General features: G+C 60.7%; 60 protein-coding genes and 1 tRNA gene (2 of these 61 only partly in view). 34 read left to right on the top strand and 27 right to left on the bottom strand.

All coding sequences use genetic code 11. The annotated features are described in order from the left end of the window. The 3 genes from ASE36_RS19460 to ASE36_RS19450 all read right to left on the bottom strand — a co-directional run. Window positions 1-810: the 5' portion of a DMT family transporter gene (locus ASE36_RS19460; protein ID WP_062284432.1), read on the bottom strand. 123 nt of this gene lie to the left of the window's left edge; the window shows 810 of its 933 coding nt (coding positions 1-810); its start codon is at window positions 808-810; its stop codon lies beyond the left edge, outside the window. Window positions 811-980: 170 nt separating this feature from the next. Further along, window positions 981-2,390 (bottom strand): type I glutamate--ammonia ligase, encoded by a 1,410-nt coding sequence (gene glnA, locus ASE36_RS19455; protein WP_062284435.1) that lies wholly within the window; start codon window positions 2,388-2,390, stop codon window positions 981-983. Between the two features lie 62 nt (window positions 2,391-2,452). Beyond that, complete coding sequence (locus ASE36_RS19450; protein ID WP_006727717.1) at window positions 2,453-2,791, bottom strand: P-II family nitrogen regulator; 339 nt, start codon at window positions 2,789-2,791, stop codon at window positions 2,453-2,455. Between the two features lie 349 nt (window positions 2,792-3,140). Between ASE36_RS19450 and ASE36_RS19445 the strand changes: the two genes are divergently transcribed. Then, window positions 3,141-4,619, top strand: coding sequence for a bifunctional ADP-dependent NAD(P)H-hydrate dehydratase/NAD(P)H-hydrate epimerase (locus tag ASE36_RS19445; RefSeq protein ID WP_062284438.1), 1,479 nt, complete (start codon window positions 3,141-3,143; stop codon window positions 4,617-4,619). Window positions 4,620-4,639: 20 nt separating this feature from the next. Here ASE36_RS19445 and ASE36_RS19440 read toward each other — a convergent pair whose 3' ends face one another. Together ASE36_RS19440 and ASE36_RS19435 are read right to left on the bottom strand one after the other, a co-directional pair. Then, window positions 4,640-6,301 (bottom strand): Na/Pi cotransporter family protein, encoded by a 1,662-nt coding sequence (locus ASE36_RS19440; protein ID WP_062284440.1) that lies wholly within the window; start codon window positions 6,299-6,301, stop codon window positions 4,640-4,642. 151 nt (window positions 6,302-6,452) lie between these two features. Then, window positions 6,453-7,256: a DUF72 domain-containing protein gene (locus tag ASE36_RS19435; RefSeq protein WP_062284442.1), complete on the bottom strand. Its 804-nt coding sequence runs from the start codon at window positions 7,254-7,256 to the stop codon at window positions 6,453-6,455. Between the two features lie 65 nt (window positions 7,257-7,321). On the opposite strand from ASE36_RS19435, the gene ASE36_RS23220 reads away from it, so the two are divergent. Continuing rightward, window positions 7,322-7,492, top strand: a complete 171-nt coding sequence (locus ASE36_RS23220; RefSeq protein ID WP_320410158.1) for a type II toxin-antitoxin system prevent-host-death family antitoxin — start codon at window positions 7,322-7,324, stop codon at window positions 7,490-7,492. A 498-nt stretch (window positions 7,493-7,990) separates the two neighbouring features. On the opposite strand, the gene uvrA is transcribed toward ASE36_RS23220, so the two are convergent. After that, a complete protein-coding gene (gene uvrA / locus ASE36_RS19420; protein ID WP_062284444.1) occupies window positions 7,991-10,912 on the bottom strand; it encodes an excinuclease ABC subunit UvrA in 2,922 nt (973 codons plus the stop codon). Window positions 10,913-11,192: 280 nt separating this feature from the next. Here uvrA and ASE36_RS19415 point away from each other — a divergent pair, with 280 nt between their 5' ends. Then, window positions 11,193-11,723, top strand: a complete 531-nt coding sequence (locus ASE36_RS19415) for a single-stranded DNA-binding protein (protein ID WP_062284447.1) — start codon at window positions 11,193-11,195, stop codon at window positions 11,721-11,723. A gap of 149 nt (window positions 11,724-11,872) precedes the next feature. Here the strand turns inward: ASE36_RS19415 and ASE36_RS19410 are convergent, their stop codons facing one another. Next, window positions 11,873-12,502 (bottom strand): MarC family protein, encoded by a 630-nt coding sequence (locus ASE36_RS19410; RefSeq protein ID WP_062284449.1) that lies wholly within the window; start codon window positions 12,500-12,502, stop codon window positions 11,873-11,875. 194 nt (window positions 12,503-12,696) lie between these two features. Between ASE36_RS19410 and gyrA the strand changes: the two genes are divergently transcribed. After that, window positions 12,697-15,516: a DNA gyrase subunit A gene (gene gyrA, locus ASE36_RS19405; RefSeq protein WP_062284452.1), complete on the top strand. Its 2,820-nt coding sequence runs from the start codon at window positions 12,697-12,699 to the stop codon at window positions 15,514-15,516. 191 nt (window positions 15,517-15,707) lie between these two features. Here gyrA and ASE36_RS23175 read toward each other — a convergent pair whose 3' ends face one another. The 3 genes from ASE36_RS23175 to ASE36_RS22655 all read right to left on the bottom strand — a co-directional run bounded on the left by ASE36_RS23175 (window position 15,708) and on the right by ASE36_RS22655 (window position 16,298). Then, a complete protein-coding gene (locus ASE36_RS23175) occupies window positions 15,708-15,842 on the bottom strand; it encodes a hypothetical protein (RefSeq protein ID WP_274533385.1) in 135 nt (44 codons plus the stop codon). 61 nt (window positions 15,843-15,903) lie between these two features. After that, the gene (locus ASE36_RS22660) at window positions 15,904-16,056 is read right to left on the bottom strand and encodes a hypothetical protein (protein ID WP_156378729.1); all 153 of its coding nucleotides are present in this window, start codon (window positions 16,054-16,056) and stop codon (window positions 15,904-15,906) included. A gap of 83 nt (window positions 16,057-16,139) precedes the next feature. Continuing rightward, window positions 16,140-16,298: a hypothetical protein gene (locus ASE36_RS22655; protein WP_156378730.1), complete on the bottom strand. Its 159-nt coding sequence runs from the start codon at window positions 16,296-16,298 to the stop codon at window positions 16,140-16,142. A 209-nt stretch (window positions 16,299-16,507) separates the two neighbouring features. On the opposite strand from ASE36_RS22655, the gene coaD reads away from it, so the two are divergent. The 5 genes from coaD to tgt all read left to right on the top strand — a co-directional run bounded on the left by coaD (window position 16,508) and on the right by tgt (window position 20,469). Beyond that, on the top strand, window positions 16,508-17,002 hold the full coding sequence (coaD, locus tag ASE36_RS19400) for a pantetheine-phosphate adenylyltransferase (protein ID WP_062284539.1): 495 nt from the start codon (window positions 16,508-16,510) through the stop codon (window positions 17,000-17,002). A gap of 27 nt (window positions 17,003-17,029) precedes the next feature. Beyond that, window positions 17,030-17,599 carry a peptidylprolyl isomerase gene (locus tag ASE36_RS19395; RefSeq protein ID WP_062284454.1) on the top strand — a complete coding sequence of 190 codons (570 nt, stop codon included), beginning with the start codon at window positions 17,030-17,032 and terminating at the stop codon, window positions 17,597-17,599. 39 nt (window positions 17,600-17,638) lie between these two features. Then, on the top strand, window positions 17,639-18,148 hold the full coding sequence (locus ASE36_RS19390; protein ID WP_062284457.1) for a peptidylprolyl isomerase: 510 nt from the start codon (window positions 17,639-17,641) through the stop codon (window positions 18,146-18,148). Window positions 18,149-18,240: 92 nt separating this feature from the next. Then, window positions 18,241-19,335: a tRNA preQ1(34) S-adenosylmethionine ribosyltransferase-isomerase QueA gene (gene queA / locus ASE36_RS19385; RefSeq protein ID WP_062284460.1), complete on the top strand. Its 1,095-nt coding sequence runs from the start codon at window positions 18,241-18,243 to the stop codon at window positions 19,333-19,335. A gap of 3 nt (window positions 19,336-19,338) precedes the next feature. After that, on the top strand, window positions 19,339-20,469 hold the full coding sequence (tgt, locus tag ASE36_RS19380; protein WP_062284463.1) for a tRNA guanosine(34) transglycosylase Tgt: 1,131 nt from the start codon (window positions 19,339-19,341) through the stop codon (window positions 20,467-20,469). 57 nt (window positions 20,470-20,526) lie between these two features. On the opposite strand, the gene ASE36_RS19375 is transcribed toward tgt, so the two are convergent. Then, window positions 20,527-20,949, bottom strand: a complete 423-nt coding sequence (locus ASE36_RS19375; protein ID WP_244474816.1) for a DUF4864 domain-containing protein — start codon at window positions 20,947-20,949, stop codon at window positions 20,527-20,529. A gap of 280 nt (window positions 20,950-21,229) precedes the next feature. Here ASE36_RS19375 and ASE36_RS19370 point away from each other — a divergent pair, with 280 nt between their 5' ends. After that, window positions 21,230-21,985: a metallophosphoesterase gene (locus ASE36_RS19370; protein ID WP_062284544.1), complete on the top strand. Its 756-nt coding sequence runs from the start codon at window positions 21,230-21,232 to the stop codon at window positions 21,983-21,985. Window positions 21,986-22,124: 139 nt separating this feature from the next. Here the strand turns inward: ASE36_RS19370 and ASE36_RS19365 are convergent, their stop codons facing one another. From ASE36_RS19365 to ASE36_RS19330, 8 genes are all read right to left on the bottom strand, one after another. Further along, complete coding sequence (locus ASE36_RS19365; RefSeq protein ID WP_062284466.1) at window positions 22,125-22,505, bottom strand: YkvA family protein; 381 nt, start codon at window positions 22,503-22,505, stop codon at window positions 22,125-22,127. Between the two features lie 67 nt (window positions 22,506-22,572). Next, window positions 22,573-23,400 (bottom strand): MBL fold metallo-hydrolase, encoded by an 828-nt coding sequence (locus ASE36_RS19360; RefSeq protein ID WP_062284468.1) that lies wholly within the window; start codon window positions 23,398-23,400, stop codon window positions 22,573-22,575. A gap of 10 nt (window positions 23,401-23,410) precedes the next feature. Beyond that, window positions 23,411-24,196, bottom strand: a complete 786-nt coding sequence (locus ASE36_RS19355; protein ID WP_062284471.1) for a TatD family hydrolase — start codon at window positions 24,194-24,196, stop codon at window positions 23,411-23,413. Window positions 24,197-24,200: 4 nt separating this feature from the next. Further along, complete coding sequence (gene metG, locus ASE36_RS19350; RefSeq protein WP_062284474.1) at window positions 24,201-25,754, bottom strand: methionine--tRNA ligase; 1,554 nt, start codon at window positions 25,752-25,754, stop codon at window positions 24,201-24,203. 172 nt (window positions 25,755-25,926) lie between these two features. Further along, complete coding sequence (locus ASE36_RS19345) at window positions 25,927-26,952, bottom strand: DNA polymerase III subunit delta' (protein ID WP_062284475.1); 1,026 nt, start codon at window positions 26,950-26,952, stop codon at window positions 25,927-25,929. Beyond that, a complete protein-coding gene (tmk, locus tag ASE36_RS19340; protein WP_062284546.1) occupies window positions 26,949-27,638 on the bottom strand; it encodes a dTMP kinase in 690 nt (229 codons plus the stop codon). Before tmk ends, ASE36_RS19345 begins: the two co-directional genes overlap by 4 nt. 130 nt (window positions 27,639-27,768) lie before the next feature. Next, window positions 27,769-28,941 carry a D-alanyl-D-alanine carboxypeptidase family protein gene (locus ASE36_RS19335; RefSeq protein WP_062284477.1) on the bottom strand — a complete coding sequence of 391 codons (1,173 nt, stop codon included), beginning with the start codon at window positions 28,939-28,941 and terminating at the stop codon, window positions 27,769-27,771. 60 nt (window positions 28,942-29,001) lie between these two features. After that, window positions 29,002-30,069 (bottom strand): septal ring lytic transglycosylase RlpA family protein, encoded by a 1,068-nt coding sequence (locus ASE36_RS19330; RefSeq protein ID WP_062284480.1) that lies wholly within the window; start codon window positions 30,067-30,069, stop codon window positions 29,002-29,004. A gap of 263 nt (window positions 30,070-30,332) precedes the next feature. Here ASE36_RS19330 and ASE36_RS19325 point away from each other — a divergent pair. The 18 genes from ASE36_RS19325 to ASE36_RS19240 all read left to right on the top strand — a co-directional run bounded on the left by ASE36_RS19325 (window position 30,333) and on the right by ASE36_RS19240 (window position 42,619). Continuing rightward, window positions 30,333-30,422, top strand: a tRNA-Ser gene (locus ASE36_RS19325). A 290-nt stretch (window positions 30,423-30,712) separates the two neighbouring features. Continuing rightward, complete coding sequence (locus ASE36_RS19320; RefSeq protein WP_062284482.1) at window positions 30,713-30,904, top strand: helix-turn-helix domain-containing protein; 192 nt, start codon at window positions 30,713-30,715, stop codon at window positions 30,902-30,904. A gap of 268 nt (window positions 30,905-31,172) precedes the next feature. Further along, window positions 31,173-32,252: a hypothetical protein gene (locus ASE36_RS19310; protein WP_062284486.1), complete on the top strand. Its 1,080-nt coding sequence runs from the start codon at window positions 31,173-31,175 to the stop codon at window positions 32,250-32,252. Continuing rightward, window positions 32,245-32,553, top strand: a complete 309-nt coding sequence (locus ASE36_RS19305; protein WP_062611363.1) for a hypothetical protein — start codon at window positions 32,245-32,247, stop codon at window positions 32,551-32,553. The genes ASE36_RS19310 and ASE36_RS19305 overlap by 8 nt, the downstream gene beginning before the upstream one ends. Continuing rightward, window positions 32,550-32,879 carry a hypothetical protein gene (locus tag ASE36_RS19300; protein WP_062284490.1) on the top strand — a complete coding sequence of 110 codons (330 nt, stop codon included), beginning with the start codon at window positions 32,550-32,552 and terminating at the stop codon, window positions 32,877-32,879. The genes ASE36_RS19305 and ASE36_RS19300 overlap by 4 nt, the downstream gene beginning before the upstream one ends. 94 nt (window positions 32,880-32,973) lie before the next feature. Then, window positions 32,974-33,870: a hypothetical protein gene (locus ASE36_RS19295; RefSeq protein WP_062284492.1), complete on the top strand. Its 897-nt coding sequence runs from the start codon at window positions 32,974-32,976 to the stop codon at window positions 33,868-33,870. Window positions 33,871-33,873: 3 nt separating this feature from the next. Further along, window positions 33,874-36,081, top strand: a complete 2,208-nt coding sequence (locus tag ASE36_RS19290; protein ID WP_062284495.1) for a phage tail tape measure protein — start codon at window positions 33,874-33,876, stop codon at window positions 36,079-36,081. Window positions 36,082-36,083: 2 nt separating this feature from the next. After that, window positions 36,084-36,491 (top strand): hypothetical protein, encoded by a 408-nt coding sequence (locus tag ASE36_RS19285; protein ID WP_062284498.1) that lies wholly within the window; start codon window positions 36,084-36,086, stop codon window positions 36,489-36,491. A gap of 9 nt (window positions 36,492-36,500) precedes the next feature. Continuing rightward, window positions 36,501-37,088 carry a hypothetical protein gene (locus ASE36_RS19280; RefSeq protein WP_062284501.1) on the top strand — a complete coding sequence of 196 codons (588 nt, stop codon included), beginning with the start codon at window positions 36,501-36,503 and terminating at the stop codon, window positions 37,086-37,088. A 178-nt stretch (window positions 37,089-37,266) separates the two neighbouring features. Further along, window positions 37,267-37,824, top strand: a complete 558-nt coding sequence (locus tag ASE36_RS19275; protein ID WP_156378731.1) for a hypothetical protein — start codon at window positions 37,267-37,269, stop codon at window positions 37,822-37,824. Beyond that, window positions 37,817-37,948 (top strand): hypothetical protein, encoded by a 132-nt coding sequence (locus ASE36_RS23170; protein ID WP_274533384.1) that lies wholly within the window; start codon window positions 37,817-37,819, stop codon window positions 37,946-37,948. Before ASE36_RS19275 ends, ASE36_RS23170 begins: the two co-directional genes overlap by 8 nt. After that, window positions 37,945-38,250, top strand: coding sequence for a winged helix-turn-helix domain-containing protein (locus tag ASE36_RS19270; protein ID WP_062611362.1), 306 nt, complete (start codon window positions 37,945-37,947; stop codon window positions 38,248-38,250). The genes ASE36_RS23170 and ASE36_RS19270 overlap by 4 nt, the downstream gene beginning before the upstream one ends. Window positions 38,251-38,697: 447 nt before the next feature. After that, window positions 38,698-39,201: a thermonuclease family protein gene (locus ASE36_RS19265; RefSeq protein WP_062284506.1), complete on the top strand. Its 504-nt coding sequence runs from the start codon at window positions 38,698-38,700 to the stop codon at window positions 39,199-39,201. A 102-nt stretch (window positions 39,202-39,303) separates the two neighbouring features. Beyond that, window positions 39,304-40,176 (top strand): hypothetical protein, encoded by an 873-nt coding sequence (locus ASE36_RS19260; protein ID WP_062611359.1) that lies wholly within the window; start codon window positions 39,304-39,306, stop codon window positions 40,174-40,176. A 45-nt stretch (window positions 40,177-40,221) separates the two neighbouring features. After that, window positions 40,222-40,683, top strand: a complete 462-nt coding sequence (locus ASE36_RS19255; protein ID WP_062284511.1) for a hypothetical protein — start codon at window positions 40,222-40,224, stop codon at window positions 40,681-40,683. Window positions 40,684-40,834: 151 nt separating this feature from the next. Further along, entirely contained in the window at window positions 40,835-41,647 is an 813-nt protein-coding gene (locus tag ASE36_RS19250) for a TIGR04255 family protein (protein ID WP_062284513.1), read from the top strand. A gap of 176 nt (window positions 41,648-41,823) precedes the next feature. Next, a complete protein-coding gene (locus ASE36_RS19245) occupies window positions 41,824-42,177 on the top strand; it encodes a hypothetical protein (RefSeq protein ID WP_062284516.1) in 354 nt (117 codons plus the stop codon). Then, window positions 42,155-42,619: a hypothetical protein gene (locus ASE36_RS19240; RefSeq protein ID WP_062284518.1), complete on the top strand. Its 465-nt coding sequence runs from the start codon at window positions 42,155-42,157 to the stop codon at window positions 42,617-42,619. Before ASE36_RS19245 ends, ASE36_RS19240 begins: the two co-directional genes overlap by 23 nt. Window positions 42,620-42,662: 43 nt before the next feature. Here ASE36_RS19240 and ASE36_RS19235 read toward each other — a convergent pair whose 3' ends face one another. Continuing rightward, a complete protein-coding gene (locus tag ASE36_RS19235; RefSeq protein WP_062284521.1) occupies window positions 42,663-43,061 on the bottom strand; it encodes a hypothetical protein in 399 nt (132 codons plus the stop codon). Between the two features lie 54 nt (window positions 43,062-43,115). Between ASE36_RS19235 and ASE36_RS19230 the strand changes: the two genes are divergently transcribed. Beyond that, window positions 43,116-44,312, top strand: coding sequence for an IS256 family transposase (locus ASE36_RS19230; RefSeq protein WP_062283813.1), 1,197 nt, complete (start codon window positions 43,116-43,118; stop codon window positions 44,310-44,312). Window positions 44,313-44,388: 76 nt separating this feature from the next. On the opposite strand, the gene ASE36_RS22650 is transcribed toward ASE36_RS19230, so the two are convergent. The 3 genes from ASE36_RS22650 to ASE36_RS19220 all read right to left on the bottom strand — a co-directional run bounded on the left by ASE36_RS22650 (window position 44,389) and on the right by ASE36_RS19220 (window position 46,807). Next, entirely contained in the window at window positions 44,389-44,736 is a 348-nt protein-coding gene (locus ASE36_RS22650) for a hypothetical protein (RefSeq protein WP_156378715.1), read from the bottom strand. Between the two features lie 181 nt (window positions 44,737-44,917). After that, window positions 44,918-45,403 (bottom strand): hypothetical protein, encoded by a 486-nt coding sequence (locus ASE36_RS19225; RefSeq protein WP_062283808.1) that lies wholly within the window; start codon window positions 45,401-45,403, stop codon window positions 44,918-44,920. 105 nt (window positions 45,404-45,508) lie between these two features. After that, window positions 45,509-46,807: a tyrosine-type recombinase/integrase gene (locus ASE36_RS19220; RefSeq protein ID WP_062283803.1), complete on the bottom strand. Its 1,299-nt coding sequence runs from the start codon at window positions 46,805-46,807 to the stop codon at window positions 45,509-45,511. Window positions 46,808-47,266: 459 nt separating this feature from the next. Between ASE36_RS19220 and ASE36_RS23065 the strand changes: the two genes are divergently transcribed. The 5 genes from ASE36_RS23065 (at window position 47,267) to ASE36_RS19195 (ending at window position 51,400) form a co-directional block, all read left to right on the top strand. Beyond that, on the top strand, window positions 47,267-47,470 hold the full coding sequence (locus tag ASE36_RS23065; RefSeq protein ID WP_062283800.1) for a hypothetical protein: 204 nt from the start codon (window positions 47,267-47,269) through the stop codon (window positions 47,468-47,470). A 134-nt stretch (window positions 47,471-47,604) separates the two neighbouring features. Next, window positions 47,605-47,955 carry a VanZ family protein gene (locus tag ASE36_RS19210; RefSeq protein ID WP_062283796.1) on the top strand — a complete coding sequence of 117 codons (351 nt, stop codon included), beginning with the start codon at window positions 47,605-47,607 and terminating at the stop codon, window positions 47,953-47,955. A 256-nt stretch (window positions 47,956-48,211) separates the two neighbouring features. Then, the gene (locus tag ASE36_RS19205) at window positions 48,212-49,450 is read left to right on the top strand and encodes an efflux RND transporter periplasmic adaptor subunit (RefSeq protein WP_082511236.1); all 1,239 of its coding nucleotides are present in this window, start codon (window positions 48,212-48,214) and stop codon (window positions 49,448-49,450) included. An 8-nt stretch (window positions 49,451-49,458) separates the two neighbouring features. Continuing rightward, window positions 49,459-50,205 carry an ABC transporter ATP-binding protein gene (locus ASE36_RS19200; protein WP_062283790.1) on the top strand — a complete coding sequence of 249 codons (747 nt, stop codon included), beginning with the start codon at window positions 49,459-49,461 and terminating at the stop codon, window positions 50,203-50,205. After that, entirely contained in the window at window positions 50,195-51,400 is a 1,206-nt protein-coding gene (locus ASE36_RS19195) for an ABC transporter permease (protein WP_062283786.1), read from the top strand. Before ASE36_RS19200 ends, ASE36_RS19195 begins: the two co-directional genes overlap by 11 nt. Window positions 51,401-51,482: 82 nt before the next feature. Here ASE36_RS19195 and ASE36_RS19190 read toward each other — a convergent pair whose 3' ends face one another. The 4 genes from ASE36_RS19190 to ASE36_RS19175 all read right to left on the bottom strand — a co-directional run. Next, window positions 51,483-52,295 carry a ferredoxin--NADP reductase gene (locus ASE36_RS19190; RefSeq protein WP_062283783.1) on the bottom strand — a complete coding sequence of 271 codons (813 nt, stop codon included), beginning with the start codon at window positions 52,293-52,295 and terminating at the stop codon, window positions 51,483-51,485. A gap of 165 nt (window positions 52,296-52,460) precedes the next feature. Beyond that, window positions 52,461-52,973: a DUF934 domain-containing protein gene (locus ASE36_RS19185; RefSeq protein ID WP_062283780.1), complete on the bottom strand. Its 513-nt coding sequence runs from the start codon at window positions 52,971-52,973 to the stop codon at window positions 52,461-52,463. Window positions 52,974-52,988: 15 nt separating this feature from the next. Beyond that, window positions 52,989-54,659: a nitrite/sulfite reductase gene (locus ASE36_RS19180; protein WP_062283777.1), complete on the bottom strand. Its 1,671-nt coding sequence runs from the start codon at window positions 54,657-54,659 to the stop codon at window positions 52,989-52,991. 15 nt (window positions 54,660-54,674) lie between these two features. Beyond that, window positions 54,675-54,780: the 3' end of a DUF2849 domain-containing protein gene (locus ASE36_RS19175; protein ID WP_062283772.1), read on the bottom strand. It continues 209 nt past the right edge of the window; 106 of the gene's 315 nt are visible here — the last part of the coding sequence; the start codon falls outside the window, past its right edge; the stop codon is at window positions 54,675-54,677.

The following is a 54,780-nucleotide window of genomic DNA, read 5'->3' as shown; positions in this document are numbered from 1 at the left end:
CGGCATCAGATAAAGCGTCATGCCTGCGATGCCAGGACCGAAAACATGCACGGCATGCTGAAAGCTGTAGAAGGCTGCAAGCGAAGCAAAGAGGATGATTCCTGCCAGCATGGCGAAGTCATGGGGCGTATCCGGTAGCAGACCTCCGGCGAGGATCTCGGTCACCGCTGGCGGCATCAGGACGATCGCGCCTGATAGCGCCAGAAGCCCGAAGAGGGGAAGCGGCGGCATCGCCCGAATGCCGGGCCTTCGGAGCAAGATGGAATAGAAGGCGAAGGATATCGCCGCCACCAGGATCGCCAGGTCCCCGAGATTGAAGCGCATGTGCAGGATTGCGGAAAGGTCGCCCTTCAGCACGATTGCAGCCACGCCGGCAAAGGCGATGACCATCCCGGAGATCTCGCGAACGCTGATCCGCCGCCCGCCAAACAGCCATTCGAACAGGATGATGAACAGCGACGACGTCGTGTAGATCAGCGTCGCGTTCGATGCGGTGGTCAGCGTCAACGCCCAGTAGACGACCCCGCCGCAGATCCCCATGCCGAGGATGCCCAGCACCAGCCACAGCAGCGTGTGACGGCGCACGAAGGCGAGACACTGCAGGCGGTGATGCCAGACGATCGGCGACATGATGAGCGCCGATCCGGCCCAGCGGATAAAGGCCGTCGTGAACGGTCCCATTTCGCCCGTGATCCCGCGACCGAAGATGAGGTTCGACGAGAAGAAGACGGGCGCGAGCAGGAACAACGTCCAGTCGAGCAGGCGAGGCGAGGGGTTTTGGGTGGTGGCAGATTTCGTATCGATGGTCATAGTATGATGTGGGCTTTCGCGACTGACGCGACGCGGGCCAGTCGCACAATCGTCAGAGCCTATCCGCCCGCAGCGACAGGCGAAAGGACGGTTATCGACCAATCCGTCACCTGGAACGAAAAACGCCGGCGGTGGCCGCCGGCGTCAGAAAGCTCATCGTCAACCGTCGATCAGACGGAGTAGTACATGTCGTATTCGACCGGATGCGGGGTCATCTCGAAGCGCATGACTTCCTGCATCTTCAGCTCGATGAACGAATCGATCTGATCGTCGTCGAACACGCCGCCAGCGGTCAGGAACTTGCGATCCTTGTCGAGGCTTTCGAGCGCCTCACGCAGCGAACCGCAGACGGTCGGGATCTTCTTCAGCTCCTTCGGCGGCAGATCGTAGAGATCCTTGTCCATGGCCTTGCCCGGATGGATCTTGTTCTTGATGCCGTCGAGACCGGCCATCAGCATCGCGGCAAAGCCGAGATAGGGGTTCGCCGTCGGGTCCGGGAAGCGGATTTCGACGCGCTTGGCCTTCGGGTTGGAGCCGAACGGAATGCGGCAGGAAGCCGAGCGGTTGCGGGCCGAATAGGCGAGCAGAACCGGCGCTTCATAACCCGGGACCAGGCGCTTGTAGGAATTGGTCGACGGGTTCGTGAAAGCGTTGATCGCCTTGGCGTGCTTGATGATACCACCGATGAAGTACAAGCAGCTTTCCGACAGGCCGGCATATTCGTCGCCGGCGAAGGAAGGCTTGCCGTCCTTCCAGATCGACATGTGCACATGCATGCCCGAACCGTTGTCACCGAAGATCGGCTTCGGCATGAAGGTCGCGGTCTTGCCGTAGGCATTGGCAACCTGATGCACGACATACTTGTAGATCTGCATCTTGTCGGCGTTGCGCACCATCGTGTCGAACTTGATGCCGAGCTCGTGCTGGGCAGCCGCCACTTCATGGTGATGCTTTTCAACGACAACACCCATTTCGCCGAGCACGGTCAGCATCTCGGAGCGCATGTCCTGGAGGCTGTCAATCGGCGGAACCGGGAAATAGCCGCCCTTGACGCGCGGACGATGACCGAGGTTTCCGGTCTCATAGTCGGTGTCGTCGTTGGACGGCAGCTCGGACGAGTCGAGCTTGAAGCCCGTATTGTAGGGGTCGGCCTTGTACTTCACGTCGTCGAAGACGAAGAATTCGGCTTCCGGACCAACGAAGATCGTGTCGCCAATGCCTGATGCCTTCAGATAGGCTTCACCCTTCTTGGCAGTGCCGCGCGGGTCACGATTATAGGCTTCGCCCGAAACCGGGTCGAGAATGTCGCAGAGGATGACCATGGTCGACTGGGCGAAGAAGGGGTCCATATGGACCGTCGCCGGGTCGGGCATGAGCACCATGTCGGATTCGTTGATCGCCTTCCAGCCGGCGATGGAGGAGCCGTCAAACATGACGCCATCGGCGAACATGTCTTCGTCGACACACGCGATGTCCATGGTGACATGGTGCAGCTTGCCCTTCGGATCGGTGAAGCGCAGGTCGACGAATTTGACGTCGTTGTCCTTGATCTGTTTCAGAATATCGTTTGCGGTCGTCATGTTTTTTTCTTCCTCGCAAGAGCTGACGATATGAACCCGACCTCCCTAGGTGCCGGGTCTGATTAGATGGCGTCGATGCCTGTCTCGCCGGTCCGGATGCGGACGACTTCCTCGACGTTGGAGACGAAGATCTTGCCGTCCCCGATGCGGCCGGTCTGGGCGGCGTTGCGGATGGCGTCTATCACCGCTTCCACGTTTTCATCGGCCAATACAACTTCGACCTTCACCTTCGGCAGGAAGTCCACCACATATTCCGCGCCGCGATAGAGCTCCGTATGGCCCTTCTGGCGACCGAAACCTTTGGCTTCCGTCACGGTGATGCCCTGCAGGCCGACTTCCTGAAGGGCTTCCTTCACTTCGTCGAGCTTGAAAGGCTTTATGATCGCTTCGATCTTTTTCATGAGAAAATTTCTCTCCGCTTCCCTCAATGAACAGGATGAGCCCCGTTCGCCGGATTGAATGCATGGAACGTGCCAGTCTTCCGCGAAAATTTCGCAAAAACCTCCGCTTCCTCCATCCGGCGGCCCAAATCTCTGTCAAAACGGAGCGAAAAGCCAGCCCGCCAAGCTCGAAATATGGATTTTCGTCGATCTTTTTTCAGAAGATTCGCTTTTGCTAAGTCTTTGCCAGCGATCTCATATTTCCAATGAAGATGGCTAATCGATAGGCAAATGCGCATTATTAAGGCGTTCGAATATGCACAAAATTGTGCCGGTTTGAATTTTCCGCAATTTCTGCTCTAACGTCATCATGATCCCTGCGAACCAATCACTTCTGCTGACGCCCGAAGCAATGGCTCGGGTGGATGCGGCTGCTGCCGCGACCGGCCAGGACAGTTATGGCCTGATGAGACGGGCGGGAGAGGCGGTCGCCGCAGCAGCTCTTCGCCTCTATCCCGGCGCTCTGCGATTTGTGGTCGTGTGCGGTCCCGGCAACAATGGCGGCGATGGTTATGTCTGTGCCGAGGCCCTCCGGCGCGCAGGGGCCGCCACCGCCATCTTTCACCTCGGCGATCCAGAGCGCCTGAAAGGCGACGCCAGACGCGCACGAACGGATTATGGCGGTTCATCCCAAGGCATCGCCGCCTTTGAACCAGTGTCCGGCGACGTGGTCATCGACGCATTGTTCGGCGCGGGGCTTGCCCGTGACGTGCCGCCCGAGGTGTCCGATCTGATCCAAAAAGTGATGAGGACTCCGCTCCCCGTCATCGCTGTCGATCTGCCCTCAGGTCTGGACGGAGCATCCGGCCAGGTGCGCGGCGCCGCCTTCCGTGCCAGTCACACAATCACCTTCATGGCCCGCAAGCCCGGACATGTTCTTCTGCCGGGCCGCGACCTCTGCGGGAAAGTCGAGGTGTTCGACATCGGCATTCCCTGGCGTCTGCTCCAAGCTGAGGCGGCTCCGCTTCAGGTCAACAACCCGTCCATATGGCGGGCAAGCCACAGGGCGGTGGACGCATCCGACCACAAATATCGCCGTGGGCACCTGACGGTGTTTTCCGGTCCCGAAACCGCGACGGGAGCGGCACGCCTGAGCGCCATGGCGGGGTTGAAGGCCGGGGCAGGGCTCGTCACGATTGCTTCGCCAAAGGCGGCGCTTGCCGCCAATGCGGTCCATCTCACCGCCATCATGCTGACCTCGGTCGACAATGCTCGAGATCTTCAGAACTATCTGGAAGATGTCCGTCGACTGACTTTCGTGCTGGGTCCGGGCTTTGGTGATCCTGCAAAGGCCAAAGCCTTCGCCATCCGCCTCGGTCAGGCCGGCCGCCACCTCGTCCTCGATGCCGACGGTATCACGGCCTTTCGCCAGGATCGCGACCTGCTCACAGCCGCCTTTGAAGGGGAGGCAGCCCGCCTCGTGGTGACGCCGCATGAAGGCGAATTCGCGCGGCTCTTCCCCGAGATTGCCGGGGACGAGACCCGTGCAAAACCGGCAAAGGCGCTCGCCGCCGCCGCCGCACTGGGAGGCGTCGTGGTCTACAAGGGCGCCGATACGGTGATCGCATCCCCGGACGGTCGTGCCGCAATCGAGGAGCACGCGCCGCCGAACCTTGCGACTGCCGGTTCGGGTGATGTGCTCGCAGGTATCATCGGCGCTCTCCTGGCACAGGGCCTGCCGGCATTCGAAGCTGCCTGCGCGGGGGTCCATCTGCATGGTCAGGCAGCCCTCAGGGCCGGGCCGGGGCTGACCGCCGAAGATCTGGCAGGCGCCGTCCTCCCGGCATAGGAAGTGTCGACGGCGGCCCGTTACAACTCCGCCGGCTGCACCAGACGGCTGCGCCGCAGCAGGCCTTCGCCTTCAAGCAGCGGATAGCCGATGGAGACGAACAGGGAGTTGATCTCTTTCAGGTCGCGCATGGTGTCGATATGCAACGAACTGGAATCGAAGCTCGCCGCATTGCCCTGGCGCAGACGCTGGAGATGCTTTTCCTCACTTGCCTTGACGAGGTTACGGATCGCCTCCTTGCGGGCGACCAGCTGGCGGGCATGCTCGACGTCGCGCGTGACCAGAAGATTGAACGCAAGATGGGCGTTCTGCAGCACCTCATTGTGCATGGCACAGAGTTCCGCCCAGCCTTCCGCCGAAAAGGACGCCTTGCGCTCGCTCTTCTTGCGCGCCCGGGTCAGCATGTTCTGCGAGATGATGTCCGCCGCCTGCTCGATCTTGATGGTCGCCCCGAGAAGATTCTGGCAAAGCGCAGCAGAGGTCTGGTCGAGCGCCGTCTCCGAAATTCTGGCGAGATAGAACTTGATGTTGCGATGGATCGCATCGATCTGGTCGTCGAGCGTTTCGATCCGCTGCGTCTTCTTCGGGTCCCACTCTTCGAACAGCTCGAAGATGCCGTTCAACATGACTTCGGTCTTGTCGCAAACAGTCAGCACCTCGCGCGTTGCATTGCTGATTGCCTGCGTCGGGCTGCCGAGGTCGGCCGGGTTCAGAGCCGACAACCGGTCGTCATTGGCGGCCGGCACCTGGCTGACCGATACGAAACGCTCGAGCATCGTCGCGACGAGGCCGGCGAACGGCAGTCCCAGCACCAGCACCGCACCGTTCATCGCCAGATGCACGAGCACGACGGCCTCGCCGGGGTGGACGGAGAAAAGCGACGGGCTTGCGGTCACCGCAAATTGCAGCGCCAAAGCCAGCAGCGTCATCAGCCCCCGGATGACCACATTGCCGAGCGGCACGACACGCGTCAGAGGATCGGCATTCTTGGTCAGAAGCGCGGCGATGACGGCCGCGCCGAAGTTGATGCCGAGCACCAGCGGAATGATCAGTGCATCCGGGATCAGATGCTGGTCGGCAAGGGAAGCGGTGAGCAGGACGGCGGCAACGCTCGAATGGAAGGCCCAGGCCAAAAGCGCTGCCAGCAAAAAGGCACTGATCCAGTCGCCGGCCAGATAGTTGAACAAGACCGGCAGGATCTGGCTTTCTCTCAACGGCTCGGAGGCTTCACCGATGAGCCGCAGCGACAGCAGCAGGAGGCCGAGGCCGAACAGGATGCGGCCGAGCTGGCGCCAATGCCGTGCATTGGTCGCGCGAAAGGCAATGGTCCCTGCCAGCAGCAGGATCGGCATCAGAAGCGACAAGTCGTAGCGCAGGATGCGCACGACGAAAGCCGAGCCGAAATCCGCGCCGAGCAGCGTCGCAATGCCGATGGCCGAGGTCACATAACCGGCGGCGGCAAAAGAGGCGACGATCAGGGCAACGGCGGTGGCACTCTGCAGCGCAACCGCGAACAGAAAGCCCGCCAGCGCTGCCGAAAAGCGATTGCCGATCGCAAGTCGCAGCTTGTCCTTCAACACGCCGCCATAGGCACGCTCGATCCCGGTCCGCACCAAGCGCGTCGCCCAGAGGAGCAGCGCGACCGCGCCCGCGAGATGGATGAAGACGGCGATACCCGACATGGCTGTGCCCCGAACATTGAAAGCCTGGACGCGCACGTCCGCACGGGAAGCATGCCGGCCCAGATCACGGTCATGACCGCGACTCTGCGACCGAGCCTAGTCCAGTTTCGCCAATGTCACAAATTGATGGATGCCAACCGCAGCCGCAGCGTCAGCCGACGCGCTTCTGCAGTTCCATCGCACCACGCGGTGCGTTGACCTTGCCACCGGAAATGAAGAAGGCGAACACATCCCGAGAGGTCTTCTTTGCCGGCTGCGCCTTCGCGATGAGGTCGAGATCTTCAGGTACGCCACCCGCAGCAAAAATCTTGAAACGCTCGGCCCAGTGATCGACCTCCTTCGGCAAATAACAGGTCGGCGTCTCGTCCGTGCCCTTTTGCAGCCGGGCATAAATGAAGTCGGCCGTCGGATCGGCAAACATCGGATAGTCATGGTGATCGGCGCAAACGGCCGCCACTTCGTGCCGCCGCAACATGTCGATGAACCCCGGCACGAGGAAACTTTCATGGCGCGGCTCGACGACATGGCGCAGCGGCAAACCGTTCAGCGTCTTAGGAAGGAGCCCGAGAAAGGCTTCGAAGTCGTCTGCATCGAATTTCTTGGTACCCATAAACTGCCAGAGGATCGGCCCCAGATGGGGTCCAAGCTCTTCGATCCCCTGATGCAGAAATTTCTCCACCGATGGCCCGCCCTCCGCCAGGATCTTGCGGTTGGTGCAAAACCGGCTCGCCTTCAGCGAAAAGACGAAATTCTCAGGCACGTCCGCTGCCCATTTGGCAAAGGTTGCCGGCTTCTGGCTGGAATAATAGGTGCCGTTAACCTCGATGGCCGTCAGCTGTCGGCTCGCGTATTCCAGCTGCCGCTTCTTCGGCAGGTCGGAGGGGTAAAAACTGTCGTCCCAGGGATCGAAAGTCCATCCCCCGATACCGCAGCGGATCGTGCCGGATTTGGTCATGAAATGCCTCCCGTTGAAGTTAGCTAGGCGATTAGCTAATATAAAATGCAGCCCAGGAGCGAGCGATGACGGTCGTCACCATTCACAAGGCCAAGACGGAACTCTCGAAACTCCTCGCCCGCGTCGAAGCCGGCGAGGAAATCGTTATTGCGCGCGCGGGGATGAGCCGATTGCGAAGCTGGTGCCGTTACCCGCGGCCGAAAAGAAGAACCCGTCGCGAAAACCGGGCGCCTTGACCCATTTACGAGACAAACTGCCCCCCAATCTTTTCCTGGAACCAATGTCCGAGGACGAACTGGCTGCATGGGAGGGCAAATATTCCTTTCCTGGTGACAACGGTCAGTGAGATATCTTCTCGATACGCACACGTTGGTTTGGTGGCTGTTGGATAACGCCCATCTGAGCCAGCCCGCTCGGTTGGCCTTGGGCGACGGCGACAACGAGGTCATGGTCAGCGCCGTCTCCGCATTCGAACACGACAAAACATCGTCTCGGAAAATGGCCCGAAGTCGGCCCGATCTGCACAGATTTCGTCAGATATGTCACGGCGGAGCGTTTCACCTTGCTTCCAGTCGAAACATCACATGCACTCTATGCCGGACAACCGATCGCTGACCACAAGGATCCCTTTAACCGATTACTGGCCGCCCAATCCAAGCTGGAAGGCCTCCTTCTCGTGAGCGCTGACAAAGCCTTCGACGGCCTCGGCATCGAACGCCTCTGGTAACGGCCGATCACTCCGCCGCCTGAGCCCTCTTCACTGGCCGCCGCTGCAACAGCTCCTTCAGGAACTGCCCCGTATAGGACGCATCCACCTTCACCACTTCCTCTGGCGTGCCTTGCGCCACGATCTGGCCGCCGCCATCGCCACCTTCCGGGCCGAAGTCGAGGATATAGTCGGCCGTCTTGATGACCTCGAGATTGTGCTCGATGACCACGACGGAATTGCCCTGGTTCACCAGTTCCTGCAGCATTTCCAGGAGCTTCGCCACATCATGAAAATGTAGCCCCGTCGTCGGTTCGTCGAGAATGTAGAGGGTGCGTCCCGTCGAACGCTTCGACAGTTCCTTGGCGAGCTTGACGCGCTGCGCCTCGCCGCCCGACAGCGTGTTCGCCTGCTGGCCGACCTTGATATAACCCAGCCCCACATCAAACAGCGCCTGCAGCTTGTCGCGCACCGCCGGCACCGCCTGGAAGAATTCGACACCTTCCTCCACCGTCATATCCAGCACGTCGGCGATCGACTTACCCTTGAAGGTAACGTCCAGTGTTTCGCGATTGTAGCGCTTGCCGTGGCAGACGTCGCAGGTGACATAGACGTCGGGCAGGAAGTGCATCTCGATCTTGATCACGCCGTCGCCCTGGCAGGCCTCGCAGCGACCGCCCTTGACGTTGAACGAGAAGCGACCGGCCTGATAGCCGCGCGCCTTGGCTTCCGGAAGCCCGGTAAACCAGTCGCGGATCGGCGTGAAGGCCCCGGTATAGGTCGCCGGGTTCGAGCGCGGCGTCCGCCCAATCGGCGACTGGTCGATATCGATCACCTTATCGATGAATTCGAAACCGTCGATGCGGTCGTGTTCCGCCGGGTTCTCGCGGGCACCCATGACGCGACGCGCCGCCGCCTTGTAAAGCGTCTCGATCAAGAAGGTGGATTTGCCGCCGCCCGACACACCCGTTACCGCCGTGAACACACCAAGCGGAATGGCAGCCGTCACATTCTTCAGGTTGTTGCCCTTGGCGCCGATGACCTTGATCTGCTGGCCTTTCTTCGGCTTGCGCCGCTGCGCAGGCACGCTGACACCCAACTCGCCCGTCAGGTATTTACCGGTCAGAGATTTCGGATGCGCCATGATGTCCTGTGGCGTGCCCTCGGCAATGACCTGGCCACCATGGATGCCGGCGGCCGGGCCGATGTCGACGACATAGTCAGCCGTGAGGATCGCATCCTCGTCATGCTCGACCACAATCACGGTATTGCCGATATCGCGCAGGTGCTTCAGCGTATCGAGAAGCCGCGCATTGTCGCGCTGATGCAGGCCGATCGACGGCTCGTCGAGCACGTAGAGCACGCCGGTCAGACCTGAGCCGATCTGGGAGGCCAAACGAATGCGCTGGCTCTCACCCCCGGACAATGTGCCGGAATTGCGCGACATCGAGAGATAATCGAGCCCGACATCGTTGAGGAAGCGCAGGCGCTCGCGGATTTCCTTGAGGATGCGGACGGCAATTTCGTTCTGCTTGTCGGTGAGCTTGGCAGGCAGATCCTCGAACCAGGCACCGGCATTGCGGATCGCCATCTCCGTCACCTGACCGATATGTAGCCCGTTGATCTTGACGGCAAGCGCCTCGGGTTTCAGGCGGAATCCATTGCAGGCGGGGCAGGGCGCTGCCGACATGAAACGTTCGATCTCCTCACGCGCCCAGGCGCTGTCGGTCTCCTTCCAGCGCCGTTCGAGGTTGGGAACGATGCCTTCAAAGGTCTTGGTCGTGGTGTAAGAGCGCGCGCCATCGGCGTAATGAAAATCGATCTTCTCTTCCGTGCCATGTAGGATCGCCTTCTGCGCGGCCTCCGACAGATCCGACCACTTCGACGTCAGCTTGAAGCCGAAAGCCTTGCCGAGCGCTTCGAGCGTTTGATTGTAATAGGGCGAGCTGGACTTCGCCCAGGGCGCAATCGCCCCATCGTTCAGCTTGCGATGGACTTCCGGGACGATCAGCGCCTCGTCAATCTTCTGCTGGCTGCCAAGCCCGTCACAGGTCGGGCAGGCGCCGAACGGGTTATTAAAGGAAAAGAGCCGCGGCTCGATTTCCGGAATGGTAAAGCCGGACACCGGGCAAGCGAACTTCTCCGAAAACAAGACGCGCTCATGCGTCTCATTCAGCGACTTGTTCGCCGACCCGCCGGCAGAGGTCTCCTCAGGCGGCAGCGGCTTGTCGGCATATTCGGCGACCGCCAAACCGTCAGCGAGACGCAGGCAGGTTTCCAGACTGTCAGCCAGGCGGCTCGCAATGTCCGGGCGCACCACCACACGGTCGACAACGACGTCAATGTCATGCTTGTATTTCTTGTCGAGCGTCGGTGCCTCGGCAATCTCGTAGAACTGCCCGTCGATCTTGACGCGCTGAAAGCCCTTCTTCATCAGCTCGGCGAGTTCCTTTTTATACTCGCCCTTGCGGCCACGGATCATCGGCGCGAGGATGTAAAGTCGAGTGCCTTCCTCCAGTGCCAGCACCCGATCGACCATCTGGCTCACCGTCTGGCTTTCGATCGGCAGCCCCGTCGCCGGCGAATAGGGCACACCGACGCGGGCAAACAGCAGGCGCATATAGTCGTAGATCTCGGTCACCGTGCCGACCGTCGAGCGCGGATTGCGCGACGTCGTCTTCTGCTCGATCGAAATCGCGGGCGATAGACCCTCGATCTGGTCGACGTCAGGCTTTTGCATCATTTCCAGGAACTGCCGCGCATAGGCCGACAGGCTCTCGACGTAGCGGCGCTGCCCTTCGGCATAAATCGTGTCGAAGGCAAGTGACGACTTGCCGGAGCCGGAGAGCCCCGTCATCACGATCAGGCTGTTGCGCGGCAAATCGAGGTCGATGCCCTTCAGATTGTGCTCGCGCGCGCCACGGATGGAAATGGTCTTGAGTTCGCTCATGTCAGGCTCTGATCGGCAAAGGGAAGGGGACTGTTCCTGGGAGAACTGTCCTTATGTAGTCAACGTTGCCCCCGAGTCGAGGTGGAAGAGGCAGTCACTGCGCAATTTCGATTCTGTTGACAGGATCATACGGAAATACTAGAACAAATAAAGAACATTTTTAAGCCTGCCACATTCTGTGGATTACAGTCCCGAAGCGCCCATTCGCGTCGGCGATGGGATAAGGTGCAAATTGATTGAAGTTTGAACGCCGCGGCGGCGCGGCAGTAAGGTGAGTGTCATGGCTGGTAGCGTCAACAAGGTCATTCTGATCGGCAATCTCGGTGCCGATCCCGAAATCCGCCGGACCCAGGACGGCCGTCCGATCGCCAACCTGCGCATCGCGACGTCTGAAAGCTGGCGCGACAAGAACAGCGGCGAGCGCAAGGAAAAGACCGAATGGCATCAGGTCGTCATCTTCAATGAAGGCCTGTGCAAGGTTGCAGAGCAGTATCTGAAGAAGGGCTCCACGGTTTATGTCGAGGGCCAGCTCCAGACCCGCAAGTGGCAGGACCAGAACGGCAACGACCGTTACTCGACGGAAGTCGTCCTGCAGGGCTTTAATGGCAATCTGACCATGCTCGGCGGTCGTGGCGATGGCGCCGGGGCCTCGCGCGGTGGTGACATGGGTGGTGACTTCGGCGGCGGTTATGACGGCGGCTACGGTTCGCCGGCGCCGTCGCGCGGCGGTTCCTCCGGTGGCGCCAGCCGTGGCGGCAGCGCTCCCTCAGGCGGTTTTTCGCGCGATCTCGATGATGATATCCCGTTCTGAGCCCGGGTGGTCAGCACTTGGCAAAGGGAGCTTCGGCTCCCTTTTTTAATGTCTACTCGCAGTTGCTAAGGGCAAGGACCGGGAGGGCCTGATTAGAGAATGGGGCAATGGCCGAAGAGTCTTCTCAGGTGAAATGTCGGAAGCCCAAGTCAGGCCCCGAAGGCCGACTTGATCCCGTCCACCACGAATTGCACCGAAAGCGCCGCCAGCAACACACCCAGAAGCCGGGTCAGCAGTGCTCGACCTGTGATGCCGAGGAAACGGTTCAGCCTGTCGGCAAGGTAGAGCGAAGTGAACACCAGTCCCAGCACGACGGCGATGACTGTGATCAGTTGCAACTTGCCGACCCAGCCGTCCATCGTGCCGGATATCAGCACCGTCGCCGAAATGGCGCCTGGTCCTGCAATCAGCGGAATGGCGAGCGGAAAGACCGCGAGGTTGTGGATGTGATCCTTGGTGATCGCGTCGCCGGTCGTCTTCTCTTTCCGCTCGTTGCGCTTTTCGAAGATCATTTCGAAGGCGATGGCAAACAGCATCAGCCCACCGGCGATGCGGAACGCCCCCATCGAAATTCCGAGCGCACCAAGAATGCTGGCTCCGAACAGGGCAAAGACCGTGAGGATCGCAAAACCCATCACCGCGCCACGCACGGCGACCTGCTGGCGCTGCGCGCCTGTCATGCCCTGCGTCAGGCCGAGGAACAACGGCGCCAGACCCGGCGGATCGACCGTGACCAGCAGGGTGGTAAGCGCGCTGATCATCGTTTCGGTGCTGGCCATGGTGGGTCTCCTTGCAGGTTGGCGACCATAAAGTCAAAGCCGGCTCCGGCTGGCAAGAGACCCGCTTGCTCTAATATGCCGAATGCCTTTGCGTGGCCGCAAAAGCCTGTTTATAACCCGGGTCAAAATTGGCGCTTGCGCGCCTGTTCCGCTATAAATTCCCCAGTGATTCCGAACAGAGATCGTGACCTGATTTGACTGAGCAAAGCACTCCCGGCAGCGGCAAGTTCCCTCAAGGCATTGAGCCTATTTCCATCATGGAGGAAATGCAGCGGTCCTATCTCGATTACGCCATGAGCGTCATCGTGAGCCGTGCACTTCCCGACGTGCGTGATGGTTTGAAACCCGTACATCGGCGCATCCTTTACGGGATGAACGAGCTCGGTCTCGACTGGAACAAGAAATACGTCAAGAGCGCCCGCGTTACCGGCGACGTCATGGGTAAGTACCACCCGCACGGCGACGCCGCGATCTATGACGCGCTGGCCCGCATGGCGCAGCCATGGTCGCTGCGCATGCCGCTGATCGACGGCCAGGGCAATTTCGGCTCGGTTGATGGTGATCCGCCGGCGGCGCAGCGTTACACGGAATGCAAGCTCGAAAAAGTCGCGCATGCACTGCTCGACGACCTCGACAAGGAAACGGTCGATTTCCGCGACAACTACGACGGCACCATGTCGGAGCCGGTCGTCGTTCCCGCCAAATTCCCGAACCTGCTGGTCAACGGCGCCGGCGGCATCGCGGTCGGCATGGCGACGAACATCCCGCCGCATAACCTCGTCGAAGTGCTCGACGGCTGCGTGGCACTCATCGACAATCCGGCAATCGAACTGCCGGAACTGATGCAGATCATTCCCGGTCCCGACTTCCCGACCGGCGCCATGATCCTCGGCCGCTCTGGCATCCGCTCGGCTTACGAAACCGGCCGCGGCTCCGTCGTCATGCGCGGCGTGGCCCGCGTCGAGCCGATGCGCGGCGACCGCGAGCAGATCATCATCACCGAGATCCCCTATCAGGTGAACAAGGCGACGATGATCGAGAAGATGGCCGAACTCGTGCGCGAAAAGCGCATCGAGGGCATCTCCGACCTGCGCGACGAGTCCGACCGCGACGGCTACCGCGTCGTCATCGAGCTGAAGCGCGATGCCAATGCCGACGTCATCCTGAACCAGCTCTATCGCTACACGCCTTTGCAGACCTCCTTCGGCTGCAACATGGTGGCGCTGAACGGCGGCAAGCCGGAGCAGCTGACGCTGCTCGACATGCTGCGCGCCTTCGTCGCCTTCCGCGAGGAAGTCGTCAGCCGCCGCACCAAATATCTGCTGCGCAAGGCCCGCGAACGCGCCCATGTCTTGGTGGGTCTCGCGATTGCCGTTGCCAATATCGATGAAGTCATTGCGCTGATCCGCAAGGCGCCGGATCCGGCCACCGCCCGCGAGCAGCTGATGACGCGCCGCTGGCCCGCCCATGACGTGGAATCGTTGATCCGCCTGATCGACGACCCGCGCCACCGCATCAACGAGGACCTGACCTACAATCTCTCCGAAGAGCAGGCCCGCGCCATCCTCGAACTGCGTCTCGCTCGCCTGACCGCTCTCGGTCGCGACGAAATCGACGAGGAACTCAACAAGATCGGCGCCGAGATTTCCGATTATCTCGACATCCTGTCCTCGCGCGTCCGCATCCAGACTATCGTGAAGGACGAGTTCGCTGCGATCAGAGATGAGTTCGGCACCCCGCGCCGCACCCAGATCGTCGAAGGCGGTCCTGACATGGACGACGAGGATCTGATCGCCCGCGAAGACATGGTCGTGACCGTGTCCCATGCCGGCTATATCAAGCGCGTGCCGCTGACGACCTATCGCGCCCAGCGTCGCGGCGGCAAGGGTCGCTCCGGCATGACGATGAAGGACGCGGATTTCGCCACCCGTCTTTTCGTCGCGAATACCCACACACCCGTGCTGTTCTTCTCCTCGCGCGGCATCGTCTACAAGGAAAAGGTCTGGCGCCTGCCCATCGGCACTCCGACCTCGCGCGGCAAGGCGATGATCAACATGTTCCCGCTGGAGCCCGGCGAGCGCATCACCTCGATCATGCCGCTGCCTGAGGACGAGACGAGCTGGGGTAACCTCGACGTCATGTTCTCGACCACTCGCGGCACGGTTCGCCGCAACAAGCTTTCCGACTTCATCCAGGTCAACCGTAACGGCAAGATAGCGATGAAGCTTGAGGAAGAGGGAGACGAGATCCTCGGCGTCGAAACCTGCACCGAGCATGACGACGTCCTGCTGACGACGGCGCTTGGCCAGGCAATCCGCTTCCCCGTTGATGAAGTGCGTGTCTTTGCCGGCCGCAACTCGATCGGCGTGCGTGGTCTGACATTGGCGGACGGCGACCGTCTGATTTCGATGACCATTCTCGGCCATGTCGATGCAGAGCCCTGGGAACGCGCGGCCTATCTCAAGCGCTCTGCGGTTGAACGCCGTGCGAGTGGCGTTGACGAGGACGATATCGCACTGGTTGGCGAAGAAGTGGCGGAAGAGGGCGAACTCGCCGAAGACCGCTACCAGGAGCTCAAGGCCCGCGAACAGTTCGTGCTCACTGTCTCGGTCAAGGGTTTTGGCAAGCGTTCTTCGTCTTACGACTTCCGCACCTCTGGCCGCGGCGGCAAGGGCATCCGCGCCACCGACACCTCGAAGACGGCAGAAATCGGCGAACTCATCGCCGCTTTCCCGGTCGAGGAAAAAGACCAGCTGATGCTGGTCTCCGACGGTGGCCAGCTGATCCGCGTGCCGGTCAACGGCATCCGCATCGCCAGCCGTGCAACGAAGGGCGTCACCATCTTCTCCACTGCCAAGGACGAGAAGGTCGTCTCGGTTGAACGGATCAGCGAGCCGGAAGGCGAAGATGAAGTGGTTGACGGCGAAGCCGCGGCAGAGGCCGGCGTCGAAGCGGGTGTCGAAACCCCGGCCGCAGGCGAGGCTGCAGGCGAAGGCGAACCCGGCGCAGAATAAGACAGAAGGCCGGCCTTGATTGGGCCGGCCACCCCGCCTTTATGGCGGACAAGGCATAGCAAGACCAACGAAAAGCCCGCCGGACGATGTCCGAGCGGGCTTTTTGACGGAGGTATTTGCATCAAGTTCGATGCGGTTTTCTGTGAGGCCTGGCGTGTGGATCCACCGGCTTGACCGCTTGGTATTGGGGCTCAGAAGGCCTTGCGGCGCTCCACCATGGCCCGGAAATCCTGGTCTTCGCGCTTGAGCGCCGTAATGGTCGAGGCGACCGAGGCGACAAACATACCGCTGATCAGAGCGGCGAGTACCGTGAGCGTTACAAACATGGTCTTCCCTTTCTTCTTCAGCGTGACGTTAAGTTTCTAGCGGCGAAGATTTGATTTCCGATTAATGGCCGAAGCTGTGGTAGCGGGCGGTCATCGGAGGGCCGTAAAACTTGGCGTCGTTGCTATCCTTGACATAGAAGGCTGCCGAAGTAGCAACCATGGCAGTCATCATCATCATCCAGACGAGGTTGATCAGGGTAACTTTGTCATGCATTGCGATAGTCCTTCAAAAGCCGGCATTCGCTGCCGGTAAATGGTTGTGCGCGGAAATGGTTCCCGTGCAGTGTAGGAAGAGGTTTACCAAACCCTGCCTGAAGTGCTCTTGAACACCTTGTTCATCTGGCGTTCATCTTTAAAATCATCATCCACGCCCTCCATAAGATCCCGAACGACGGCAAGACCGAGCTCAACGAGGAGCGAAGCGGCGAGAGCGGAGGTGATCAGGAGAACGAGCATTGGAACGTCCTTGTCTTATCGTTGGTTCGAGGCACGGTTCATGAATACCGGTCCCGTCCTGAAGCCGCCTTGAACACGCCGTTCATCGGTCGTTCACGGCGAAAAGGCGGCGGAAAAGTGCACGGTAGATACCGGTTCGACCAGGGTAAGACGCTTGCGATGAGCCGGCTTCCATGACAAAAGGCGTCGAAACCAAAGATCGGGCATCCATGGCAACCGCGTTCTATCCTGGCTCCTTCGATCCGATGACCAAGGGTCATCTGGATGTGCTCGTGCAGGCACTGAACCTGGCCGATCACCTCGTCGTCGCGATCGGCACCCATCCTGGCAAGACGCCACTGTTCTCGTACGCAGAGCGGGCCGACCTGATCCGGTCATCGCTCGATACGGTCTTGCCGGACCGGGCAGGGGACCTCGAGGTCGTCTCCTTTGCTGATCTGGCCATTGACGCTGCCCGCCGCGCCGGCGCGAAATTCCTCATCCGCGGCCTGCGTGATGGCACCGATTTTGATTACGAGATGCAGATGGCCGGCATGAATGCTGAGATGGCGCCGGAGCTGCAGACGGTCTTTCTGCCTGCCGCCACCACCTCCCGGCCCATAACCGCCACATTGGTCCGGCAGATCGCCGCCATGGGGGGCGATGTGAGCGCTTTTGTACCCGGTCCCGTGCTGGCCGCCCTCAATTCCAAATACGGGCGCTAAGCCCGCAAGTCCCGAACTGGAGTGATCATGAAGCTCGTCCATATTGCCACTGCTTTGTTCTTTGCCGTTGTCGGTTTCGGCTCCGCCCAGGGCCAGTCGAACGATGATTACCTGACCATCCAGCTCAAGGACGGCCCTGTTGTCATTCAGCTGATGCCGGACGTGGCGCCGAAGCATGTTGCCCAGATCAAGAAGCTCGCGTCTTCGGGCGAATACGACAACGTCGCCTTCCACCGCGTCATCGACGGCTTCATGGCCCAGACCGGTGACGTCCAGTATGGCGATATGGAAAACGGCTTCGATGCCCAGCGCGCCGGCACTGGCGGCTCCAGCCTGCCGGACCTGCCGGCCGAGTTCTCGAACGTGCCCTTCGAACGCGGCACAGTCGGCATGGCACGCAGCCAGGATCCGAACTCCGCCAATTCGCAGTTCTTCATCATGTTCGCCGAAGGCGGCTTCCTGAACGGCCAGTACACGGTCGTCGGCAAGGTCGTGTCCGGCATGGAATATGTCGACAAGATCAAGCGCGGCGAAGGCGGCAATGGCGAAGTCAGCGATCCCGACCGCATGGTCAAGGTCACCGTCGGCCGCAACTGATATCTACCGGGCGACAAGCCCCAACCAAGGAGAAACACCATGGCCGAGATCAAGGATCCGGAAAACACCATCCTGATGGAAACCACCAAGGGTAAGGTCGTCATCGCGCTCTTCCCGGATCTGGCCCCCGGCCATGTCGCCCGCATCAAGGAACTGTCTCGCGAAGGCGCCTATGACGGCGTCGTTTTCCACCGCGTCATTCCCGATTTCATGGCGCAGACCGGCGACGTCAAGTTCGGCAAGAAGGGCGGCGCAGACTTCAACCCCGGCCGTGCCGGCATGGGCGGCTCCGACAAGCCGGACCTGAAGGCTGAATTCTCCGCGACCCCGCATGTCCGGGGCACCTGCTCCATGGCCCGCTCGCAGAGCCCCAACTCCGCCAATTCGCAGTTCTTCGTCTGCTTCACCGATGCACCCTGGCTCAACAAGCAGTATTCCGTCTGGGGCCAGGTCATCGAAGGCATGGACGTCATCGACCAGATCAAGAAGGGCGAGCCGGTCTCCGACCCCGACTCGATCCTGTCGATGAAGGTTGCCGCCGACGCCTGATCGGCTTAAAGCCACTCGAAGCCCGCCTTGGTGCTTGGCACCCGGGCGGGTTTTCGCGTTTAAACCCGCCATCTCAACCTCGACGAACAGCGATGCGTGTAGACCTCTTCGACTTCGACCTGCCGGACGACAACATTGCGCTGAGGCCAGCAAGCCCGCGCGACCATGCGCGTTTCCTCGTGGTTCGTCCCGATGCCGATTCCGTGCTCGAAGACCATCACGTCTATGATCTGCCGTCTTTCTTGAAGCCAGGGGACGCTCTGGTCTTCAACGATACCAAGGTCATCCCCGCGCAGCTCGAAGGCATCCGCCACCGCGAGGGTGCGGAAGAGATCGCCGTCTCCTGCACGCTGCATATGCGCGTTGGCGCCTCCAGATGGAAAGCCTTTGCCAAGCCCGGCAAACGCATCAAGCCCGGTGACCGCATTGACTTCGGCAGGGGGCAGGGCGACAGCGCCGCCTGCCTGATGGGCTCGCTGGTCGCGACCGTCTGCGAGAAGGGCGAGGCGGGCGAAATCACCCTTGCGTTCGATCTCTCGGGCCCCGATCTCGATCAGGCGATCGCCACCGTCGGTCATATCCCGCTTCCGCCCTATATCGCCGCCAAGCGCCCGGAAGACGGACAGGATCGCACCGACTACCAGACGATCTACGCCCGCGAAGAGGGCGCCGTTGCGGCCCCGACCGCTGGTCTGCATTTCACGCCGGAGCTCTTTGCGAAACTCGACGCTGCCGGCATCGAACGCCATTTTGTCACTCTGCATGTCGGTGCCGGCACCTTCCTGCCCGTCAAGGCGGACGATACCGCCGAGCACAAGATGCACGAGGAGATCGGCTATATCTCGTCCTCGACAGCCGCCGCCCTGAACGCCGTGCATGCACGCGGAAACCGGGTGATCGCGATCGGAACCACGTCCTTGCGCCTGCTCGAAAGTGCCGCCCAGGACGACGGCCACATCCCCGCGTGGTCCGGTGCAACCGGCATCTTCATCACGCCCGGCTACCGCTTCAAGGCAGTCGACATGCTGATGACCAATTTCCACCTGCCCAAATCCACGCTCTTCATGCTGGTTTCCGCCTTTGCCGGCCTCGACACGATGCGGGGCGCTTACGCCCACGCCATCGAGACCGGTTACCGCTTCTATTCCTACGGCGATTCCAGCCTGCTCTTCCGGAAAGACGACTGACCGATGTCCGAGAACTTCACATTCAATCTGAAGGCCACCAGCGGCAAGGCCCGCCTTGGTGAGATTACCATGCCGCGCGGCACGATCCGCACGCCCGCCTTCATGCCGGTCGGCACCGTCGGCACGGTCAAAGCCATGTATCTCGACCAGGTGAAGGAAGGCGGCGCCGACATTATCCTCGGCAACACCTACCACCTGATGCTGCGCCCGGGTCCGGAACGCGTCGCCCGCCTCGGCGGTCTGCATGAACTCATCTGCTGGCCGGGCCCAATTCTGACCGATAGCGGCGGCTTCCAGGTCATGTCGCTGTCCGGCCTCCGCAAGCTCGACGAGCAGGGTGTCACCTTCAAGAGCCATGTCGACGGCTCGCTCCACCACATGTCGCCGGAACGTTCAATCGAGATCCAGGGCCTGCTCGACAGCGACATCCAGATGCAGCTCGACGAATGCGTGGCGCTGCCCGCCGAACCGCGCGAAATCGAACGCGCCATGGAAATGTCGCTGCGCTGGGCCGAACGTTGCCGCGTCGCCTTCGGCAATCAGCCGGGCAAGGCCATGTTCGGTATCGTGCAGGGCGGCGATCAGCCCAACCTTCGCATCCGCTCGGCCGAAGGCCTGAAACAGCTGGATCTCAAGGGTTATGCCGTGGGCGGCCTCGCGGTTGGCGAACCACAGGCGGTCATGCTCGACATGCTGCGCATCACGCTGCCGGTGCTTCCGACCGAAAAGCCGCGTTACCTGATGGGTGTCGGCACGCCGGACGACATGTTGAAGTCAGTGGCAGAGGGCATCGACATGTTCGACTGCGTCATGCCGACCCGCTCCGGCCGCCATGGCCTCGCCTTTACCCGTCGCGGCAAGGTCAATATCCGCAACGCCCGCCATGCGGAAGACATGCGCCCGCTGGACGAGCAGTCGAATTGCCCGGCGACGCGCGACTATTCTCGCGCCTATCTGCACCACCTCGTGCGCTCGAACGAAGCGCTTGGCGGCATGCTGCTCTCCTGGAACAACCTCAGCTATTATCAGGAACTGATGCAGGGCATCCGCCAGGCGATCGCCGAGGACCGCTTTGAGGATTTCAAGGCCGAGACCATCGAGAACTGGGCGCGCGGCGACATCGATCCGGTCTGACGAGACGACACCGGGGCGAGGGCAGGGCATGTGCTCTGCCTTCGCCTGTTCTTGCTCTCAGATACCCTGGCTGGACGTTTCCCGCTTCATGCGCACGCCATTGATGGCGAAATTGCCGTCCTTCTGGCGTTTCAATTCGTAATAGACGGCCCAGTCCTTGCCATCAGGCGCCGAGATCAGCACCTCCTGAAACGCGACCGCACCATCCGGCGAAATCTTGTTGCGGCCGAACGCGTAATTGCCCGGGCGATAGACCGGCCCATAGCTCTTCTTGACCATCTCGAAGAAGCGGTCTGCATTTGGGAAAACCGACTTGATCTCCGGTGAGGCGAATGAATAAGCGGCCACCGCGTCGTCGTTGAGGAAGGCGGTAATCTGCTGCTCGATCACCCCCTTGGCCATTCCGGCCGGGTCCTCCGTCTGAGCCTGCTGGGACAAGGCCGGCAAGCCGGCAAGCGTCGTCAGAAGAAAAAGGGCCATTCCAATCCGCATGCGCATCATGTTTCCCCTCATGTTTCAGTCATTGCGCATAGAAGAATAGGACGATTCGCCGGATCGGAAAGACCTATGGCGCAAAACTTGTGAGGCATCGCGGTTTCGTGACCCGTCCGGCGCGATTTTAAAAGCGCAGCCCGACTGTATCGGACGGCAAGGCACGGGACCGGGCAGGGGCCAGCACTAAAAGTCTGCCGGCTTGCTCCCGGCGGAAAAACCGCTAGAAGGCTTGCATGTCTGTCAAACCACGCCGGATCGCCTGAGCATGCGTCTCTTTCTCGGATCCGACTTCCACGTCGACTACCGGCAAAACCTGGATTGGCTGCGCGGCCTGTCTCGTGCCGATTTCACCGATGACGTCCTGATCGTCGCCGGCGACATCTCCGATGAAATCGATCTGATCAAAACCTCATTCGACGAACTCGTGCCGCGTTACGCCAAGCTGCTCTTCATACCCGGCAATCACGATCTCTGGACCGCGCGCAGCGGCAAGGGACCGTCCTTCGAAAAATTCGAGACGCTGAACGCACTCTGTCACAGCTACGGCATCGAGACCGCGCCTTTGGTCATCGGCAAGACCCTGATCGTGCCGCTGTTCGCCTGGTATGACTATTCCTTCGGCGAACCCGGTCCGACGATCCGCCGCGGCTGGATGGACTTCTACAAATGCAACTGGGAAGGCCTCGCACCGGCAGAGGTCGCTGAACGCTTCGACATGATGAATGTGATCCCGGACACAACAGGCTTCGACGCCGTCTACAGCGTCTCGCATTTCGTACCGCGCATCGACCTGATGCCGGCGCGCTATCCGGAAAAACACAAGGCGCTGTTTCCCGTCCTCGGCACCGACCGGCTCGAAACCCGGATCCGCCAGCTTGGGGCGCAGCAACACTTCTACGGTCACAGCCATCTCAACCGCAACAAGGTGCTGGACGAGGTGACCTACATAAACAACGCCTTCGGCTATCCGTCGGAGACGGAAATCTCGGCGAAGACGATCCTGCAGGTGGCAGAGCTATGACGGTTGAGGGGAAGGCCATAGTCACTCCCGCCAGCCCACATACAAATATCGCATAAGATAGATTATGGAACTCATGCGCATCAGCGAACACGGCATTCAGGCTGGTAGCGCCAGGCTTGAAAGCTCTATGACGTCTCCGTCAGCCGGCTCCATTGCCGTAAGCCCACCAGCCAAATGCAGCCACGACAGCCAGCCACAGTGCGACAACCACGATTGCCGCCCCCTTGCTCACCGGGCGATGTTCGGCCGCAGCCGCCGTCGCACGATATTCGGACATCAGATCCGCCGGAATGAGCCTGACGACAATCAGAATGCCGAGCGGCACCAGAATGACGTCGTCAAGGTAACCGAGGATCGGTATGAAGTCAGGAATAAGGTCGATCGGCGACAGCGCGTAAGCGGCCACCACGAAAGCCAGGATTTTCGCAGACAATGGTGTTCGAGGATCGTGTGCTGCAAGCCAGAGTGCATGCACATCCCGCTTGATGGCCCGTGCCCATGTCTTCAGGCGCTCCAGCATCCAACCGTAATTCCCCGGGCATTGGCATTTGATCGACGATCGAGATGCGCCAACCGGATTCAAGACTTCAAATGAGCCCGGTATCACACTGAAATTCAACGCTGAATTGGTCGTGACCCGGCTCCACGTTCGCAGGCGTCTCGCCCATCACCGTGTCGTAATCGAGCGGCGTGTGCATATGGGTCAGCACCGCACGCTTCGGTCCAAATCGGCTGATCCAGGCAAGCGCCTGTTCAAGCGACAAGTGACTGGGATGCGGTCGATACTGCAACGCGTCGATGAACAGCAGATCGAGCCCTGAAAGTTTTGCCACCGTCTCATCGGGAAAATCCGATACATCGCAGCAATAGGCCACGTCGCCGATCCGCAGGCCGATCGAGATAATGTCACCGTGCTGCTGCTTCAGCGGCAAGAGCGAGATTGGCCCTCCGGCACCGGTAATCACGATCGGCTGCGACAGGTCTTCCATCAAATGCGGCTCGACGATCGGCGGATAGGCGCTTCCCGCCGGCGTCTTCAAGCAATAGCCGAAGCCTTCCTCGATGCGGGCCATGGTGAACGGCTCCGCGTGGATCGGGATGCGCTTGTGCTGGCTGTGAAAATAGCCGCGCAGATCGTCGATGCCGTGGAGATGATCGGCATGCGCATGGCTGTAGATCACGGCGTCGATGAACTCGACCTTTGAGCGGATCATCTGGTCGCGAAAATCCGGGCCGGTGTCGATCACAACCACCGTCTTGCCGCCATCCGGGCCAATCTGCTCGATCAGAAAGGACGCTCGGGTGCGCCGGTTCTTTGGATTGCTTGGATCGCAATTGCCCCAGTCGCCATTGATCCGGGGCACGCCGGGAGACGACGAGCATCCAAGGAGCGTGAACCGTCGCGTGACCTTCATCCGAACTCCCTTAAGCCAGCCTTGGCATCTTGGCAAAGCAACGGAAGGCGTTTTCCGTGGTGATCTCCGCCATCTCCGCGTAGCTCACGCCCTTCACCTCCGTCAGAACCTCCGCCGTATTGACGACATAGGACGGCTCATTGCGTTTTCCACGCCAGCGCTTCGGCGCCAGATACGGCGCATCCGTCTCCACCAGCAACCGGTCCATCGGCACGGTCTTGGCAATCGTGCGCAGTTCTTCGGATTTCGGGAAGGTCAGGATGCCGGAAAACGAGACATATCCACCAAGCGCGACACCGGTATCGGCGAGCGCTTGGCCGGACGAGAAGCAATGCAGAATGAAGGGGAAGGCCCCCTTCCCTGTTTCTTGCGCCAGAATATCCGCCATGTCCTCGTCGGCGCTGCGGCTGTGGATGACCAGAGGCAGCCCCGTGCGCCGTGCCGCCTCGATATGCCGGATCAAGCCCGTCTTCTGATCCTCGGGCTTTTGCGTATCGTAGAAATAGTCGAGCCCGGCCTCGCCGATCGCCACGATCTTCTCATGGCTTTCTGCCAGCCGCACCAGCTCGTCCGCCGTCACATCCAGCTCGTCACCGGCATTGTTCGGATGCGTGCCGACCGAGCAGAAGACGCTCGGATAACGGTCGGTCAGCGCCAGCAGCGTCTCGAGCTTCCTCACCCGCGTCGAAATCGTCACCATCTGCTTCACGCCGGCCTGATGGGCCCGCGTGACGAGCTCGTCGCGTTCGGCGTCGAAATCGGCGAAGTCGAGATGGCAGTGGGTATCGATCAGCATCGGGTCAGGCCTTGGGCGCTTCAGGTGCAACATAGCGCGGGTAAACCGGCGATGGCGCCGGCAGTTCCGTGCCCGGCTGCAGGCGTCCTGCCGCGCCAAGCTTGGCAAATACTCGATCGTCCTCGGCCACGGCGACCAGATCGAGGATCTTCGCCGAAGAGGCCGGCATGATCGGCTGGAAGAGGATCGCAATCTGACGCACCACGTCGGCGGTGACGTAAAGCACGGTTCCCATGCGCGCCTCGTCGGTCTTCTTCAGCACCCATGGCGCCTGGGCCGCGAAATAACGGTCGGCCTCGTTGACGATGTTAATGATCGCAGCCACCGCTTTGTGGATTTGCTGCTTGCCCATCTCCTCGCGGCAGATCTCGATCGCCTCGTCGGCAATCTTCAGGATTGCCTCGTCTTCAGCCGTCAGCGCGCCGGGTGTCGGTACCCTGCCCTCGCAGTTCTTGTTGATCATCGACAGCGAACGCGACGCGAGATTGCCGATACCATTGGCGAGATCGGCATTGATGCGCGTGCCGATACCCTCTTCCGAATAGCTGCCGTCCTGGCCGAAGGAGACTTCGCGCAGGAAGAAGTAGCGCACCTGGTCGAGGCCGAAATGGTTCACCAGATTGACCGGATCGACGACATTGCCGAGCGACTTCGACATCTTCTCGCCCTTGTTGAGCAGGAAGCCATGGGCGTAGACCCGCTTCGGCAAAGGCAGGCCCGCCGACATCAGGAAAGCCGGCCAGTAGACAGCGTGGAAACGGATGATGTCCTTGCCGATGATATGCACGTCGGCCGGCCAGTATTTCGCACGCGGACCGTTCTGGTCTTCGACATAACCGGTCGCGGTGATGTAGTTGGTCAGCGCATCCACCCAGACATACATCACATGCTTGTCGTCGCCGGGCACCTTGATGCCCCAGTCGAAGGTCGTGCGCGAGATCGACAGGTCCTTCAGACCCGACTTGACGAAGGAAATGACCTCGTTGCGGCGCTCGTTCGGGCCGATGAAGTCAGGCTGCTCATCGTAGAGTTTCAGGAGCTTGTCTTCATAGGCGGAGAGCTTGAAGAAGTAGCTTTCCTCTTCCACCCATTCGACGGGCGTGCTCTGGGGTCCGTAACGTACGCCGTCAGCGCGCAACTCGGTTTCCTCTTCCTGGTAATAGGCCTCGTCGCGAACCGAATACCAGCCGGCATAACCGCCCCTGTAGACGTCGCCATTCTTCTCCATCCGCCGCCAGACTTCCTGCACCGTCTCGTGATGGCGCTTTTCGGTCGTGCGAATGAAGTCGTCGTTTGACGAATTGAGCAGCTTGCCCATCTCGCGGAATTCGTTGGAGTTCCGCTCCGCAAGTGCCTCTGGCGAAATGCCTTCGGCGCGCGCCGTCTGCTGCATCTTCTGCCCGTGTTCGTCCGTGCCCGTCAGGAAGAACACATCCCGACCGTCGAGCCGCTGGAACCGCGCCATGGCGTCGGTCGCGATCAGCTCATAGGCATGGCCGATATGCGGCTTGCCGTTCGGATAGGAGATGGCAGTGGTGATGTAGAAAGGATCGCTCATGGTTTCTTGATGTCTTTTCGTCGGTTGCGATTGTCTTGGGGCCGGACAGTGGCGGCGGAAGAGGGCCGGCCAGGAACGGCGACGACAAATGAGGTCGAACGCTCTTAAAACATTCCGGCGCCTTTAGGAACATCGATTTGCTGCAGCGCCATGAAGATGGGCCCCGGGTTGTTCAGCGCGTCACGGCCGAAAGCACATCGAGGATCGTCTGCTTGCGGTCGAGATTATAGGCACCGGCCACCGTCAACTGCTCACCGATTGTCGACGTCAGCCGCGCATAATGCTCGGCGGCCGCGAGATTGCCCGCATGGGCGAACTGCCGTGCAGTCTCTGCCAGATGGTCGCCCAGATGTTCAATGAAGAAGCCGAAGGCGACATCGCTGTCCTTGCCTGACAAGGCGTCCGCAATCTTGAACATCATCTTGCGCTGTGCCGGACCCTGCGCGGCCAGCATCTGCTCGAAGGCTTCGAGAATGTCGGCACCACCGTAATTGACCAGTTTCAAGGCGCGTGCCACGCTGCCTTTGGCAAGCGAAAGCACCGCCTCGCGCTTCTCCGCCGGGATCGCCAGGCCCAATTGCCCGAGCGCCTGATCCATCGCGGTCGGCGACAGCTCATGCAGTCGAAGCGGCAGGCAGCGCGACCGGATGGTAGGTAGGAGTTTGCCCGGCGCGTGCGAGAGCACGAGGAACATTGCCCGCTTCGGCGGCTCCTCCAGGATCTTCAAGATGGCATTGGCCGCATTGCGGTTAAGATCGTCGGCGGGATCGATGATGACGATCCGCCAGTTGCCGGTCCCGGACGTCTGGCTGAAGAAATGCCCGGCCTTGCGCACTTCGTCGACGGTGATCGCCTGTTTCACCCGACCGGTCTTCTCGTCCACGGGCCGCGACAGATGCAGGAGATTGTGGCTGGCACCAGAGGCGATCTGCCGGCTGATCGGGTGCTCCGGATCCGGATCCTCGATCGCATCAGGCGCGGACAGTGGGTCGGGATGGCGCAGAATGTGGTTGGCAAAGCGGAAGGCAAGCGTTGCCTTGCCGATCCCCTCCGGCCCCTCGATTAGAACGGCGTGATGTCCCTTGCCGGACTTGTAGCTGCGCGCGAGAAACTCTTCCGCGTCCGCATGGCCAAAGAGCCGCGTATTGAGTGCCGCCGCAATCGCACCATCCAACAGCCCTGCTTTCTCCTCGCTCATCGGCCCGCCACCTGATCACCGCGCTCGCCACGACGCTGCGCCATCACCAGCATGACGTCGGCGAGGATATCGCGGGCGATCCGCTCGACATCGAGACTGGCATCGATGACCCGGCAACGCTCCGGCTCACGCGCGGCGATGTCGAGAAAGCCCTGGCGGCGTTTCTCGTGCACTTCCGTGCGCTCCTTCTCGAAGCGATCCGGCTGCGCTGGCGAAGATGCAGCTCCAGCTCGACGCCTTGCACGGGCAAGACCGATGCTGGCAGGCAGATCGAGGATCAGGGTCAGATCCGGCATGGTCCCGCCCACCGACACCCGCTCCAGCGCCGCCATCAGCTTCGGCTCCAGATTGCCGGTCACGCCCTGATAGACACGCGAGGAATCGACGAAGCGGTCGCAGAGAACCACCTGGCCCCGCGAAAGCGCCGGACGCACGAAACAGGCGAGATGATCGGCGCGGGCGGCGGCAAACAACAGCGCCTCCATCCGGATGCCAAAGGGTTCCGCCGCGCCGGACAGCAGCACATGGCGCAGCGCCTCGGCACCGGGGGACCCGCCCGGCTCCCGTGTCACCACGACGTCGTGGCCGCGTTCGCGCAACGCCTCGGCCAGCAGACGGATCTGGGTCGATTTCCCGGCTCCCTCGCCTCCCTCGAAACTCACGAACAATCCGCGACCGGTCGCCACCAATGCCTTACCTCTTCCCGCGCCTTCAGAAGCGCGTATCGCAAACTGCCCTCAAGGGCACTCCCAGTGGCTCTACCGCAAGACGCCGTCAAACGAAACCGCCGTGCGCGTGATCGGATGGCTTTTTGCGTCAGAGCCAGAAGAACAGGAGTTCGATCAGAGCGTCCCATGCCCGTTGGCGAAGCGTGCCCACCTCGACGTCTGCAGCACTTTGGAGCGGCACCGACACCAAAGGCCGCTCACCGGACAAGAGGTTGAGCACGGCAATCTCGGCCCCCGCTGAAACCGGTGGTCTGAGCGGCCAGCGATAGACGATCCGCGCCTGCAGCCGCTCCGGGTTATTGACCGGCACATAAACCTCGACGGGCTTTGAGGCCACCAGCGGCAGCGTCGATTGCGCGCCGCCATAGACGCTCGCCTCGCCGATCACCTCGTCCTTCTTGAACAACTGCCGCATCTCGAAGCCGTCGAAACCCCAGTTGAGGAGCCGTGTCGCTTCTTCGGTGCGCTCCTTGTCGGTCGCAAGCCCACCAAGTCCGAGAAAAAGCCGCCGTCCGTTGCGCTCGACAGAGGCGATCATGGCATACCCACTGCCCTCGGCAAAACCGGTCCCCAGCCCGTCCGCGCCCATGCTAAGCAGCGGATTGCGGTTGCGCTGCAGGATCTTGTTCCACTCGAATTCGGGGATCGAGAACGTGGCATAGAGTGCCGGATACTCCCGCTGCAAATGCTGCGCGAGCGTGACGAGATCGACAAGCGTCGAGCGATTGTGCGGATGGGGAAGCCCTGTCGAATTGCCGAAATGGCTGTCCTTCAGACCCAGTTCTGCCGCCCGCGCATTCATCCGCTCGACGAACTTGGCTTCCGAACCCGCCATGCCCTCGGCAACGATCAGGCAGCCGTCATTCGCCGTCTGCACCGCAATACCCTTGACCAGGTCGGCCACGGGCACCTGGCTCTTCACCGCGGCAAACATCGTCGAAGTTCTGGAGGGCGCACCGCCTGTCCGCCAGGCGAATTCGGAAACAGGGTAGATCGTGTCCGCCCTGATCTCCCCCTTGGTCAACGCCTGGAAGACGATCTCAAGCGTCATCAGCTTGGCAAGCGAGGCCGGCGCAAAACTCTGACGTTCGTTCTTGGCAAGCAGCACCGTTCCGGTCGAAGCCTCGATCAGATAGGCCTGCCCCGCCTTGGTCTCCATCACGCCCGGCTTCGGCGCATCCTGGGCCCGCACCGGCGTGAGTGCTCCCGCGATAAAGCAGAGCGAGCCGAGGAGAGCGATGAAGGGAAAGCGAGAACGCATGGTCACATTTCGGCTCGGCTGGCGCTGTCGAAGCAGGATGTCAGCTCCCGGCCGCTGCGGTCAGAGCCCCTTGGAGAGCGTGATCCCGCCTTTGGCAACCGAGGAGAGAATCGAGTTCTCGGTGAGACCGCCATTGCGCACGAGAATGGCATCGAAGGCAAGCGCGCCGGCAGTGCTTCTCTCCTCTGCATAAGCCGCAGCATAACCGGAGCCGTCATATCCCGGCACGTGATGCGGGCGCAGACCGGGGATGGGGCCAATATCGGGAAGCGCGACGAAAACCTGCCCATCGGCAGGCGCCAGACCCGGAGCCGAGGCCGACTGCGTCATCAATAGCTGCGCGTCGAGCGTATGGGGTGCTGCACCGCCACTCGGCGTGGAGCCCGACAGCGCCGTCTGGTAAGCCGGCTCAGGCTGCGGCCTGTATTGCGGCACGGCCACGTCGTTTGAAGCGACCATCACGCCCGATGCGATCTGACCTTGCGGATCGATCACCGGACCGCGCTCGCCCTTCTTGACGTAGGAGGCCATGAGATAGGGCATGTCGTGCCCGTCCATCCGTGCCGGTCCGACATACTGCACCCGCACCTTGCCGGTGCCGCTATGGGCCATGTCCAGCATGTCGGCTGTCTTGTTAGACAGGTCGATCAGGCGCCCCTGATGGAACGGTCCCCGGTCGTTGATCCGCACGATCACAGAGCTGCCATTGGTAAGGTTCGTGACCCGCGCATAGCTCGGAAGCGGCAGCGTCGGATGGGCCGCAGACAGATATTCCTTGTCGTAGAGTTCGCCATTGGCGGTCAGTCGACCATGGAAGGCGTCGCCATACCACGAGGCGATGCCGACGGCGTCATAGCGCGGGTTTTCCTTGGGCACGAAGGTCTCGCCCTTCACCACATAGGGCTTGCCGACCATATAGCGCCCGCCGCCTTTCGGCACAGGCCCGCTCGCCACGAGCCGCGGGCTTGCCTTCACGCCATAAACGGATTCGGCAAAATATTCCTTCGAGCGCTTGGGCTTCTCCGCCGTTTCCTTGGTGGTCGAACAGGAGGCGGTAAAGGCGCACATCAACGCTACGCCCAGCCACTTTCCACCCATGGCCAGCCGGCCGCCTGTGCTCGAATGCATGTGTCCCACTTCTGATCAGACGGGCCCCGCGACATCCCCTGCCTCGCCGGGAAAGTCCCCGCCCGTTCGCCTGCGCAAGGAGAAGGCTGTGGAAAAGTGGCCAAAATGGGAAATGCGGCGCCGGAGCACGGGACCAAATGAATTCATGGTTAGCCCACGGTTAACGCACCGACGTCTCTGGCGTTGACCCGCACTGCAGCTTTGACTTGACCGACAACAGCCCTTGCCAAATCGAAAGCCATTGCGCATAACCCCGTCCACGGGGAAGAGTGTCCGAGTGGTTTAAGGAACCGGTCTTGAAAACCGGCGTGCGGGAGACCGTACCGTGGGTTCGAATCCCACCTCTTCCGCCACATCCTGTTGAAATTACAGTATAAATGTGCGGAATTCACCCATCGCCCCAGCGTTAACCCCAGCAGCCACTCGGCTTTACGCATCTGCCAAGGTTTTCAGTCGCGCGCCTTGATCGGGGTTCTTTATGAGAATTTCCACCTTCCGTTTCCGCTATTTATGGCGGGTTTACGCTCAATTCGGTTGTTTTCACCGCTGTTCGTAGTTATTTTTTCCGTAACGCCAAGTGGCCGAGCGTCCAACTGATATTTCATGAACATTCCTCTCAGGCCGCACTATTGAGGAGTGATTTATGTCTACCACCCCGAAATTTTTGTCGGTCACCGACGCTTGCCGCGTCCTTGGTGTCGGAAGAACAACACTTTACAAGCTGAATTCTTTGGGAAAGTTGAAATTTTCGAAACTGCTCGGGAAAACTCTCATCGCGGCATCGGAGATTGAGCGGCTGTCCACAGAGATTGAAGCTGGCGAGCTTGCTCAATGAGCCGGGTCGATCACCACAGGCGCAACACGCGCGACAGGGTCGCCCGTCAGGGCTCCGACAACATTCTCGATTTCGGCTTGCCGGGCGGGCTCACCCCGCCCCGGCAGCGTGTTACGAAGGCAAGTCTTCGGGCGGAGCTCGAAACCGCGACCGTTCAGATCACGAGGCTTATTCACTGTCAGTGCGGCCACCGGGCAACCGTGGCGATCCCTGCCTCGTGGCGGGGCCGGATGCTCAAGTGCTCGAAGTGCGACGCGAGGGTTCCGGCATGAGAGAGCGGAAACAGAAAAGCCGCCCGGCGAACCGGACGGCCAAGAACGCATACCTGCACGCAAATTCTTACGTCCAGACCGGCGAAGACGGAAGCTATTACGCTTGGAAAATCCGCCTTGAAAACACGGTCAACGGCGATCCCGACGCACCGAAGAGCGGCCTCAAGGTTATCCGCGCCTATCTCGAAATGGCATCCGAAGATAATCACCCCTACAAATCGATGACAGACCTCATCGCCGAGACTGGCCTCGATAAGACGACGATCCTCAACACTCGGAAACGTCTTATCGATCTCGGATACATGGTCTTCGTTGGCCGCGAACCGTCTGGAACTGAGCGGTACGAGTTGCGCAATCCGCGCGCGGAGATCGTGCTGCGGCACGTCGAGATGAGGCGCGAGGAACTCCGCAAGCGCGAGGCGGAGAAGAAGAAAAGCGCGCGCCGCGCCAGCGGCGACCGCGATTGTGTCCCTCTGAAAAATTCGGGGGACGCGGAGACAAATGTACCTCCGAAAAACTCGCGGGATGTCCCTCCGAAAAATCCGGGGGATGTCCCCCCGAAAAACTCCACCCAATACCGGGAGTATTCCTTGGAATATTCCGAAGGCGGTTCGGCCTTTCAGGCCGAAACCGCCATTACCGATGATCTCTTTGATTTAGGTTTGTCGGCTGGACCCGAGGAAGAGCCCGTAATCGAGACGCGGCCCCTCGACGAGCGTGATCTCTCCGAATTCGGTGATCCTCCGAGCCTTGAAACGATCCCGGAAGAGGCGACCGTCTTCGCGCCTGAGGGCGCGACGGTCGCTGATCGCAGGAGCCCCGTCTCCGGTCTTCCCGTATTTTCCGCTTCGGACAGCGCCGAACGGTTTTGGCTCGAATTCGGCGACGAACCCTTCGAGGCAGCGGATCGCGAGACGGCGGAGAGGATGGTCGATTACCTCGTTGCCGATCTTGAGGCCGACGAGAAGGCACGGGTGAGCAGGAGGCTTCGCCGGTCTCTCAGCGTGTCGGAGCTCACGAAGTCCGAACTGATCAAGGTCTTGAACGAGGCAGAGGAGGACGCGGTCGATGCGTAAAGGTGGAAACCACGACGGCATGGACCTTTTCGCTTGGGCGGATAGCCGCCCTGCGGCGGCTCCGCCCGAGACCGCACTTGCTCCCGAAGAGCAGGTTTCGGCAAAACCCGAGACGGCTGTGATCATCGACAAGCGGGCGTTCTTCCGCCAGCGGAAGCGCTTCTTCCTGTCGCTGTACTACCGCGACGAGAATGCTCTCGTTCGTCCGGTGACAGGCGAAGTGCTCTATCCGCCGAAGTTCAAGAAAAAGCCCACGCCTGACGAGCAGGAAAGCGACAATGCAGCACGGGAGATTGCATGATCGATCTCGCCGCGATCCCGACCTCTGACCTCGCTGCACTGGTTGCGAAGGCCTCTCAGGAGCTCGCCCGCCGCGCGGAGGCGGGAGCCTCGCCCGTGCAGCTTGCACTTCTCGACGACCTCGCCCCCGTTGATCCGAGCGAGATCAACCTCGACGAGCGCCTTCCGGGTGGAGAACGTCGCTTCATCACGCCGAAGCAGGCAGCGGCTCTTTGCCGTTTGGACCCCGGAACGTTGATCCGCCGCATCCAGCGCGGAGACCCGGTTGGCGTCCGCATCGGCGGGAGATACTTCATCGACGTGACGAAGATCAGGGGGCGCGGATAGCGCCCCCGCTCAAATGCAGATTTGCAGATTTCAACCTATGGGTTGGATTTTCTGAGAATGTTATTCTCTCCGCAGATACCAACGGAGAGTTTTCATGGAACTTTTTACGCGCGAATTGCTCGATTACCTTCCCCCGAAGGCCCGCTCGAAGGCAATTGAACTTGATGCCGCTCGATCGGCTGCTTGGGCAGTCCTTCGTCATGTAGTCGATCAGATGGACGATGCTCGGATGCGGCGCGATGCGGCGCAGGCGTCGGCTCGGCAGGCCGAAGAGCGTTTCCCTGATCGTCGCGTCTCGGAAGAAGACCGCGCCCGCCTGAATGGCCCGGTCGCTCGCGCCGACGAGGAACTCACCCGCCTTCGTGACCAGCACGAGCGCGCATCGCGGCGCTTTCAGGAACACGCCTTCCTCGAAAAGGTCGTGTCGTGGGTCCGGGACGCGAAAGCCGCTCGGGTCCGTTTGAAGGATGGCGGGCCGATCAATGTGAAAACCGCAGACGCGGCGAAGCAGATTGAACTGATCCGCCGCCGCCTGGACGAAATCGGACAGGAGTGGGACCGCGTCGCAGATGCACCCCGGCCCCTCGCCGACGCCCGCGCCGCCATGATCGAAGAGATCGACCAGATCGCCGCGCGCGGCGCTCCTCGCATCGATCCGCGCGTTCGTGACGGGGCTCCGATCCGCCTCTCCCGCGAGCTCGCGCTTTCGGTGCATGGCGAGAGCCTTATCGGCAATCCGGCTGAGGTCATCGTCTGGCTGTGTCGTGATCAGATCGTCGCGAAGTGCCTCGAAGCAATCGGAGATGCCGAAGCCGCCGGAGCGCTCAACGATGACGCCCGTGAAGCCGAATTCGAGCGTCTGAACGTCGAGCGCCTCAAGCTCGAACGTGAAGAAGCGGCACTCGTCGCTGCCGCCGCCGAAAACGGCCTCGCGATCCCGCATCGTTCCGATATCGATCCGAGGGCTGTCCTCATGGTCGAGGAGGTCTAAGCAATGGCGGGATCGACCCTCACTTCGTCACTGGTCGTTCGGCTGATCGATCAGGTGACAGGCCCGGCGAAGAAAGTCGCCGGGTCGCTCCTCGGACTGAATGACACGGCTCGCGGCGCTACCGCCGGGATCGGTGCAAACCTCGCCGGAGCCCTCGAACGTAACAATCAGGCCCTCGCCGCAGCACGCGGGAACCTGATCGACGCTGTCGCCGGATTTTGGGCTCTCAGGGGCGCGGCGAACTCCGTGCTCGGGCCGACGATCCGGCTGGAAGAGGCAATGGCCGACCTGCGGAAGGTCGCCAACGTCGATGATGCCGGAATGCTCTCCCTCGAAGCGGCAATTCGTCGTGTCTCGCAGGCAACCGGGCACGCTCAGTCCGAAGTCGCGGCGACCATGGCGTCGGCGGCGCAAGGCGGCATTGCCACCTCCGACCTCGAAAGCTACTCGGAGATGGTTCTCAAGGTTGCAGTTGCATGGGGAACGAGCGGCGACGCCGCCGGGGAGGCCTTGGCGAAGACGCAGACGGCCATGCAGTGGACGGTCTCTGAAACCCGGCAGTTTGCCGACGAGATCAATTCTCTCAGCGATGCAACAGCCGCGAGCACGACGGAGCTCCTCGAATTCTCGCGGCGGAGCCTTGCCGCTGGCAAGACTGCCGGTCTGTCCTCGAAAGAGGTGCTCGCCCTTGGCGCATCAATGATCTCGGCAGGAGCGGCCCCCGACGTTGCGGCAACGTCGCTCCTGAACCTGACCCGCGCGATGACGAAGGGCTCTTCTGCGACGAAGAAGCAGCGCGCCGCGTTCAAGGCCCTCGGCTTCGACATGAAGGCCTTGCAGAAGGGCATGCAGGCGGATGGTCTCGGGACCGTCATGAAGGTGTTCGAGGCTATCGAGAAGGCTCCGAAGGAGCAGCGTACTTCGATCATCTCGGAGCTTTTCGGCGATGAAGCGCGGGCGCTTGCCCCCCTCCTCGAAAACCTCGACCTGATCCGTCAGAACTATGGCGCTGTTGCTGACGAAGCGAAGACCGCCGGAAGCGTACAGCGCGAATTTGCGTTCCGCTCCCGGACCACTGCAAACGCTCTCGCGCGGCTCCGCAACGCCCTCGAAGGGATCGCGATCTCTATCGGGTCGGCGATCACGCCCGTCCTCGCTGACATGGCTGACAAGCTTGCACCCACCGCCGGGAAGATCGCCGACCTCGCCGGTCGCTTCCCGCGCCTGACGCAAGCCGTTGTCGGAACCGTCGCAGCGCTCGCTTCTCTTCGGATCGGGCTGATCGCCCTCAACTTCGTGGGTCTGAACCTCAGGGGCGGGATGCTCGTCGCCGGTCTCGCCGTGACGAAGCTTGGAGCTGCCGTCGCGGGAGCGATGGGCGGGCTCCGCGATCTCGTGAAGGTCCGCAACGCAATCGGGGCCGCTCAGCTTGGGCGCTCGCTCACTGGCTTCGAGAAGCTTGGGACGGTCCTGCTCACTGTCGGTCAGGCGGGCGGTCGGCTTCTCTGGACGTTCGGCAAGCTCACTCTCGTCGGCGCGGCGCTCGGAGCCGCTGCAACGTGGATTTGGAACAACTGGCAGAACCTCTCTAACTTTTTCAGCGGCTTCGCTGATGGGTTCATGAAGAACTTCCAGCCCATCGGTCCTGTACTGCAGCCCATTGTGAAAGGCTTCGGCGACCTCTTTGGTTTCCTGTCGAACCTGCTCGGACCTATCCAAGACACTGACGGGGCTTTCCGCTCGTGGGGCGAGACGGTCGGCGGAGCGGTCGCTCAGGGCGTTAACTCGGTCGTGTCGGCCATCGAGAAGCTCGTCGGCCTGCTGGTCACGGCATACGAGAAAGCCGTCGCTTTTGGCGAAGCGATCAGCGGAGCGCTCAGCTTCGGCGATAACATGAGCGGCAAGGGTATCGGCGGCGGGAAGTCAGCCCGCACGGCGAACTCCGGCCACCGTGCGGCGGGCGGTCCTGTTTGGGGCGGCTCCTCCTATCTCGTCGGCGAGAAGGGGCCGGAAATCTTCACGCCCGGCAGGACCGGCACGATCACCCCGAACGGCAAGGCGGGCGGCGGCGACGTGATCGTCAACCTCGGAGGCGTCACCATCCACGGCGTTGCGAACGACGAGGAAGCCGCTCAGCGGCTCGTCGCTGTAATCGAGCGGCGTGTCGGCGAGGCCCTCAGGGGCGCGCATGCTGACATGGGGGCGCGCTGATCATGCTGTCGCTCTCGAAGCTTTTTCACGGCCTCCTCAGCCGCGTCGCCCGCGAGGGAAATGATCCGGTCACGTGGGCTGCTGGTCATGTCTGCTCGCCGTGGGTCAGTCGCGGGATCAGTGACGGCGCTCGCCGCTTCGGTCTGTCCGAGGGGCAGATCGAGGAGGCCCTCGTCGTCGGATCGGCTTTCGAAGCGGGGGCGGTCTCCGCCCTCCGCCTCGCTCGGGCTCTCGTGACCGATCCGGCTCTTCGGGGCCGCGAAGCCGAAGCTCTCCGGCTCGCGGAAGACGGCCTCGGACATGCCGAGATCGTCGCCCGGCTTCGCTCTCATGAAATCAGCGCCCCGGCTCCGGTCGGGTCGAATGTCGTCAATCTGCCGCGCCGCAAGACGGCAGCGGCCAACTCGTGAGGTCGTCCTATGCTCGACAGCAAGCTCCTTTCCAGCCTCGAAACCTTCCTCGAAATCCATACGGGTCTCGATCACCCCGGCATGTGCCGGGTTCTCCGCAACGCTCGCGAAGGCGAGGCCTTCGACCTTCCGCAGGCCGTAACGCCCGAGGGGTCGATCATCCGCGACGTGCTCGCTCAGGCCATCGAAGTCGCTCGCGCCTCGGCAGTTGCTCCGCCGATGCTGGCAAGCGCACCCGTCGCCGTGTCGGCTCCCACTCCCGCCCCTGTCGCCACGGCCTCGGCCATTTCCGACGAGGAAAGGGCTGTTGCCATCCGGGCGATTGCCGGGTCGGAAGTTCCCGCTGCAACGGTCAATGCCCTGATCGCCTCCGGGTCGTCGGTCTGTGAGGCAGCGATCATCCTCGCCTCGATCAAGGCGTCGGCGGCGGCGCAGGCAAAGCCCCGCATCCCGACCATTGCCGAGCGCATGGACGGCCTGCCGGAGTTCGGGGGTGAATACATGCCTCCTCGCTCAGCGAAGGAGCAGACGGCGGCGGGATGGGGGAAGGCTTTCAAGGAGGCCGAAGCCAAGCGTGGGCAGCAGATCGGCGGGTGATCGATCTGCTCCCCCACGGCCAGACGACAGCGAACGGGCTCGGCTTCAAGCCGAAGCCCGGCAGCGGCAAGGGGTGCTCCCTCCCCATCCAGCAAGTAGGCGTAGGGGGGGGTCTTTAGGGACCTTACTAGGGCACCGACCAGTGCGGAGCTTTTGCCCCCCGACCCTTGAATGCTTCTTGAGCCCGAAAAAACCCGTGCCGTTCCAAAAAAGGAAACAAGAAATGGCGAAACGTTCACAATTAGAGATCAAGCCCGGCCTGCCTGAGGAAGTCAGCGCCCCTGAGCTCGCGGAGCTCCTCGGCTGCTCGGAAAGACAGGTCAGGCAATGGGCGACCGAGGGCGTGATCGAGAAGGCATCGCGCGGGAAGTATGTCCTCGCCCCGAGCGTTCAGGCGGTCGTCCGCAAGGCGCTGGAAAACGGCTCCTCCGATATGGAGCGGCAGCGCATTGACTTCATGAAAGCGAAGCGCGAGGCCCTTGAACTTGAGACCGCTCAGAAGAAGCGGGAGCTCTTGCCGGTCGCCGACGTGGACGCATTTTTCCAGACCGTATTCGGCGAGCTCAAGAGCGAGCTCCTCTCAGTTCCGGCCCGTGCAAGCCGCGACATGACGGTAAGGCGTGAGGTCGAGAAGGCAGTCGTTGCCGCCCTGAACCGGACGGCGGCAAAGATCAACGACAAGGCGACCGCCATGCAAGCAACCCTCGCCCTCACCGAAGGAGACGACAATGACTGACCGCAACACCCTCGCTGCAATCCTCGAATATGCCGCTGCTCGGCTCGCGGAGCCTGTCAACTTTCCGGCTCCCGTCGAGGTCTCTGAGGCCGACGACGAGCCGGAGGAAGGAGGCGACGCTTGACCGCTCCCCTGCCTTCACGCTCCGAGTGGCTCGACGCAATCGCCCGTGACCCTATGGTTTCCCCTACCGCCTTTCGCGCCGCGTTCGCGCTCTCGCGGATGGTTCGGGCAAATGGCAAGCTCTCCGGTCGAATGGTCGAGATCGCAGCCGCCTGCGGCACGAGCGAGACGACTTGCCGGTCGATGGTCTTCCGGCTCGCAGAACGGGGCTATCTCTCGTGCAAGCTCGAACGCGGGCGGGTCACGATCCAGATCGCGGCCACGATCCCGAAACGGAAGCTCTCCGCCCCGGTCGCCGCTTAGTCCCATCTCCTCCGCGCAGGGCTGGCGCGGGACGCGCTTTGAGCGCGCGTCCGCTGCCCCGACAGCGGGGAAGTGCTCTCGCTTTTCCACGGGGCGAATAGGGCGCTTTCTGCAAATTCCGCTAATTATAGTAGGGAATAGATTGGGGGATTGTTTCAGCTCTTTGATCTGGTAACCTTCCCTCAATACTCCAAGAGCTTCCATTCGGGTGAGTATTCCGGGGGCGTGGCTGGAAGACGCGCCCCCACTTCCTCTCTCATTTTCAAGCTTCGGCTCAATTCGCTTTGTATCTCCCATCTTTAGCGGAGTAAGCGCGTGGTTTTCACTCTATCGTTGCAGTCGCGAGCGCTCGTGATACTATTTCTTTGACCTCAGCACCGTCCAACGCGGGGGTTTCTCGGCCCCGGCTTCTGGACAGCCGGGGCCAACTCATTTTTGGAGCTCCGATTGCTTTCTCGATTTGCCGCCGTTCTGGCCTTCTGCGTCCTTTCCACCCATTGTTTCGCCGACGACGTGATCACCGGCAGGGCCTCCGTAGTAGACGGTGACACCATCGACATCGGCGGCGAGCGTATCCGGCTCAACGGGATCGACGCCCCGGAAGCGGCTCAGCGCTGCACCGACAAGGCGGGCCGGGAGTACCGTTGCGGCAAGGTGGCAGCATTCGCCCTGGACGAATATCTATCGAAGTCCCGCCCGACCTCTTGCGCCGTCGTCGATCATGACCGCTACGGGCGCGCGGTCGCCGACTGCGTCCGTGCTGACGGTTCGAGTGTCGCCTCGTGGCTCGTCCGCTCTGGCCACGCCCTCGACTGGCAGCGATACTCCGGCGGGCGCTATGCCGCCGACGAAGAGAAGGCCCGCGTAGGCCACGCCGGTATCTGGCAGGGCGACTTTCAGCAGCCTTGCGAGTATCGCGCGCTCAAAAGCAATAGAGCGCCTTCCTGCTGATAGTTAACTACTGATCTCAGGCTGTGAACGACAGCACCACAATCTTGGAAACGTCGGTCGCCTCCCTTATTGAATTCGAAAACTCAACTCAGGGAGGTCATTGTGACAAGTTCGGCAATCCTCGACGACGTGGCGAAGCGACACAAATCGCTTTTGGACGAATTTTCAATGAAGGTGATATCGGGTGCAGTGAAAGCCTTTTCAGATGCCACAAACCCACTGCGGCTGAACTTTCATTCCACGGCAATTCGCATCTTGTACGAGCACCTCATGGACAGCTACTCACCAATTGAAGAGGTCATGAAGGCTGCTTGGTACAAGCCAGAGAAGGACGACGGGAAGCCGACTAGGGGGCAGCGCATCAAGTTTGCCGTACAAGGCGGTTTATCGGACGCGCTGGTCAGCCAGCAACTAAGTATCGATGTTGCGCCGCTTCGGAAACGTCTGCTCGATGCTGTAGATCAGCTGAGCAAACAGGTTCACGGGCGGGAGAACACTCTTGTTTCCGACCCAGATGAGCAGGACGCAATAGCCGTAGCCTCGGCACAAGCAATGGCATCGTTTCTCGATCTGCTCGCCGAGTGCAGAGCCGCCGTTATTGAGCCGATAGAGGAGCGACTGGACGAAACCGCCGTCGATGAAATCGTTAACAGCAGCCTCGCAGAGATCGACGAACTGGCGTCCCACTTCTCGCTTGAGGAGGTCTATGTGAACCACACCAGAGTAGCGGCAATCCGGCATGATGCGATTGTATATCGAGCAGAGGGAACGGTGAGTGTAATCCTCCAATGGGGGTCGAATAGCGACGTAAGGCGCGGAGACGGGGCAGAACTTGATCAGAGATTCCCCTTTACTGCCGAGGTAGAAGTTCCGATCAGTGATCCGTGGAATTTCGACGACGCCGCTGTCTTAAGTTGGGTAGACACTACTGAATGGCACGATGCAATGGCTCCAGACCCATCTGACGAGTATTGAAACCGAATGGCGCTCTCAAATCTGACGGCAAGAGGAGGAGGATGAATGCACGATCTCGCCGCCGATATCTGGACGCCGAAAGAAGTCGGCGAGGAGTTGGTCCAAGCGGTGAAATGGGCGGTCAGATCGACCGGCAGGATCGGCCCGGCGGGCTTCCGGTCGGGAATGCCGAGCCTCGCCATGATCGCCAATGATCGAGACTTCGAGGGCTGGCCCCCGATCAGCGATCTCGAAGCTCAGCCCATGCGGCTCTCAATCCCGCCGAAGCGCGTCTCTCAGTTCGAGCGCGTCCTTTGGTGGCAAGCGAAGTATCTCCCGGATGAGCCGGGGTCGGCCCGCGTCCTTAAGGTGTGGGTCCGCTCAAAGCTCACGAGGAAGATGACATTCGAGAAGGCCTGCGAGCTCGTCGGCTGGTCGCGGGCGACCGCCTATCGCGGTCGCGACCGCGCCCTCGGGACAATCGCCATGGGCCTCACGGCTGACGGGATCGCCTTCGGGAGCCATTGAGCGCACCGGCTCGGAAGCTCCGCGCAACCGTCCCGGTCGAAAACTTAATTCCCCGACTACCCGGCGCGCGCTATCTTCTGTATCACTTCGCCGAGCGCCCGGATTTTTCCCATGAGAGGCGAGTGAGCTTGATTAATTTTCGAGGCCTGACGTGAGCCGACCCGACACATTGCCAGATTTTAGCAATCCGCCTCTGAACGAGGTCGTTCTCGGCGTTCAGTTCTCGACTCCTCGGGGATACCAGCAAATCCGAGCCTATGAGGTATGGCAGCTCTACCGGGAGCAGTTCCCAACGGTGGAAGAGCAGCCACCGCTTGCGCCGACCTTCGAGACATTCGGCCTCCCGAGCGGGCCGCAATTGAGCTTCAACATGACGACCGGCGCTCAGCATGATCGCTTTTGGTTTCTGTCGCCGAACAAGGATGAGCTCATCCAATTTCAGGACGACCGGATTCTGCACAACTGGCGGAAAGTCGGCGACATGTCGAACGAGTACCCGCGTTTCGAGCGGATGGTCGTCCGCTTCGAGGAGGAGCTCCGAGCATTTGACAGTTACGTCAAGAACCTCGCTTCGCAGACCCTCAACATCACTCAGTGCGAAATCTCGTACATCAATCACATCTATCTCGACGGTCCCGAGAGGAGCCTCAACGTTTCGGATGTCTTCCGTTTCGCTCAGTTTTCGGGTGAGAAGCCGGAGGACTTTTCCTCGACCTTCCGGCGCACCATATCGGATGCGGACGGAGCGCCCATTGGTCGGCTGCATAGCGAGGTTCAAACCGGCTTGAGCAATCTGAACGGACAGCGAGTTCTCGTATTTACGCTGACCGCTCGTGGTGCGCCATCGCAACCGACAATTCCAGGCGCGTTAGAATTCTTGAAAGTAGGACGTGAGATGGTAGTGAATACTTTTACAGACCTCACAACTGATTCCGTACATGAAATTTGGGGTAGGAAGCTATGAGTTCGGCCACAGCGTTTAGCGCGTATTCGCGGGGCTCTTGGACCCCTAGGGCATCCTCGGGCAGTGGGACTGCCGTGCTCGAACAGGCGGCTTCGCCGTCTCGTAGGATGACTGCGGCACAACGCATAGTCGTTCAAGCTCCGACTCGCGATTGGCGGGAAGTGGTCGAAACTAAGTTGCAAGACCTCATCCGGCTTGACGTGGGATGGGATGGCTATCGCGGTCAGCCCGTCAGCTTCGAGACGGCAAACTTCGCTGTGCGGATGCTCGAAAGCATTCTCCCCTCGGGCGCTCCGGCTCCTCAGGTGATCCCCGGCATCTCCGGCGACGTCCAGATAGAATGGCATACCGAAGCGGGCGACATCGAGCTTCACGTTCGCCGACCCAACAGTGTCCATGCATGGCGTGAGACCGACGCGACCGGCGAGGACGGCGAGGAGGTCGAGCTCACCTTCGACTTCCGCCCGATTGTGTCTTGGATCAAGCAGATTTCTGAGGCGACCGCTGATGCTGACGCCGCCGCCGCGTGACCTGAACGGCGTTGTCGAGCCTCACGATCACCCTGAGATTTCGAACGATGGCGGAGTGATCCGTCGCATTCCTCAGCATTGGGTCGTCCCCGGGAAGGATGGGAGCCCCCGGCTTTCATCGATGGCTTTCAAGGCTTCATCTGGTGAAAACGCTGGCATGTCGATTGATCTAGAAGCATTGATCGTCGCGGCGGGCCTTGACCCTCGGACTTATGTCAATAATCCTAAATGGGTCGGGTCCGTGCGCTTTACCGCCGGGAGTCTTCGTGATGAAGGCTTCATGGTCGGATACGACCCCTTAGATGCAGAGCCCCCGGATCAACCCGCTAATATCTTCCACGGTGAGGTTTGGGGAAACTTCTCCAAGGGAAAGCAGCGCAGACTTGCCGAAATCGCTGCATGGTTCGTCGAGCTCCCCGGCGTGTCTCTGACAGCCGGATGAAACGGCACTACGCCACTGCCACGACGGAAAGGCGCTCGTCGAGCTAATTCACCGCAATGCCTTGCCAAGCAAGATAAGCAGCGACGAACACGGCACCAACGCCGACGGTCCAAATCATGACATTGGATGCTCTTTGGAGGTCCTCTGCACTTGCCGCCATCGCCTTCCTGTTTGCTTTAATCATCTCATCATAGAACGCAATCTGCTCAGCAAGTGCGTGACTTAGGTCCTTTCCACTCGCGACATCTGATTTCCAACTTGACGGATCGTTGCCAACAAACTCGAAATCCACTGGGCGCGCTGCTTCGAAAGCAAAAATTGCAGAAACGATGAAACCTCCACGATCGTGTCCCGGCGCGTGGTGTAGCTGGTTGGTAGCGAAGCCGCTCGCGAGCGCGCCCTCCAATGTGCTGTAGGGAGCGGGCGGCGTAGCGGTGGTCACCAGTGTTTTCCGGTAGGGTCGGGTTGCTTAGAGCCAACCTGAGGGACACCACCGATGACCGACGACATGATGAACCTGCGCTCACTCGTTGAGAAGAGTGCTGATGCCGATTTGCTGCGCGAGATGATCGGCTTTGCTGCCGAGAAGCTGATGGCGCTGGAAGTGGGCACGAAGACCGGCGCCGGCTATGGCGAGAAGAACAGCTTCCGACTTGCCCAGCGCAACGGCTACCGCGACCGGGACTGGGAGACACGAGCAGGGACCGTCGAGCTGCGCATTCCCAAGCTTCGCACAGGCAGCTATTTCCCGAGCTTCCTGGAGCCGCGCCGGATGGCCGAGAAGGCGCTGACGGCAGTCATTCAGGAGGCTTACATCCAAGGCGTTTCGACCCGATCCGTCGATGATCTCGTCAAGGCCATGGGCATGAGCGGCATCTCCAAAAGCCAGGTGAGCCGCCTGTGCGAGGAGATCGACGAGAAGGTGAAGGCCTTCCTCGACCGCCCCATCGAGGGCGAGTGGCCATATCTCTGGATCGATGCCACCTACCTGAAGGTTCGTCGCGGCGGTCGTATTGTCTCGGTAGCGGTCATCATCGCGGTGGGTGTGAACACTGACGGCCGGCGCGAGGTGCTCGGCATGGAAATAGGCACATCCGAGGCAGAAGCGATCTGGACCGAGTTCCTACGCAAGCTGACCAGACGAGGCCTGCGCGGCGTCAAGCTCGTGGTCTCCGATGCACACGAGGGCATCAAGGCAGCCGTGTCGAAGGTGCTTTCCGCCACATGGCAGAGGTGCAGGGTTCACTTCATGCGCAATGCCCTCGCTCATGCGGGCAAGAGCGGACGGCGTGTCGTCTCCGCCTTCATCGCCACGGCCTTTGCCCAGGACACCCCGGAGGCGGCAAGCACCCAATGGCGCAATGTCGCCGACCAGATCAGGCCGAAGGTGCCGAAACTCGCCACGCTGATGGATAGCGCCGAGCAGGACGTGCTCGCCTACATGACCTTTCCCAGGCAGCACTGGGCAAAGCTTCATTCCACAAATCCGATCGAGCGTCTCAACGGCGAGATCAAGCGACGCACAGAAGTCGTCGGCATCTTCCCCAACGACGATGCCATCGTCAGGCTCGTTGGGGCGCTGCTGCTCGAGCAAAACGACGAGTGGGCCGTTCAGCGATCCCGCTACATGACACTTGAGACCATAGCAGCAATGAGCGATGATCCACTTATCAGCCTGCCAGCCGCAAGCTGATCAATTCCCGGCTTTGTCCGGAAGGCACGGCCAGCGCCGGAGCTACACCACGCAGTGGGACACGATCTTCCACTTATCAGCCTGCCAGCCGCAAGCTGATCAATTCCCGGCTTTGTCCGGAAGGCACGGCCAGCGCCGGAGCTACACCACGCAGTGGGACACGATCACCTCCACCGATGAATAAGCCTAGATAAGCAAGCTCTGGCGCGGCGCTTTGGTGAATTGCAAGCGCAGCACCAATGGTCGCCACTGCCACGGCGGATATAAAACCAAGGAACGTCATTGCGCGAGTATCAGCAGCAATGGCGGCTGTTAGTTGTGCCGATAACCTTGACTCCGCCTCGCGCAATATCTCTTGTAGTACCTCGCGGTCTGCGCCTTTGAGAGTTTCTGCAAGAGATTGTTCCATGATGAACACCGTCACTTTTCAACCTGAGAAGCCCCCCACTGAGAAGAAAAGTGGTTATGGTGAGCGCTCTATCAATACCCCTAGACCTGATGCCCCACGTCCGCCACCTCCTCCTTCTCACAAGCCACCACCTCCGCGTCCGAAGGACAAATGAGTGTGCCTCAGTGATCGGGCTCAGAAAGGTAGTTTGCGCATGTCAGCGCTGATTACTCTGACGGGCTCTGATTTTGAGGGAGCACTCGGAAGAGCGGTCAGGTGCCAATCGCAACTCCCAACCCTTCCAAGATGCGATAGGCGAGATATCAGCTTCGATCTTCCAACTGGATGTATCGATGAACTTTCGTGTTTCTCTCCCGTATCCCATACTCCGACTAACGCATATGAAGGTGCCTTCTTGCGCTACAACAATTGATCCGGGCGTGGGATCGTCCGAAGAAGGGTCACCGCGCAACAGTATATCCCATTCCGACGCGCAGCAAATTTGATTGAACTGCGGAAGTTCAGCCAAGTCGAATGCTGGCTCGTTCACCGTCTCTCTCAACAGAAAGTAATGCAGTCGTTGGCTCGCATTAAAAGCAACGAAGCCATAGCTCATCTCGCTTGCGCCATTTTGTACTATGAGAAGATTTCCCGCAGCAACCTCATTGGCAGTCACAACCTTAAACTCAGGGAAAACTCTCATGGCTGTTATCTCCGGTTGGAATGGAATTCGGCATGGGCGATGTCTGATACGAGCCTGACGGATTGTGATAGACCTTGCCTTGCCCCCTACTCGGGATGGATGAGCTTACGATGACTTGAGCGTGAGCGGAAGAATTGTTGCCGAAACTTCTGTTCCTGTAACAAATGAAGCCCAGCTGGTCATCATTTGCCTTCGACGTTCTAAGGCAGTTCCGCGCCTATAAGCCCCTTCTACTCCACCAACCGTATGCGCGAGCGCTTGTTCAGCAAGCTCTCGCGGAAAGGTAGTGTTATCACCTGCCCAGTCGCGAAACGACGACCGGAAACCATGGACTGTTATCCCCTCTCGAATTCCCCGAGCACACATTGAGAGGGCCATATCTGAAAGCAATGTTCGCGCGCGGATCGATGGAAAGACAAGCTCTGATGGATCGTCGCTCTGACGCAACTGCGCCACTTCATCTATGATACCGAGCGCTTGATCCGAGAGCGGAATGACGTGCTCTCTGCCTGCCTTCATGCGAGCAGCCGGAACCGTCCAAGTTTTTCCCTCTTGGTCTATTTCACCCCACGTAGCCCCACGCGTCTCACCAGATCGCGCTGCCGTCAGGATCGTAAACGCGAGGGCTCTCGCGCTGACACTGTTGAGTGCCGAGAGCTTCTGCCAAAAATCGGGAACTTCAGTCCACGGAAGCGCCGGGTGATGCCCACGTTGCAACTTTGATACCCGAGGCAGGAGCGCTTCCAAGTTCCCCTTAAGCGTGGCAGGATTTGGACCCGGTCGAAGTCTGCGGGCGATGGCAGCAGCGAGCACAGTTTCAATGCGGCCCCTCACCCGTCTCGCGGTCTCATTCTTCTTAGTCCAGATCGGGGCGATGCAACCAAGTACATCATCGGTCTCAATCTCATCTAGCTTCAAGTCCCATAGGGATGATGCGTAGTCGCGAAGTGTAGTTTCCCACTGCATCGCATGCTTCGCGTTGCGGAACCCTTCCTTGAGACCCGGAACCTTCCTCTCGCGCCCACGGCTGTCGGTCTCTGTGTAACCGTTCAGCAGGTCAGTCGCGAACTTCCCGAAGGATGCCGTATTCGCCTCTCGATCCTCAGCCGCCTTCGCTGCGGCACTCAAGCGATGCTGTTCAGCTCGATCTTCGATAGGATCGACACCCCGCACCAAAAGCTTCCGTGCCTCGCTTGCCGCGTCGCGAGCGTCTTTCAATGAGACAGCAGCTTGCGGGCCTAGCCCCATTTCTCGCTGTTTGGCACCGAACCGATAAATGAAGAGCCATGACTTCCCTCCCCCCTTTCCAACCACAAGATACAAGCCTGCCCCGTCGCCGTAACGACCCGGCTCCCTGACGGTCTCCACAAACCGTGCTGTCAACTTAGTTACCTGCCGCCCCATGATCGCTCCTTCGAATTCCGTTCCGTCCGCCACGGAGCAGAAATGGAGATCGGCCCCAGCAGCGACCCCAGCACTTTCCCCAGCGGAAAAATCGAATTGTGGCGATCACTAAAACACATTCGCGGACGATTGCGAAGCGAACAACATGTTTTCATGGGCAAAATTTGATCAGCGCCGAACGAATGAGGACAATCCCGAACAGTTACTTGGCAGACACCTCTTCCGCCAAAAATTCATTTGTCCATACCGAAGACACAGGTAACATTGTGTACCTAAGACATGGGTGACAACCTCGTGCCGAACGGGTTGTCGATGGTTTTCCATGCCTGTTGACGTGGCCATGTACCGATGAATTCCGGTATTGCACCTCAACCGCCTTTCGGCCCGGCCTTCGTTTTCAACCTCCTAGGAACCTCTTCTGCCTGCACTCGTTGAAAATGATCAACGGAGGAAGCAGACATGGGAATCGATAACGCAGAGACCAAGGTCGGCGAGGATGCCGCAAAGAGTCTTCAAAGGAGCGCAGAAGCCGACGAGCGCACAACGGAGGCCTCTATGGGGTCTGACTTAGCGAAGGGCGCCGATCGGTTTGAGGAGCGGTCTAAAAGTTCCGACGGCAAAAGTGCCGGTGCGAAACAGGAAGAAACCGACAATCAGGGCTAAAGATCGCGTGTAAGGGCGTTTGGGCAACGCATGCGCTCACCTTTCGCGCCGGTGATGCTGCGGCGCAGATCACAAGAGCGCGACAACCTTGACACGCTGTTGCCAAGGACCAACTGCGTCGCTAAGACCCGGGGATGCAGACACAACATTTCCGGATCATCGCCTGGGTTCTGCTCGGCCTATGCATTGCAGCCACGGTCGTGCCGATCGGATTTCGACCGCATGCGGCGATGCCTGCTGATGCCGATCGTGCGCTTGCCTTCGCAGTGCTGGGTGTAGCTTTCGGGCTGGCTTATCCGCGGCGGTGGCTGACTGTAGGCCTCTTCCTCGTTCTCGCGGCCTTTTCAATCGAATCGCTGCAGTTTCTCTCGCCCAGCCGGCACCCGGGCCTCTCCGATGCAGTAATCAAGGCGCTTGGTGCACTCTTCGGCGTCGTGTTGGCGCATGGAATGCTGCGGCTTCTGCGTCGACGCCAGCAAGCCTGACGGCAAGCGACCGATGACGCGGTACACTCTGCGGGGTTTTTCTACCCGGCTATCGCGATAACCTTACCAATCTTTCACTGGGGAGTTGAGGCCAAAGCGGTTATGGCTGCGGAACTCCGGATCTCGAAGGCTTGACCCGGATCTATTGCGGGGCATTGCCGTTCGGTCAGTGTCCCACCCGACATCATTAAGCGAGGCCGGCGTGACCACCGACAAGAATAAGAGCGATCCTCAAACCTCCCCTGACACCGAAGCCATGCGGGGTCTGCTTGCCCAGTCCCGCAAGCGCAAGTCGCGCTGGGGAATGCGGTTCTTGATCCTCGCCCTTCTCCTCGGCGCCGGTTACGGCGGCTATCTTCTGACGAGCAAGTCGGTCACCTATAGCTACAGCACGGCCGCAGTAAAAGCTGGCGACCTCACGGTTCTGGTCACCGCGACCGGGTCGGTGGAGCCGACAGTGCAGGTGGACGTTTCAAGCGAACAGTCCGGCACCGTCCGCGAAGTTCTGGCGGACTATAACAGCGTGGTGAAGAAGGGTGAAGTGCTGGCGCGGCTCGACACCGAGAAGCTCAACGCCGAACTGAAGAGCAAGGAGGCAGCGCTCGCTGCCGCTCATGCCAATGTCGCCAAAGCCAAGGCCGACGAATTGTCGGCGCAGGCGACCGTCAATCGGTTGACCACGCTGGTTGGCAGCCGTGTTTCCACGCAGCAGGATCTCGACTCGGCAGTTTTCAATTCTCAGGCAGCCCAGGCAACCCGCGAGAGCGCCGAGGCCAATGTGACGGCGGCGGAGGCGGATCTCGAACAGGCGAAACTCTCGCTGCGCAAGGCGACGATCGTATCGCCCATCGACGGGATCGTCCTGTCTCGCGATGTCGACAGCGGAGCAACGGTCGCCGCCTCGCTGGAAGCGCCGACCCTGTTTACGCTGGCCGGCGATCTCCGCCAGATGGAATTGCAGGTGTCCATCGACGAGGCCGATGTCGGTCAGATTGCCGTCGGGCAGAACGCGACCTTCACCGTTGACGCGTTTCCCGACAAGCGTTTTCCCGCCAAGATCACCGACGTGCGCTATGCGTCGGAGACCGTCAACGATGTGGTGACCTATAAGGGCATCCTGTCGGTGCGCAATGACGACCTGCTGCTGCGCCAGGGCATGACGGCAACGGCCGACATCGTCGTGCGATCGATCAAGAATTCCCTTCTGGTGCCGAACGCGGCGCTCCGCTTTACGCCGCCACAAATGGCCGTCGCAACCGAAAAGTCGCAAGGCGGTGGCGGCATCTTCAGTCTGTTCCGCCCGCCCCGCGAGAAGCCCATCGGCGCGCCTGAGCCGACGGGTAGCGAGCGGACAATCTGGGTGTTGCGCAATGGCGAGCCGGTTGCCGTCAATGTCGAGGTCGGTGCCAGTGACGGGCAAAATACGGTGCTTGAGCGCGGCGAGTTGAAGGAGGGCGATCTGGTGATCACCGACTCCACCACGAAAACCGGCTGAGGCGGCTCATGACCCCTGCCCCACTCCTCGAATTTCGCCGGATCTCGCGCACCTATGGCCAGGGCGAAGCGACGATCCATGCGCTGAAACAGATCGATCTGCAGATTGAAGCGCGGGAGTTCGTCGCCATCATGGGGCCGTCCGGCTCGGGCAAGTCCACCGCGATGAACATCCTCGGCTGCCTCGATGTGCCGAGTTCCGGGCAGTATCTCTTCCAGGGGATCGACACGACCGGCTTCGATCGGGCGCAATACACGCTGCTCAGGCGGCATATGCTGGGCTTTGTCTTCCAGGGCTTCAACTTGCTGGCGCGAACGTCTGCGGTCGAAAATGTCGAACTGCCCTTGATCTATCGTGGCATGGACAGCCGGGAACGGCGCCAGCGGGCGACGCGGGCGCTTGGGCAGGTGGGGCTGAGCGGGCGCGAGAACCATACGTCGCAGGAACTTTCCGGAGGGCAACAGCAGCGTGTGGCCATAGCGCGCGCCATCGTGACCAGTCCGGCCGTGCTCCTTGCCGACGAACCGACGGGCAATCTCGATACCAAGACCAGCCGCGAGATCATGGACCTGATCACCTCGCTCAACCGCGACCTGGGCATCACCGTCATCATGGTCACGCATGAGGACGACATTGCAGCTTACGCCAAGCGGAACCTGCGTTTCGTCGACGGGCAGATCCAGTCGGACAGTCTGAATACGGGATCATCCGACGGTGGTGCAGCGATTGCGGAAGGGACTGCCGATGTTCACTGAGACCATCAAGCTTGCGCTTCGCGCCATCAGCCGCAATCTCTTGCGCTCCTTCCTGACCGTTCTCGGCGTCGTCATCGGCGTCGCCGCCGTCATTGCCATGGTTACGATCGGCAACGGTACAACGGCGCAGGTGTCCGCCGAGATCTCGAAACTTGGGACCAATCTCCTCTTCGTGCGCCCCGGACAGTTCGGTCCCGGCCGCGCCTCGACTGATGCGAAAAAGTTCACCATCCGCGACGTCGAGGCAATCCGCGATCAGATCGGCGGATTGCGGGCCGTGGCCGCGGTCAACCAGTCGACACAGACCGTTATTTTCGGCGGGCAGAGCCGCTCGACCACGATCATCGGAACCGGGGCCGACTATCTTGTGGCACAAGACTGGACACTGGCCAGTGGCCGCACATTTCTGACCTCGGAGGAACGCGGTGGACAGGCTGTCTGCCTGATCGGGGAAACCGTGCGGTCCAAGCTGTTCGGCTCGACGCCGGCGCTGGAACAGTCGATTCGGGTTGGGAGCGTCTCCTGCCAGATCATCGGGGTTCTCGGCAAAAAGGGTCAGAGCGGCATGGGCAACGACCAGGATGATGTCGTCATGATGCCGCTCAAGGTGTTCCAGCGGCGCATAGGCGGCTCGACCGACGTCTCCAGCATCATGCTCTCCGCGAAGGATGGCGTCTCGACGTCCAAGGTGCAGTCGGATGTCGAGCGCTTGCTGCGCGAAAGGCGCAAAATCGTGTCGGGGCGAGAGGACGATTTTTCGGTGAACGACATGACGCAGATGGCCGCAACGCTCACCGGCACGACCACGCTGATGACCGGGCTTTTGAGCGCGGTCGCCGCCGTCTCGCTGCTGGTCGGCGGCATCGGGATCATGAACATCATGCTGGTATCGGTGACTGAGAGAACGCGCGAAATCGGCATCAGGCTTGCGATCGGCGCCGTCGAAAGCCAGGTGCTGATGCAGTTCCTGGTAGAGGCGGTGACGCTGTCGGTCTTCGGGGGGATTGTCGGGATCGCGCTCGGGCTTTCCATTGCCTATGGCACAGTCACCCTGCTCGGCGTACCCTTCGCGGCCAGCCCGTCCATCATCCTGCTCGCCTTCGCCTTTTCGGCGGCGATCGGCATGATCTTCGGCTATTTCCCGGCAAGACGCGCCGCGCAGCTGAACCCGATCGATGCGCTGAGGCACGAATAAACGCGCGCTTCTGACGAAACTCCAGAAACGTAACGCCCGGTTCAAGACCGGGCGTTCTCGATTTTCAAAACAGGCACCAAGCTCAGCCGACGAACGCCCGCTCGATGACAAATTCTGCTGGCTTGTTGTTGGCGCCTTCGGTGAGGCCTGCCTTTTCCAAGAGTTCCTTGGTGTCCTTCAGCATCGCGGTCGAACCGCAGATCATGCCGCGGTCGACTGCGGGATCGAGCGGGGGTACGCCGAGATCGGCGAAGATCTTGCCGTTTTCGATCAGGTCGGTGATGCGGCCCTTGAAGGGATAGTCTTCGCGCGTCACCGTCGCATAATGCTTCAGCTTGTCGCCAACGAGTTCGGCGAGAAACTCGTGGTTCTTGATCTCGTCGACGAGGTCGAAGCCGTATTTCAGTTCGGCGACGTCGCGGCATGTGTGGGTGAGAATGACTTCCTCGAACTTCTCATAGGTTTCCGGATCACGGATCAGGCTTGCAAACGGCGCGATGCCGGTGCCGGTCGAGAACATGTAGAGGCGCTTGCCCGGGGTGAGCGCGTCGAGAACCAGGGTCCCCGTCGGCTTCTTGCGCATCAGCACCTTGTCGCCCGGCTGGATGCGCTGCAGGTGCTGGGTGAGCGGCCCATCCGGAACCTTGATCGAGAAGAATTCCAGTTCCTCGTCCCAGGATGGGCTGGCGATCGAATAGGCGCGGTAGATCGGCTTGCCCTCGACCATCAGGCCGATCATGGCGAATTCGCCAGAGCGAAAGCGGAAGCCGGCCGGTCGGGTCATGCGGAAGCGAAACAGGCGGTCGGTATAATGCGTCACGCTCAGTACCGTCTCGGCAAACACACCTTCGGGCACGATCAGTTCGGCATTGTCGGTCTTCACGGGAGCATTCATAGGCTGTCGGTCCTATCGTTTGGCGATCGGGATCAGCCTATAATTCAGACTTTCCCATTCCACAATTCAGCCGGCCTGCAGATTCTGCAGCCGATATATCCATCAAAGCGAAGGCGGCAACCTTGACCAGGGTCAAATGCCGCCTCCAGTGTGTCATTTCGACTCTCAGGCGCCTGTCGAGCCGATGCGGCGCCAGCTGAAGCCGCCGGTGGTCCCGGCATCCCGGGCCGTCGGCTGGTAACGCTGGGCCACGCCCGTCAGACAGTTTTCAGCGAGGCGGCGCTGGGCGACCGCATTGGAGACCGAAAAGCTGTCGAAGCCTGTCCGCAGCATGAGCGGTACCTGGTCGATCAAGACGTCACCGACGGCGCGGATCTCGCCCTTGTAGCCAAGGCGCTCCCTGAGCAAGGTGGCATGGCTGAAGCCGCGGCCGTCGTTGAACGCCGGGAAGGCAACGGCGATGAGATCAATGCGTGCGAGATGAGGCTCGAGCTTGCGGACGTCGTCGGCCGGGGCGATCAGAACGCCGAGGCCAATGTCGTTGGTTTCCGCTACCGCGCTGAGGAAGGCGTCGAGCCCGAGCACGGGCCTTTGCCCCTCGGCTGCCTTCACCTCGTCGGTCTCGATGACCCAGTTGTCACCTTCGACGAAGCCGGTTTCTTTCCAGATCTTGGTCATGCTGTCTCTCGATCCTCAGGCGGCTTGGACGGCGTTGCCGTAAAGTGCGTCCTTGAACGGCTTAGGACCGACGCGGCGATAGGCTTCCAGGAAGGTTTCTTTCGGATCGAGGCGCAGGCCGAGATAGGTGTCGACAATCATCTCCACCGCATCGGTGACCTTTTCCGGCTCGAAACCGCGACCGATGATTTCACCGATCGAGGAATTCTCGTCACCGGAACCACCAAGTGTGATCTGGTAGAGTTCGGCGCCCTTCTTCTCGACCCCCAACAGGCCAATATGCCCGACATGGTGATGGCCACAGGCATTGATGCAGCCGGAGATCTTGATCTTCAACTCGCCGATCTCTTCCTGACGGGCCTGCGATCCGAAGCGCTCGGAGATCGCCTGCGCGACAGGAATCGAGCGGGCATTGGCCAATGCGCAGTAGTCGAGCCCGGGACATGCGATCATGTCGGTGATCAGGTTGGAATTGGCCGTGGCAAGGCCGGCTTTCTCCAGAGACTGGTACAGAGTGTAGAGATCGCCCATCGCCACATGCGGCAGGATGAGGTTCTGCTCGTGACTGACGCGGATCTCATCGAAAGCCAAGCGTTCGGCGAGATCGGCAACGAGGTCCATCTGCGCATCCGAGGCGTCGCCGGGCGTGCCGCCAATCGGCTTCAGCGAAATCGTCACCATGCCGTAATCCGGATGGCGATGCGGCTTGACGTTCTGGTTGACCCAGGTGGCAAACGCCGGATCGGCTTTCTTGGCGCGGGCGAGCGCTTCCCAGCCGTCGGCGCGGTCGGGGAGTGCCGGCGGGGCAAAATAGGTTTCGATCGCGCGGATATCAGCTTCCGGCAGCTTCAACTCGCTGTCACGGATCTGATCGAACTCCGCTTCAAACTGCCGTGTCAATTCCTCGACACCCGTCTCATGCACGAGGATCTTGATGCGGGCCTTATACTTGTTGTCGCGGCGGCCGTGCAGATTGTAGACGCGCACAATGGCCGTGATGTAGGTCAGGAGGTCGGCTTCGGGCAGGAAGTCGCGCACTTTCTTGGCAATCAGTGGCGTGCGGCCCTGGCCCCCGCCGACATAGACCGCAAAGCCGATTTCGCCAGCCTCGTTCTTCTTCAGATGCAGGCCGATGTCATGGACCTGGATTGCGGCGCGGTCGCTCGGTGCGCCGGTCACGGCGATCTTGAACTTTCGGGGCAGGAAGGAGAATTCCGGATGCAGAGACGACCACTGGCGCAGGATTTCGGCATAGGGACGCGGATCGGCCACTTCGTCGGCGGCAGCACCGGCGAAATGGTCAGCCGTGACGTTGCGGATGCAGTTGCCTGAGGTCTGGATCGCATGCATCTCGACGCTTGCGAGATCCTTCAGGATGTCAGGCGTGTCCGACAGCTTTGGCCAGTTGTACTGGATGTTCTGGCGGGTAGTGAAATGGCCGTAACCGCGGTCATACTTGCGCGCCACATGAGCGAGCATGCGCATCTGCTTCGAATTCAGCGTACCGTAAGGCACCGCGACGCGCAGCATATAGGCGTGCAGCTGCAGATAGACGCCGTTCATCAGGCGCAGCGGCTTGAAAGCGTCCTCCGCCAGCTCGCCGGACAGGCGGCGGGCGACCTGGTCGCGGAACTGTTCTACGCGCGCAGATACGAAGGCGTGGTCGAATTCGTCATAACGATACATCTGTTACCTCAAGCCTCAGGCGGCGATGAATGCGGGATCGGCATAACCGTGACCTTCCGCATATGCAATGGTCGGTCCTTCGGCGCGGATACGCTCGCGAAGGCGCAGGGGACGCAGCCGC

Source organism: Rhizobium sp. Root274, from assembly GCF_001429245.1.
Classification (GTDB): domain Bacteria; phylum Pseudomonadota; class Alphaproteobacteria; order Rhizobiales; family Rhizobiaceae; genus Allorhizobium.
Note: the sequence above shows the minus strand (reverse complement) of the source record. Positions and strands in the feature narration are given on the sequence as shown.

What these genes read in the sequence shown, in the direction of transcription:
- ASE36_RS19330 (WP_062284480.1), bottom strand. Translation starts at nt 30,069, where the DNA reads ATGCATTCGAGCACAGGCGGCCGGCTGGCCATGGGTGGAAAGTGGCTG.
- ASE36_RS19355 (WP_062284471.1), bottom strand. Translation starts at nt 24,196, where the DNA reads ATGCTGATCGATACCCACTGCCATCTCGACTTCGCCGATTTCGACGCC.
- queA (WP_062284460.1), top strand. Translation starts at nt 18,241, where the DNA reads ATGCGTGTAGACCTCTTCGACTTCGACCTGCCGGACGACAACATTGCG.
- ASE36_RS22660 (WP_156378729.1), bottom strand. Translation starts at nt 16,056, where the DNA reads ATGCATGACAAAGTTACCCTGATCAACCTCGTCTGGATGATGATGATG.
- ASE36_RS23175 (WP_274533385.1), bottom strand. Translation starts at nt 15,842, where the DNA reads ATGTTTGTAACGCTCACGGTACTCGCCGCTCTGATCAGCGGTATGTTT.
- ASE36_RS19360 (WP_062284468.1), bottom strand. Translation starts at nt 23,400, where the DNA reads ATGAAGGTCACGCGACGGTTCACGCTCCTTGGATGCTCGTCGTCTCCC.
- ASE36_RS19185 (WP_062283780.1), bottom strand. Translation starts at nt 52,973, where the DNA reads ATGACCAAGATCTGGAAAGAAACCGGCTTCGTCGAAGGTGACAACTGG.
- ASE36_RS19375 (WP_244474816.1), bottom strand. Translation starts at nt 20,949, where the DNA reads ATGGCCCTTTTTCTTCTGACGACGCTTGCCGGCTTGCCGGCCTTGTCC.
- ASE36_RS19365 (WP_062284466.1), bottom strand. Translation starts at nt 22,505, where the DNA reads ATGCTGGAGCGCCTGAAGACATGGGCACGGGCCATCAAGCGGGATGTG.
- ASE36_RS19190 (WP_062283783.1), bottom strand. Translation starts at nt 52,295, where the DNA reads ATGAATGCTCCCGTGAAGACCGACAATGCCGAACTGATCGTGCCCGAA.
- ASE36_RS19280 (WP_062284501.1), top strand. Translation starts at nt 36,501, where the DNA reads ATGCTCGACAGCAAGCTCCTTTCCAGCCTCGAAACCTTCCTCGAAATC.
- ASE36_RS19255 (WP_062284511.1), top strand. Translation starts at nt 40,222, where the DNA reads ATGCACGATCTCGCCGCCGATATCTGGACGCCGAAAGAAGTCGGCGAG.
- ASE36_RS19310 (WP_062284486.1), top strand. Translation starts at nt 31,173, where the DNA reads ATGAGAGAGCGGAAACAGAAAAGCCGCCCGGCGAACCGGACGGCCAAG.
- ASE36_RS19300 (WP_062284490.1), top strand. Translation starts at nt 32,550, where the DNA reads ATGATCGATCTCGCCGCGATCCCGACCTCTGACCTCGCTGCACTGGTT.
- ASE36_RS19345 (WP_062284475.1), bottom strand. Translation starts at nt 26,952, where the DNA reads ATGAGCGAGGAGAAAGCAGGGCTGTTGGATGGTGCGATTGCGGCGGCA.
- tgt (WP_062284463.1), top strand. Translation starts at nt 19,339, where the DNA reads ATGTCCGAGAACTTCACATTCAATCTGAAGGCCACCAGCGGCAAGGCC.
- ASE36_RS22655 (WP_156378730.1), bottom strand. Translation starts at nt 16,298, where the DNA reads ATGCTCGTTCTCCTGATCACCTCCGCTCTCGCCGCTTCGCTCCTCGTT.
- ASE36_RS19195 (WP_062283786.1), top strand. Translation starts at nt 50,195, where the DNA reads ATGTTCACTGAGACCATCAAGCTTGCGCTTCGCGCCATCAGCCGCAAT.
- uvrA (WP_062284444.1), bottom strand. Translation starts at nt 10,912, where the DNA reads ATGAGCGAACTCAAGACCATTTCCATCCGTGGCGCGCGCGAGCACAAT.
- ASE36_RS19390 (WP_062284457.1), top strand. Translation starts at nt 17,639, where the DNA reads ATGGCCGAGATCAAGGATCCGGAAAACACCATCCTGATGGAAACCACC.
- coaD (WP_062284539.1), top strand. Translation starts at nt 16,508, where the DNA reads ATGGCAACCGCGTTCTATCCTGGCTCCTTCGATCCGATGACCAAGGGT.
- ASE36_RS19180 (WP_062283777.1), bottom strand. Translation starts at nt 54,659, where the DNA reads ATGTATCGTTATGACGAATTCGACCACGCCTTCGTATCTGCGCGCGTA.
- metG (WP_062284474.1), bottom strand. Translation starts at nt 25,754, where the DNA reads ATGAGCGATCCTTTCTACATCACCACTGCCATCTCCTATCCGAACGGC.
- ASE36_RS19295 (WP_062284492.1), top strand. Translation starts at nt 32,974, where the DNA reads ATGGAACTTTTTACGCGCGAATTGCTCGATTACCTTCCCCCGAAGGCC.
- ASE36_RS23170 (WP_274533384.1), top strand. Translation starts at nt 37,817, where the DNA reads ATGACTGACCGCAACACCCTCGCTGCAATCCTCGAATATGCCGCTGCT.
- ASE36_RS19305 (WP_062611363.1), top strand. Translation starts at nt 32,245, where the DNA reads ATGCGTAAAGGTGGAAACCACGACGGCATGGACCTTTTCGCTTGGGCG.
- ASE36_RS19445 (WP_062284438.1), top strand. Translation starts at nt 3,141, where the DNA reads ATGATCCCTGCGAACCAATCACTTCTGCTGACGCCCGAAGCAATGGCT.
- ASE36_RS19240 (WP_062284518.1), top strand. Translation starts at nt 42,155, where the DNA reads ATGCTGACGCCGCCGCCGCGTGACCTGAACGGCGTTGTCGAGCCTCAC.
- ASE36_RS19415 (WP_062284447.1), top strand. Translation starts at nt 11,193, where the DNA reads ATGGCTGGTAGCGTCAACAAGGTCATTCTGATCGGCAATCTCGGTGCC.
- ASE36_RS19225 (WP_062283808.1), bottom strand. Translation starts at nt 45,403, where the DNA reads ATGAGAGTTTTCCCTGAGTTTAAGGTTGTGACTGCCAATGAGGTTGCT.
- ASE36_RS19440 (WP_062284440.1), bottom strand. Translation starts at nt 6,301, where the DNA reads ATGTCGGGTATCGCCGTCTTCATCCATCTCGCGGGCGCGGTCGCGCTG.
- ASE36_RS19230 (WP_062283813.1), top strand. Translation starts at nt 43,116, where the DNA reads ATGACCGACGACATGATGAACCTGCGCTCACTCGTTGAGAAGAGTGCT.
- ASE36_RS23220 (WP_320410158.1), top strand. Translation starts at nt 7,322, where the DNA reads ATGACGGTCGTCACCATTCACAAGGCCAAGACGGAACTCTCGAAACTC.
- ASE36_RS19410 (WP_062284449.1), bottom strand. Translation starts at nt 12,502, where the DNA reads ATGGCCAGCACCGAAACGATGATCAGCGCGCTTACCACCCTGCTGGTC.
- ASE36_RS19320 (WP_062284482.1), top strand. Translation starts at nt 30,713, where the DNA reads ATGTCTACCACCCCGAAATTTTTGTCGGTCACCGACGCTTGCCGCGTC.
- ASE36_RS19205 (WP_082511236.1), top strand. Translation starts at nt 48,212, where the DNA reads ATGCGGGGTCTGCTTGCCCAGTCCCGCAAGCGCAAGTCGCGCTGGGGA.
- ASE36_RS19200 (WP_062283790.1), top strand. Translation starts at nt 49,459, where the DNA reads ATGACCCCTGCCCCACTCCTCGAATTTCGCCGGATCTCGCGCACCTAT.
- ASE36_RS19395 (WP_062284454.1), top strand. Translation starts at nt 17,030, where the DNA reads ATGAAGCTCGTCCATATTGCCACTGCTTTGTTCTTTGCCGTTGTCGGT.
- ASE36_RS19370 (WP_062284544.1), top strand. Translation starts at nt 21,230, where the DNA reads ATGCGTCTCTTTCTCGGATCCGACTTCCACGTCGACTACCGGCAAAAC.
- ASE36_RS23065 (WP_062283800.1), top strand. Translation starts at nt 47,267, where the DNA reads ATGGGAATCGATAACGCAGAGACCAAGGTCGGCGAGGATGCCGCAAAG.
- glnA (WP_062284435.1), bottom strand. Translation starts at nt 2,390, where the DNA reads ATGACGACCGCAAACGATATTCTGAAACAGATCAAGGACAACGACGTC.
- ASE36_RS19210 (WP_062283796.1), top strand. Translation starts at nt 47,605, where the DNA reads ATGCAGACACAACATTTCCGGATCATCGCCTGGGTTCTGCTCGGCCTA.
- ASE36_RS19435 (WP_062284442.1), bottom strand. Translation starts at nt 7,256, where the DNA reads ATGACCAAATCCGGCACGATCCGCTGCGGTATCGGGGGATGGACTTTC.
- ASE36_RS19220 (WP_062283803.1), bottom strand. Translation starts at nt 46,807, where the DNA reads ATGGGGCGGCAGGTAACTAAGTTGACAGCACGGTTTGTGGAGACCGTC.
- ASE36_RS19335 (WP_062284477.1), bottom strand. Translation starts at nt 28,941, where the DNA reads ATGCGTTCTCGCTTTCCCTTCATCGCTCTCCTCGGCTCGCTCTGCTTT.
- ASE36_RS19450 (WP_006727717.1), bottom strand. Translation starts at nt 2,791, where the DNA reads ATGAAAAAGATCGAAGCGATCATAAAGCCTTTCAAGCTCGACGAAGTG.
- ASE36_RS19285 (WP_062284498.1), top strand. Translation starts at nt 36,084, where the DNA reads ATGCTGTCGCTCTCGAAGCTTTTTCACGGCCTCCTCAGCCGCGTCGCC.
- ASE36_RS19290 (WP_062284495.1), top strand. Translation starts at nt 33,874, where the DNA reads ATGGCGGGATCGACCCTCACTTCGTCACTGGTCGTTCGGCTGATCGAT.